This window comes from Campylobacter sp. MIT 21-1684 (assembly GCF_026241315.1).
Taxonomy (GTDB): domain Bacteria; phylum Campylobacterota; class Campylobacteria; order Campylobacterales; family Campylobacteraceae; genus Campylobacter_D.
Genome location: NZ_JAPHNA010000001.1, coordinates 115,344 through 173,014 on the forward strand (window position 1 = coordinate 115,344; position 57,671 = coordinate 173,014).

Sequence of the window (57,671 nt, forward strand, 5' to 3'; positions counted from 1 at the left end):
CTCAACAAGAAGATAAAAAAAAACAAAATAAAGGCCACAACCAAACGCATTCTCATTGCATTTTGCCTCTAAATATAATATAAGCAAGCAAAGATTCAACTAAAAGAGAAAAAACAAAAGACAAAGCAAACATTTTCATCTCTTCGTTATTCATATAAGTAAAAGTTCTATCGACTATAAAAATCAAGGCATAAGTACAAAGTACAAAAATAACAGAAATAAACTTGCCTATTTTTAAATTTGTTTTAATCCAATCGGCAAAGGCATAATAAAAAATAAAAAAAGCTATCCAAGAAGAAAAAACAAAAAAACCATAAGTAATATCAGTAAAAAACAAAAAAAATAAAGAAAAATACCATCTAAAATCAAACTTATTATATGTTTTTTCCTTTTCCTTAAAAAGAAAAAACATATAGCAAAAAAATATACCATAAAGCGGAGGAGTTGAGAGAAAAACTGAACTAAGAACTTGATAGAGAATAAAAATAAAACCTAAAAATATATAAGTCCCATTCAATTTTAATTTATAATCAGCTTTCATTTATACCGCCAATACTTGATTAAAAATTTCAAGCTCTAATCTCTCAAAGCCACTTTTATGTAAATTTGAAACCAAAATAGCATCTGGAAATTCATTTTTAAGTTTTGTCTTTTGGCTTTGAGAAAGTTTATCACTTTTTGTAAAAACTTTCAAAATTTTTTGGTCATTTCGCAAAAAACCTTGTAAATACGAATCAACACTTCTATCTAATTCTAAATTCTGATGTCTTGAATCAATAAGATGTATAAAAAGTTTTATCGAAGTACGTAGCTTAAGGAATTCATCTAAATTTTTATTCCAAAGTGCTTTCACATTTTTACTCACCTTTGCATAACCAAAACCTGGTAAATCAATAAAATGCAAAAAAAAATTCTCTCCATCTTTCTCGCATACAAGTTTAAAAAAATTAATAAGCTGTGTTTTTCCCGGAGTAGAGGAACTTTTGGCAAGTTTCTTTTGTTTGCAAAGAGAGTTAATAAGCGAACTTTTACCAACATTAGAACGTCCTAAAAATGCCACTTCGCTAAATTGAGAAGGAAAATTTGGATCAAATTTTGGCAATGAAACGACAAAATGGGCTTGTAATATCATTTTTGCCCTAAATCAAAAACGAAACGAGCAGGTTTTTCATTTGTACTTTCAACCTTATAAACACCATTTTTTCTGTCTATAATAATCTTTTCTCCATACAATTTTTTATTGCTTTGCATTTCATTAATATAACCATTTCCATTAATCTCATAACTGTCATCAGCGACTTTATACACAAATTTATCTCCGCTTCCTTTATAGGTTTTTCCTTTCAACACAATTTCAAATCTGGCTCCTTGTATTGCTTCATACCGAATAGGCTTACGTTGTGAATCTGTAAAAATGATAAGCTTTTCAGAATGTAATACATCATCACCTCTCTTCACTTTTACATTTCCGCTTAAGATACTTTCGCCTTTGTTTTCATCAGAATAAAAATTTAAAGCTTTTACTTCTATTTGTGTAGCTAAAGAGAGATTAACGCACATTAAAAATACAACTATTCTACTTGCAACCACGCATCTACTCCTTGAATTTTTAAAATTTTATTTTCCAAATCATACTTTAGAGTACTTCCGTTAATAGCGCTTCCATTAACAAGGGCTTTAAATCCAACATCAGTGTTTAGAATTTTTTTCTTTGGAAAATACTCTACTTTTTGACTAAAAAATTGCAGCTCATCAATTCCCCTATAAACAACATCTCCTTGAAACAGAACTTTGTTGAAGTTTTCATTACTTACTTCGAGACTTTTTGCACTAAGATTAAAATCTAAATTAAAGGTTTTAAAATCTTCAAAAACATCTTTATCGCTATAACGAATCCACGAATTAGCTTCATAATATGATTTGATAAATGTAGTGTTTAACTCATAAGCTTTTAATGAATTTGCTTCAATATTTTTAAAATCTAAAGAATAAGATTTAATATCTAAAAAATAAGGGTTTTGTAAACCCAAAATAGTAAAACTTATTGTAAATAAAGCAACCAAAATCGCAAAAATCTTTAAAGCCAAAGCCTATCCCATTCTTTTTTCATACCATTTTTTTTAATGATATATTCTATCATTTCTGCTACGGCTGAATGCCCACCCTTTTTGCTTAGAACAACATCTACTTTTAAATCTTTATGCCCATCTTTTGGTTTAAAACTCAAGCCCACCTCCTCAAGCAAGGCTTTATCATTATAATAATCACCAATAGCAGCACACTGTTCAAAACTAAGACCAAGTTTCTTCACAATTTCCTTAGCACACGTCAATTTATCTTTAATTCCTTGATATAAGAATTCTATTTTCAAATCCTTAGCTCTTTGCTCTACACAAGGACAGATACGACCTGTTATAATAGCTACCTTTTTTCCAAGTTTAATCCAAGCTTCAAGAGCTGCGCCATCTTTTACATCAAATTCTTTTATACTTTTCTTATCGCTTGTATAAACAATCTTTCCATCAGTCAAACAACCGTCAACATCTAAAAATAAAAGCTCTATCATTCTTATTCACGCACTATAAAAGCACCCGCAAAAGCACCACTTGCAGCAAAATCTCTTGCTTCATCTTCACTTCGAAAACCTGTAAGAAAGACTCTATTGAGACCATCGATTGAACTTGTTCTTATGGTTGAAGTATAAATCCTATAAGTTTTATATTGTGCTGCAAAACTTCTTGCACCGACTGGATTTTTAAATGCCCCAATTTGCACCATAAAATTCCCGCCCTCATAAATTTGTCCATTTGCTATAAGCCCACCACTATTGGCATTAGATTGCATAGTTTTTGAATTTGCAAAACCTATAACCTCAAGTCTTACAGGAGCTGTTCCAACGTGTATCATATCAATTTGACTTGCTGCGCCTTTAGAGAGATCAATAATACGATTATTTACAAAAGGTCCTCGATCATTCACTCGTACTGTAACCTGACGGTTATTGTTTAAATTTGTAACTTTTAGCAAGGTATTCATAGGCAAAGTTTTATGGGCTGCTGTTAAAGCATTTTGATCATAAGTCTCTCCATTGGAGGTTTTTTTACCGTGAAAACCCGGTCCATACCAACTTGCAATTCCATCAGCACTTTCTCCCACAGAAACAACCGTTGGATAATATGTTTTACCATTAATAGTGTAAGGTTTCATAGTGCCTTTTGTATTAGAAGTAGAAGGAAAACTTTTAAAATCATTACTTGGATAATATACTTGAGTACTGTTGCCAAAACTTGGTAAAAAATCCCACGCACAGCCATTGAAAAAAAAAGTAAGTACGCTAAGGCTTAATAACTTGAGTATAATGATTCGCATTTTTTTCCTTTATAGGTATAATAAGTTTTTGTTTAATACTAAGATGATTTTTTTTGATTGCATTCAACTCTCGAATTTGTTTGATACTGCTATTATACATTTTAGCTATCTTATATAAAGAATCCCCGGCTTTAACTATATGAATTTTTATCGTTGGTACAGTAGTATCAACTTTAGCAAAAGTTTCAGGTTTAAAATTGGTATTAAAAAACGCTACTTTTTCAAGTGGAATATACATATAATAACCTTTTCCCGGAGGTGTAAAATTCTGTCTAAATTGAGGATTGTATGTTTTTAAAGTTGCAAGTTTCATATTTAAACTCTTAGCAAGATCATTCAAAGCCACTGAAGAAGGTACATCAACTTTAACAAAATCATTATTCAAAGCATAATTCATCAAAGAAGGGTTTTGTTGAAGTAAAAATTCTTTATCATTAGCCAAAAAAGCAAGGGTAAGAATTTTATGAATAAAAGTCCGTGTTTCTAAGGAAAGATATTTTTTCTCCGGATCAATTAAAACGCCTAGATTGTCTGTCCCTGCTTGCTTTATCGCTTGTCTAAGTTTTCCATTCCCACAATTATAGGCAAGAATAGCAAGATACCATTTGCCAAATTCATTTTTTAACTCTTTAAGATAATTTGCCGCTGCATAGGTAGATTTTACAGGATCAAACCTCTCATCAACATAAGCATCTATACGCAATCCTAAATTTATTCCTGTCGCGTGCATAAATTGCCAAACACCAACAGCCTTAGCATTTGAAACACTGTGTGTTTTTAAACCCGATTCAACCATAGCTAAATACAAAATTTCATCCGGAACAGCCTCTTTTGCAAGAATTTTTCGTATCATAGGAGTAAGTTTTGAAAAATTTTGCACCGAGTCAAGTAAAACTTTCGAATGTTTTGTCTCAAGATCGCCTTTCATTTTAACGAAAATCAAATCGCTTATAAAATAAGGTTGAATATCTAAATTTCTTAAAATACTAAGCTGCTTTTCATAATGTTCTGAAGTATAAACTTGAGCAAAACTTAAAGAATAACTCAATATCAAAAGAACACATATTTTTTTCATCTAATTCCTTTTAAAAAACAAGTTATTTGAATTTTCAAAACACAACTCTAAAAGCTCATTATGAGGTATCTGTAAAACTTCACTCATTTTTCTTGCAACATAATGCGTCAATAAAGGCTCATTTCTTTTTCCTCGAAAAGGCTCTGGAGTAAGATAGGGCGCATCTGTTTCTAAGAGTAATTTTTCTCGTGGAATTTGCGGTAAAATTTCAACTAAATTTCTAGCATTCTTAAAAGTAAGCACACCACCTATTCCAAAATAAAATCCTTTTTCAGCAAGCTCAAGTAGATGTTTGCTAGCATTAAAACAATGTAAAACTCCACCTTGTAAGTCCTTCGAAAAATTTAAAAGCTCAAAAGTGTCAGCATTTGCTTCTCTACTATGAATAATAACGGGTTTTTGAAACTCTCTAGCAAGTTCAAGCTGCCGAATGAAACACGTTTTTTGTTTTTTCACTTGCAATTCTTTTTTACTCTGCGTACCTTCAAGACGAAAATAATCAAGCCCGCATTCGCCTATAGCTACACATTTTTCATCTTGCACAAATTCTCTAAAAAGCTCTTCATCAAAACTTTCAAGTTCATAAGGATGTACCCCCACAGCAAAAAAAATCTGTTCGTATCTTTGCGAAAGCTCTCTTGCACGTGGCAAATCTTTCATATTAGCACCGGGTATGATAATCTTTGCAATTCCATTCTTAAAAGAATGTATCAAAAGCTCATTTAAATCATCAAAAAAGCTTTCATTGTCTAAATGACAGTGTGTATCGATGATTTTAATTTTATCTTGAAATTCAAGATTTAAGAACATACTTCAACTCTATCCTTGCCATTATCTTTCGCTTGAGAAAGTGCAGCAGAGGCTTTATCTGTTAAAGTTTCTATTGTATCTCCGGATTTCCCAAAAACTACTCCGATAGAAACAGTAAAGAAAAGCTCATCAAGATTCACTAAAATTCCAGTCTTTTTAATATTCACTCGGATAGAAGAAAGAATTTTTAAAGCTTTTTCTTGAGTAATATTTTTCAAAACAATACAAATTTTTTCAGCATTGTAACGACCGACTATATCACGACCTTTTGTTTCGTTTAAAACTTCTTTAGCACAAGCCCTAATCACTCTATCGCCAATTTCATTACCATACTCATAATTCATAGTTCTTAAATTATCAATATCCAAAAAAGCAAAAGCAAATTCTTGACTTTGTGTTGCAATTTCATTTAAGTAATCTTCAAGCTCAAGCATCAAAGCATTTGAATTTTTGACTCCTGCAACAGAATCAAGAGTATTATGAGTTCGTAGGAAATTCATATTTTCCATAGAAAGCAAACATTTATCTAAACGTACATTAAAATTCTCTTTATGCAGTGGCTTAATGAGGTATTCATTTAAACCATTCTTAAATAATTCAGCTTCTAAGGAATCATTTTTTTCTCCCAAAAGTATAACGCCAAGTTCATCATCGCTAAATCTTGTTCTCACTTCATTTAAAAGTTCTGCACCATTTAATACCGGCATAGTAGAATCTGCTATAATAAGCTTTACATCAGCATTATCATTAAGATAATTAAGTGCCTCTTCGCCGTGTGCAGCTGCTAATACATTAAAAAGACGTTTTGTAAGAATATTTTTAATTTCATTGCGTTCAGCCAACTTACTCATAGCTAAAATAACTTTCATTTTAGCATAACGCTTGAGTTTAACAATAGAATCGATAATCTGTTCTATGCAAGAATCACTTTCTTTAAAAATATAATCTAAGATATCCTTGCTCATAAAATTTTCTTTTGTCTGCTTGTCATTACTTGCTGTCAAAACAATGGTTGGAACTTGTTTTTCTATTACATAATCAACAACTTCACCATTTGGCGCATCAGGAACACAAAGGTCTATAAAAGCTAAAAAATACTGTTGCATTGAGAGAGTTTTTGCTTCAGCAAAATCAAAAACAACATCAACTTCATATCCTAAAGCTGTTTCAATTTTTTTAGCCAAAAGCTTACTTAACATCTTATTATCATCAACAATTAAAATTTTTTTCTCCATAACCATACCTTAAAACAAAATTCATATAAAAATTATTATAATCTAAAAAACTGAAAAATCTGCTTAATCTTTAAATAGAGTCTTAACAAATTCCAAAGCTTGTTCTGTAATATCTTTTCCACTAACCATTCTTGCAAGCTCTTGAATTCTTTCTTCTTTTTTAAGTCTTTTCACTAAACTTTTTTGGGCTTTTTTTTCAATCAAAAAATGATTGCGAGCTTGAGAGGAAAGCTGTGGTAAATGCGAAATAGCAAAAATTTGATAAAAATGTGAAAGCTCATTCAAAACACTTGCCACACTCATTGCTTCCTTGCCACTTAAATTTGCATCAATCTCATCAAGAAAAAGGATGCCTTTTCCAGAATGCAACACAGTGCATTCTGTTGCTAAAAACGCTAATTTTAAACGATTTGTTTCACCTGAGCTTAAATTTTTCATTTTTGCAGTATCAATATGTAAGAAAAATTCATCTTTACCTAAATATGTTATTTTGTCATTTTCTTTCAGCTCTAAACAAGCCTCTTTCATACAAAGTTTTTGGAGATAAGTATTAAGAATTTGCTGCAAAATAGGAATATTTCTCTTTCGCGAAAGACTTATTTTTTCAGCACTTTTTTTTACTTTCTTGTCTAATTCTTCAACCTTTGTTTCAAGTTCTTTCTTCTCAAAACTCAAATTTTCATAATGCTGCAATTCTTTTTTCTTGAGTTCTAAAACCTCCAAAGCCTTCTCTATGCTTTCATAACGTCTCACTAAAAAAGAAAGCTGTTCAATCCTATCTAAAAGTTCTTCTATATCACATTCAAATTCCTCAAATTGCTGCTCTTGTGCTATAATACGAAGTTCATTAAAACATTCACTAAAAAAATCGCTTGACAATTCACTTATATGTAAAGCATCTATGACTGCTTTTTCAAATTCAAAAATACCCTCTGCTTTCTTCCAAGCCTCTTCAATCTTTTCTTTTTTAGAGAGTTTCTTTTTCAAATGCAAAAGCTCTTCATACTCACCTTTTTTTGGATTTATACTTGAAATTTTTTCAATATGATTTTGTGCTAACTCTTTTAGCTCCTCAACCTTTTTCTCCTCTTCAATTAAAGCATTAAGCCGTACAGAAACTTGAAGAAGTTGGGAAAAATTCTCTTGAAAATCACTCTTTAAATTTTGAAATTGTGAATTCTGCTCACTTTCAAGTGTATCAACAAGGGCTAAAAATCTCTCATTGCAGAATTCATTATTCTCTTTTGCACCAAGATATTTAATAAAAGTTTTACTAAGATTTTGAAGGACTTTTTTCGTAACACTTTGATTGTTTATAAAATACTTCGCATTCTTTTCTTTAAGTACTTTAACAACATTTTCCTCCTCACTAAGAATACCAACATCTTCTAATTCAAGTCTGTCATCAAATTCTACTTCTACAAATCTTGCTTCACTTTCGCTAAGAGCAAAAGCGGCTAAAATACCATTAAAAAGCACAGACTTTCCAGCCCCGCTTGATCCTGTAAAAACAGTTAATCCTTTCTCAATCTCAAGTTCAACTTGTTCAAAGCCTATATTGTCTTTCATTACAATCTTTTTAATCATCTAATTTCCCCAATGCAACTTCTCTTTTAAAATTTGAAAATAATCTCTCTTTCTTGAACGGATTAAAGCGACATTTTTTTGACTCAGTCCCACTTTAATGCTCTTAAAATTTTCCATAGCATAATCCTCCTGTCCATCAATGCAAACGATACAGTCTTGTGCTTCAAATTCAAGCTCAAAACCACGAGGTAAAACTATAGGCCTTTGTGTTAGAGAATGCGGGCACACAGGCGTAAGAATAAAAACTTCGGCTAAAGCATAAACAATAGGACCATTTGCACTTAAATTATACGCGGTTGAACCAGCAGGACTAGCAACTATGAGTCCATCACCAAAATATTGATTGAAATTTTTCCCTTTATTATACACTTCAATATGCACCATAGAACTTGACTTATCTCTATAAAAAACAATATCATTAAAAGCATTTTTAAAACTGTATTTTCCATTTTTATGCTCAAAAGTAATATCAAGCATAAATGGTCTTTCTACGATAAAATCTCCAGAAAAAAATTCATCAAAAAAAGTCTCGGACTCTTCAATTGAAAAATTTGTTAAAAAACCTAAGTGTCCAGCGTGAATTCCTAATATAGCCCTCTCATATTCACAAGCTTTTCTGCAAAGCGAAATCAAAGTTCCATCCCCACCCAAAGAAATCACAAAATCACTTTGCTTAAAAAATTCATTAAGTTCTAAATTTGGCAAATTAACATTTTCCGAACTGCCTTGTAAAAGCAAAAGTTTGATTTTTCTTTTTTCTAACATTTTCTTTAAAAATACAATTTCTTTATCCAAATTCGAATTTGGACGTACTACAAGCCCTATTTTCTTAATATTTTTATAATCAACCGTCTTTTGCATAAAAAAATTATAACAAATCTTAGCTAAGCAAAAGAATAAAAATATTATAATGCTTCATTTTATTTTCAAGGTTAAGGAAAAAATTTGCGTACTCATTATAATACAGACTTAAATTCTAGTAATATAGGTGAAAAAGTAAAACTTTGCGGCTGGGCAAATAATTACAGAGACCACGGCGGAGTTATTTTTATCGACCTTAGAGATAGAAGTGGAATTATTCAACTTGTATGCGATCCTCACAAAAATAAAGAAACGCATTTACTTGCAAGCAGAGTACGAAATGAATTTGTTCTGCTTGTAGAAGGTGAAGTACGCTCTCGTGGAGAAAATTTAATCAATACAAAACTCAAAACAGGTGAGATTGAGATTATTGTTTCTAAACTCATTATAGAAAATGAAAGTATGCCAACGCCTTTTGCAGTAGGCGATGAAAGTGTCAATGAAGAACTTCGTTTAAAATACCGCTTTTTAGATTTAAGAAATATAAAACTCTATGAGAATTTTGCTCTTCGTTCAAAAGTGTGTATCGCAGCAAGAAATTCTTTAGCTCACATGGGTTTTTTAGAGGTTGAAACTCCTATTCTAACGAAAGCTACTCCAGAAGGTGCTAGAGATTATCTTGTGCCTTCTCGCATTCATCAAGGTGAATTTTATGCCTTACCGCAAAGTCCTCAACTCTTCAAACAGCTTCTAATGTGCGGTGGCTTTGACAGATATTTTCAAATCGCTAAATGTTTTAGAGATGAAGATTTACGAGCAGACAGACAGCCTGAATTCACACAAATTGATGTAGAAATGAGCTTTTGTACTCAAGAAGAAGTTATGAGTGTGGCTGAAAAAATGTTGCAAGATATTTTTAAAGTGTGTGGTAAAAACATTGCTACACCTTTTCAACAAATGTCCTATACACAAGCGATGGAAAATTATGGGAGTGATAAACCTGATTTACGATTTGATTTAAAACTCATTGATGTTCTTGAACTCTTTACAAAATCAAAAAATGAAATTTTCACAAACATAGCAAAAGACCCGAAGAAAAATAGAATTAAAGCTTTAAAAATACCACAAGGCGATAGGATTTTTTCAAAAAGACAAATGCAAAGATTTGAAGAATTTGTACGAAAATTCGGAGCACAAGGTTTGGCTTTTATTCAAGTCAAAGAAGAAGGATTGAAAGGACCTTTGTGTAAATTCTTTGATGAAGAAGATTTGAAAACATTAAGCAAAATATGCGAACTTGAAATCGGTGATGTAGTCTTTTTTGGTGCAGGGACAAAAAAAATAGTACTTGATTATATGGGACGTTTTAGAGTGTTTTTAGCCCAAGAGCTTGATTTGATAGATTCAAATGCTTTAGAATTTGTATGGATTGTTGATTTTCCTATGTTTGAATACAATGAAGATGGGACTTATTCAGCGATGCACCACCCTTTTACCCAACCAAAAAATATAGATGAAAAAGATAAAGACAAAATTGTATCTTTCGCTTATGATATTGTCCTAAATGGTGTAGAACTCGGCGGAGGGAGTATAAGAATTCACAAAAATGAAATACAACAAAAAGTTTTTTCACTCCTTAATATCAATCAAGAAGAACAAAGAGATAAATTCGGCTTTTTGTTAGATGCACTAAGTTTTGGCGCACCACCTCACGGAGGTATAGCCCTAGGACTTGATAGACTTGTTATGCTCATTAGTGGAGCAAAAAGCTTACGTGAGGTTATAGCCTTTCCAAAAACACAAAAAGCGCAGTGTCTAATGACACAGGCACCATCAAAACCTAGTAACGAAGCTATGAGAGAGCTTGGATTAAAATTAAAGGAGAAACAATGAAAGAACTATTTCTAATTATAGGTGCACCGGGTAGTGGTAAAACAACAGATGCTAGTCTTATTGCAAAAGCAGATACTGAAATGTCTCATTATTCTACTGGCGATTTATTACGTGCTGAAGTGGCAAGTGGAAGCGAACTTGGCAAAACTATAGATAGTTATATTGCACAAGGAAACCTCGTACCTTTAGAAGTTGTTGTCAATACAATAGTTTCAGCCATCAAACAAGCTCCAACAAAGACTGTTATCATAGATGGTTATCCTCGAAGTGTTGAACAGATGAATGAATTTGATAAAGTATTAAGTGAATGCCATAATGAAATAGTCCTAAAAGGTGTTATTGAAGTACGCGTAAGTGAAGAAGTGGCAAAAGAAAGAGTTTTGGGTAGAAATCGTGGCGCTGATGACAATGAAGAAGTTTTCTCTAATAGAATGAAAGTGTACTTAGAACCTTTAGATGACATTCTTGCTTTTTATCAAAAGAAAAAAATTCATTTTATTATAGATGGAGAAAGAACTATTGAACCTATTGTTGCGGATATGAAAAAACTCATTAAAAACATTCAAAATATCAAATAAAAGATAATTTAAAAAATTACAACTAAAGGAGAAAAAATGAATGTAAGTAAAATCACAGCAGGAGAACTTCCAAATAAAATCAATGCTGTTATTGAAATTCCTTACGGTTCAAATATTAAATACGAACTTGATAAAGAAAGCGGTGCTATTTTTGTAGATAGAATCCTAGCAAGTGCAATGTTTTATCCTGCAAATTACGGCTTTGTACCTAATACTCTAGCTGATGATGGAGATCCTATTGATATTCTTGTACTTAATGAATATCCTGTTCAAGCTGGAGCTGTAATTCCTTGTCGTTTGATTGGGGTTTTACTTATGGAAGATGAAAGCGGAAAAGATGAAAAACTCTTAGCCTTGCCCCATAGTAAAATTGACTCAAGATATGATGCAATTAAAACTTACACAGATTTACCTCAAGCAAGTTTGGCAAAAATCAAAAATTTCTTTGAAACCTATAAAATCCTAGAACCAAATAAATGGGTTAAAGTACAAGATTTTCAAGATGAAAAAGAAGCTTTAGCTTTGTTAAAAAAAGCCTTAGAAAATTATAAAAGTTAATAAATGAAAAAGCTTTTTTTGGGAGTATTATTAATGATAAATACTGCTAGCGCGGAATTGAAAAATATTCTTTTAGGTGGAGGTTGCTTTTGGTGTGTAGAGGCGGTTTTTGAACGTGTCAATGGAGTTGTCAAGACTGAAGTTGGATATAGCGGAGGTCCTGAAAATCCAACTTATGAAAGCGTTAGTAGAGGTGATGGAAATATAGAAGTAGCAAAAATCACTTACGATACACAACAAATTCCACTTGAAAATATTTTACATCTTTTCTTTCAAATACACAATCCAACAAGTCTTGATAAACAAGGTGCTGACATAGGTATCCAATACCGTTCTGCTATTTTTTATGAAAATAAAGAAGACAAACATATTATAGAGAATTTTCTCAAAAGTCAACAGCCAAACTATGCCCTACCAATAGTTACACAACTCTACAAACTTGATAAATATTACAAGGCAGAAGAATACCACCAGCATTATTTTACAAAGAATCCTCAACAAGCCTACTGTCAAGTAGTTATAGCCCCAAAGATCAAAAAAATACCACCTGCTAACTGACTTTAAGATTACAAAAATTTCAACTTTATTCACAGCCTTTTCACGCTGTGAATTTTAATTCAAAATATGAAAAAATAGAACTTTAAGTTTCAAAAATTTCAATTTTTTATTTAATTGTTTTTTAAGTTTTTTTATGACTCTGCCTTACTATGTGAAAAATGTATCTGTAAAGAATATTTTTCTCTAATAAGTTCTTATAAAAATAAAAAATTTCATCAACATTATAATATTTTATTTTATTTTTAAAGAAATTTTTATATTATGTAAAGGTTTTCACAAAATTTCATTCAAAGGAGACGAAATGTTATCAAAAGAAGTAATTAAGTTACTCAATGAACAAATTAACAAAGAAATGTATGCGGCAAATTTGTATCTTAGTATGAGTTCTTGGTGCTACGAAAATAGTCTTGATGGTGCAGGACTCTTTTTATTTGGACACGCTGGCGAAGAAAGCGAACACGCAAAACGTTTAATCACCTATCTCAATGAAACAGATTCTCACGTAGAACTCAAAGAAGTTAAACAACCAGAAACAAAATTCAAATCCTTACTTGATGTATTTGAGCAAACTTACAAACACGAGCAAAGTATTACAAAGTCTATTAATTCACTTGTAGAGCATATGCTTACACATAAAGATTATGCAACTTTTAATTTTTTGCAATGGTATATCAGCGAACAACACGAAGAAGAAGCACTTTTTCGAGGTATAGTTGATAAAATTAAACTTATAGGTGAAAATGGCAATGGTTTATACCTAGCTGATCAATATATCAAAAATCTTGCTAAATCAAAATAAAACCATTTTAATCAAGTAAGCAATGACTTATTTTTCTTTAGAATTTAGTATCTTAATTCTAGCATTTTTTGTTCTGTATTGGATTTTTATAGAAAATTATAAAATACAAAATGTTCTTATTTTACTTTTTTCTTATACGATTTATACTTTGATAAATCCTTATTTTGCCATTGTTTTACTTGTTTATACTTTTTTTATCCATTATTTTGCCTTGCTGATTTTTGTGCATAAAAAACGTTATATTTTTAGCACCTGTATTGTATTTGTAATTTTAAATTTGTGTTTCTTTAAATACTTTTCAAGCATTAAAGGAAGTGTTGATGAAATACTTTATTTTTTAGGTTTTGATTTTTTAGATATCGATATAGCTTTTCCTATAGGTATTAGTTTTTATACTTTTGCTTCTATAACCTATCTTGTCAATGTATATCAAAAAAAACAGCTAGAAAATTTTCTCTCTCTTGCTACCTATTTATCTTTTTTTCCTACCTTACTTTTGGGTCCTATAATGAGGAGTGAATTCTTTTTTGCACAAGCTTACCAAAAACGCGAATTTAAAAATGCAAACCTCATCATAGTTTTACTTCTCTTTGGTATAGTAAAAAAAGTTCTCATTGCCAATTACTTAGGAAGTTATAGTAAAGAAATTCTTAATAGCCCTAGTGAGCATAATTTTGTCGAACTCTTAAGTGCCTTGTATGCTTATGCTATACAATTATATTGTGATTTTAGTGGTTATGTTGATCTTGTAAGTGCTTTTGCTCTTATGTTTGGCTTTACTTTACCTGTAAATTTTGCTATGCCCTATTTGGCAAAAAATCTCAAAGATTTCTGGTCAAGATGGCATATCAGTCTTTCAACTTTCATAAGAGATTACATTTACATTCCTTTAGGAGGAAGTAAAAAAAACCTTCTCCGCACAGTAAGTAACTTACTTATAGCCTTTATTCTCTCTGGAATATGGCACGGAAATACTTGGAATTTTCTTATTTGGGGATTGCTTCACGGGTTTGGAGTTGTCTTTTTACACCTTCTTTCTTTAAGTTCTTTTCATTTGCGTAAAATCCCATTTTTAGGCAGATTGCTCACTTTTCATTTTGTTTGTTTTGCTTGGATTTTTTTCTATTATAGCAGTTTAGATGAGGCTTTTGAGTACTTACAATCCTGTTATACTAACTTTTTTATAACACCACAATATACAGATATCTATACTTTAACAAGCTTTATCATACTTTTTATGGTTTATCCTTTATTTATCAATTTTAAAGAGCATTGTGTAAAAATTTTAACGCTTACCCCGTTTTTACTCAAACCTTTTATCATCTCTATTATTTTGCTTTTTGTGTTTGCTTTTATGCCAAATGGAATTCCAGAATTTATTTACGCAGGTTTTTAAAATGAATGTAGCTAAATTTTTCTTCATAGTAACAAGCTCATTAATTCTTATTAGCTTGGTAATGAATCAAAGTATTAGTTCATATTTAGAACAAAAATACCACTTCATCTTTTATCCGCAAAACGACCTTTTTAAGGAAGCAAATATTTTAAAAATTAAGCTTGAGCAAATTCGTGCCATTATAAATAATGAATTCCCTATTACCATACAAAGTAATGCACAAGAAAATGAAGAAGAAAACATTTCAAATAAGCTTTCTCTCGAATATGAAAGTACTGATTTTGTTGAACAAAATCAAAGTGTAAGCTTAGTTGATTCTAAAAACAACACATTCCAAATACAACAAAGTGAAGAATTCTTACTTATAGGCGATTCTCTAATGCAAAGCGTTGCTATAGCCTTAAACAAAGATCTAAGAAACTTGGGCATAAAAACTCTCAATCTTAGCAAACAAAATACAGGACTTTCTTATAAATCATACTTTAACTGGGCACAAATCACAGAACAGACTTTCAAGCAAAATCCTCACATCAAATATCTTGTTGTCCTACTTGGCGCCAATGACCCTTGGGATATTAAAAAAGCAGGGGTACTTTACCGCTTTGGAAGTGAATCTTGGATAGATATTTATACTTCAAGAGTGAAAGAGCTTACAGAACTTGCGAAAAAATATCGGGTAAAAATTTTTTGGTATGAAATTCCGCCTGTAAAAAAAGATGACTTAAATAAAAAACTTCAACTCCTTAATAACATTTATAAAAAAGAAATGCTTGATAATGACGAATTTTTTATTACCACCTATTCATCTTTTAGCAAAAATGACAAATTCTCAAGTTATATACAAGATGAAAACAATAAAAGCGTAAAAATAAGAAGTGATGATGGAATTCATTTTACTCCAAGTGGTGCAAAAAAGATGTCAAAACTGCTTCTTATACATCTCCAAATCAAGGAAAACGATGAATAAAATTGTTTCTTCTTTTTTACTCTTTATTTTATACAGCACTCTGAATGCAAATACAAATGAGCTTATTGATTCTGTGCTCTCTCAAACTAAAAATCAAAGTGCAATCACAAATTATGTTTCAAAAAAAGACATTAAAAACTTTCAAAGAAAGTTGAAGAGTCATCAGAATATTGGAATTCGGGTTTATGGAGACTCTCATATGGCAGCAGACTTCTTCCCACGAGTTATAAGAAACTATCTGCTCAAACAAAATGCCATAGGCTTTGCTTATCCTTTACAACCAAAATACCAACAAAATTCAAATCTGAAATATTCTTCTAAAGGCTATGAAATTCTCAATTCAAAAAATCCTACTAATACTCAAATCAATTTTCCATTAGGTGGAGTTATTGCTAAAGCAAAACATAAAGGAGCAAGTATTACTTTAGACAGTACTTTAGGAAAAAAGAATTTTATCATTACTTTTGTTTTTAAAGCTCCACAAAACACAAATGCTTTTAGTATTAAAGATTCCCAAGGCAAAAACTACCAACTTCGTCCTCATAGTGCCAATAAATGGACATACAAAGAGCTTGATCTCACCTTTCCTCTACAAATTTCAGCCTTACAAAAAAATGCAGAACTTGGTGGATATTTCATCACAAATAAAGAAAACAAGAATATTTACTTAGATACAGTCGCGATCAACGGAGCAAAAAGTGATTTATGGCTCTCTTGGAATCAAAAAGTTCTCAAACAAGAGCTAAATATACTTAAAAATGATTTAATTATTCTAGCATATGGCTCAAATGATGCTTTATTTACAACTTTTAATCAAAAAGAATTTAAAAATTATTTAACAAAATGGATTAAACTCTTAAAAGAACACAACAAAAACACTATTATTATGCTCATTTCACCACCAACTGTTGTACAAAAACAAGGAAAGTATTATCAAGAAGCACCCTATTTTCAAAGCGTACGTACAACTCTTTATGAGATAGCTAAAGAAGAAAAAACTCTTCTTTTTGATATGCATAAATTTATGCAAGAAAGTGGTAAAAAAAAGTACTGGATAGAAAAAAAACTTTCCTTAGAAGATGTGCATCTTAGCATTAAAGGATACGAATTAATGGCAAAAAAAATGCTTGAAGATTTTGAGAAAATTCTTCACTAATGAAGATCACTAAAAGCGGTAATTTGAAAATAAGAATTAATGGTTTTTAATAAGCTAAACTGCGCTCTTAAAAGCTCTTGTGATGATGCGATTACTGTATTGTTTGCATTGAGATAGTCTTTAAGTTCGCTTTTCCCAAGTTCATATTTTTTCTTATATGCCAAAGCTATCAACTGGTCTTTTGTATTTAAAATAGTTAAATTTTCCATCAAACTCATATTGCTTTCATATTCTTTTAAAACAAGAGTAAATTCATTTAAAGCACTTTGGAGTTGGTATTGGTATTCAAGTAAAAGTTTTTCATAATTAAATTGCGAAATTTTAATATTTTGACGCACTCTCGCATAGTCTAAGAAAGGCAAAGAAATTTTAAGATTTCCATTCAAAAACTGAAACTGAAAACTCTCATTGAATGTTTTATCCTGTCCGCTTAAAACTCCAGCTAAAGAAATGCTTGGCAAAAGGGATTTACGTACAGCAGAATAATCTTTAAATGCTGCTTTTAAATTATATAATTTCGAACGTATATCCGGACGAAAAAAGAAACTATCTAAAGGAAGGTTAAAATTTGGTTTCAAAAAGATAAAATTTGACAAACTTGCTGTTTTAAAATATTCAATCAAGTCAAAACCCTGCTTCTTTCCAAGCAAATCTTGTAAATTTTTAAGGAGTAAATTACGATTTTGCTCATTGCTTAAAAGATTCGCTTTTACACGAAGTAAGCTTTGTTGAGTATTAAGAAAATCAAGCTCTTCAATTTTTCCAAGCTCATATTTAAATTTATAAAGCTCTTGCATTTGCTCTAAGTTAAAAATATGTTCTTTAAGTAATTTTTCCACATCATTACAATAAGCAAGCTCAAAAACATTATTTAAAGTCATATTAACAATACTTAATTTTAAATTTTCCAAATCAAAAGCACTTGCTTTGGCAAGAAATTCTTGTGAATTTGCGCTGTCAGAAATTTTTCCATAAATATCGAGTTCATAATTTAAAGCAAAACGAGTCCCAAAAGTTGTACTATGTACTTGTGTATCAAGATTTTTCGTCTTAGTAAGCTCAAATCCTCCATCTAAGGTTGGATACAAATCATATTGAAGCAACTTCGTTCTAGCAAGTGTGCTTAAAAGTGTTACCGTTGCGACATTAATGTCGGTATTATTTTCTAAAACAAAATTTACAAGAGTATTTAGATTCTCATCATTATAAGCTCTCCACCAAGTAACATTTGATTCGCCAAAAAAATCTGCAGGTTCCTGTGGTAAAAGAAGTTTTTTTCCACAAGAACTCAATAATAGTGCAAAAAGAAAAAACAAAAAATATTTTTTTGCCATTTTATTCCTTTGACAAAGCGTTAATAGGACTTAAATTTGCAGCATTTCGTGCCGGAAAAAATCCAAAAAATAATCCTATTAAAACAGAACTTAAAAGTCCTAGCAGTACAGACCACGGGCTTAAAATCATCAAAAAATCACTTGCAAAAGCATTAAAAGCAAAAATTACTGCCACGGATATTAACACTCCTAAAACAGCACCTAAAGCACATATCATTACAGCTTCAATCAAAAATTGCATTAAAATATCCTCTTTTCTTGCTCCAATAGCCATACGAATACCAATCTCTCTTGTCCTTTCACTAACAGAAACAAGCATAATATTCATCACTCCAATTCCACCTACGATTAAAGCTATCACAGCAACGCAAGCTGTTAGTAATGTTGTGGTACGTTTATTTGCTGTTATAGCCTGTTTGAAAGTATCTGAATTAAAAGTAAAAAAATCCTTTTTTCCTCTTTTTATCTCTAAGATTCTAATAATAGCACTTTCAGCTAAACTTGAATCGACATCATCCTTAACTTTAACGACAATCTCACGCAAATTTCTATCACCTGTAAGCTTGCTCATTAAAGTAGTATAAGGAATATAGAGTCGCACGACATTATCTTCAATAGGTTTGCTTGTATCTTTTTCAAGTACTCCAACGATTTTAAAAGGTTGAGAGTTAAAAAGAATAATTCTGTTCAAAATTTCTCGACTAGTTTCATTAGGAAAGAGATTTCTTTTTGCATTAAAATCAAGCACAACTACATTGGTGTTGTTTTTTATATCCTCATCATTTAAAAGTCTGCCAGAATCAAGTTTTAAACCGATAATACTAAAATTATTTACTCCAAAACCTTCAGCTTTTGCACTTAAAGAAATATTAGTATAAGTAACTACCCCAGAAGCATTTGAATGTGCTTCTACTGCTTCTAAATACTCCAAACTTTTTAAAGTTTCCAAGTCGCTAAAATTCAGTCTTGTTTTTCCAGAATGTAAATCTCCAAAACCTCTACCGGGTCGAATCTCTATCATACTACTTCCAAGACTTGCAATAGACTGCAATACCTTAGCTTGAGAGCCAAGTCCCAAAGCTACAACACAAACAACAGAGGCAATTCCTATAATAATACCCAACATAGTTAAAACAGAACGAAGCTTATGAGAGATAATAGAAGAATATGCGATTTTAAGACATTCTAAAATTTGATTTTTCAATAAAAGTGTTGTTTTTTTCTCTTTTGGCATAGAAAAAATAATTTTTGGCTGCAAAAGTTCAACTGGATTACTATCGTTTAAAATTTCCCCATCCTTTATCTCTATAATCCTCTTTGCCTGTGCCGCAATGTTTTTATCGTGTGTTACAAGAACAATGGTATGTCCAAGCTTGTTAAGTTTTCTCAAAATTTCAAGCACAACTATACCACTTTTGCTGTCTAATGCTCCTGTTGGTTCATCAGCTAAAATAAGCTCTCCTCCATTCATTAAAGCTCTTGCTATACTTACACGTTGTTGTTGCCCACCAGATAGTTCATTGGGTCTAGAATCGTTTTTTTGCAAAAGCTCTAACTCATTTAAAAGCTCTCTCGCTTTAGCATCCCTTTCTTGAAAACTTTTACCTGCATACACAGCAGGCAAAGCAACATTATAATTAGCACTTAAAAGAGAAAGGAGATTGTAACGTTGAAAAATAAAACCTATTTTTTCTCGTCTTAATCTTGCTTTTTCATCACTATTGAGTTTCGTAACTTCATAGTTTTCAAATACAAAACTCCCACTACTTGGCTCATCAAGAGTACCTATAATATTTAAAAGTGAAGTTTTTCCACTTCCGCTCTGCCCGATAATGGCAACAAATTCACCTTTATCTATACTTAAAGTAATATTTTTTAAAATAGTATTTTCGCCTATATTTTTACAAATATTCTTTAAGAAAATCATCAAAATCTCAATCTCATTTTTGGAGCGACTTCATCGTTACTTGAACTAACAATCAAAAGCTCATCTCCGTTTAAACCTTCTACAATTTGCGTGTTAAGAGAATCTTTGAGTCCAAGTTTGACATATTTTTTTTCAATCTTTTTTCCAACTTGAATTTCGACAAAATAACCTTTTCCATCATTTTTAATCGCATAAGTAGGTACAGCAAGGACATCTTTAACACTTTCAACAACGATTTCATTTTGTATGCTCATTCCTATACGTAAAAAATTGTCTCTATTTGGCACGAAAAACTTTGCGTAGTAATATATGGCATTTGAATTTGAAGAAGATGAAGAATTATTTGACATTGAAGTTGCACTTGAATCGCTTATACTTGTATCAGCTGGATCAATACTTGCAATGCTTGCACGGTATGTCTTTTGGGGATTGCTTAAAAGGGCAAAATCAAGCTCTGTACCAATAGTAATTTTACCAACATCAGCCTCTGCGATCTCCATTCGCACTTCCATTTCATCTAGATTTGCAATACGTACTATGGTAGGAGTGTTTTGATTAGCATTAAGAGTTTGCCCCTCATCAACCGCCACATTAATAATAACACCATCAATCGGTGCTCGTATTGTCGTATAACCTAAATCTTTTTGAGAATTTTTCAAAGTGATTTCAAGCTGCACAAGTTCAGCATTGAGTTCGGCAACTGTGGCTTTGAGTGCGTAATAATTATTTTTCAAAGTTTCTAAACTTTCTAAAGAAGTAGCTTTGCTCGTATAAAGCTTTTGTTCCCTTTGATACTGTCTTGCTGCTATTTCAAAGGCTACTTTTGTACTCTCCAATTTTGCTTTTGTACTCTCCAATTTTGCTTTTGTTATATCAAAATCATTTTGCTGTTTGTCTTTATCAATTTGAGCAATTAAATCACCCTGTTTTACCTTATCACCTACTTTTACATACAGCTTTATAATCTGACCTCCAACCTGTGCCCCTACATCAACTTGCTCTTTAGCATAAACCTTACCGACAGCTTCTATAGTTTGCGTTATTGTAACATGTCTAACCTTTTGCGTTAAAAATTGCGTTGTATCACCTGAAAAAAAGAAAACCCACATAAAAAAAATTACTACAAAAAGAGCTAAAATTAAAAAGATAATTTTATTTCTCATTCTTAAAACACTTTCAATTAAAAAATTTTAAAAATCTTAACCAAATAAGTTAAACTAAGAAATCCCTTTCGAATTCAAAGGTGGAAAATTTCATCACATTTTTCATAATGGGAAACTTTTTCAATATCATTTTTGTCATTTACAAAAATAATTTTCGGCTTAAAACGAAGAGCTTTTTTCTTTTTCATTGTCGTATAAGACATAATGATGATTTTATCATTCACATTCACTAATCTCGCAGCTGCTCCATTCAAACATATCACTCCACTTCCTTTAACTCCTGCTATTGTATATGTTTCAAAACGAGCGCCTGTATTAATATTTACTACTTGTACCTTTTCATATTCCAAAATTCCAGATTCTTTCAAAAGCAAACTATCGATAGTAATACTTCCAACATAATCAAGCCTTGCCTCACTTACAGTTGCTCTATGAATTTTAGCTTTTAGCATAGTTATTTTCATCATTTACTCCAAAATTTAAACTAAAAAATTATCAATCAATCGTGTTTTTCCTATAAAAACAGCTAAAGCACAAAGGGTGTTTGTATGTATCATTTCAGTCTGTTTCATAGTATCATAATCAACTATTTTTAAATAATCAATCCTTGCCATTGGCTCACTTTCAAGTTCTTTGCGCATCGCTTCTAAAACAACACTTGATTTCTTTTCACCCTTTTTTACCAAATCTTGTCCTAAAAAAATGGCTCTTGAAAGTACTGCTGCGGCTTTTCGTTCTTCTTTGCTAAGATAGCTATTGCGAGAACTTTTAGCCAGACCATCATCTTCTCGTATAATAGGACAACTCTCAATTTCTAAAGGCATATTCAAATCTCTCACCAAAGCTTTAATAATTGCACATTGTTGCGCATCTTTTTGACCAAAATATGCAGTATCAGGTTGTATAATATTAAAAAATTTTGTCAAAACCGTACACACACCTCTAAAATGCTCGGGCCTAGAAATCCCACATAATTCATCCCCTAAATCTTTTATATCTACATAGGAGCAAAATCCTTGAGGATACATTTGCAAAGCATTAGGATGAAAAACAACATCAACAAAAGCTTCTTCGCATAGCTTCCTGTCTCTTTGCAAATCTTTAGGATACTTTGCAAAATCTTCATTTTTACCAAATTGCAAAGGATTGATAAAAATACTCACAACAACTTTATCTTTACTTCTTGCTTTTTGTATCAAACTCTTATGCCCTTGATGCAAATATCCCATAGTCGGTACATAAGCTATACTGAAATTTTGTTTTTTCCATTCAGACACCACTTGTTTCATTGTTTGTATCTCTGTAATTATTTGCATCATTTTCCTTCATATAATTTTTCAAAAAACCTATTATCCATAGAAAAACTATGTTCTTGTGCAGGGAATTCACCGCTGCGAACTTCTTTTATATAAGTTTTAATCCCTTCTGAAACATCTAAAAAATGTTTTACAAATTTTGGCTTAAACTCAGTATTTAAACCTATAATATCGTGCCACACTAAAACCTGCCCATCACAGTATTTCCCGGCTCCTATCCCTATGGTTGGAATAGAAACCTCTTCTGTAATTTTCTTCGCAAGCTCTTGAGGAATACATTCTAAAAGTAAAGCAAAAGCTCCTGATTTTTCTGCTATCTTAGCATCTTGAATAATTTTTAGTGCTCTGTCTTCATCTTTACCTTGTACCTTATAGCCTCCAAGCGTATGTATAGCTTGAGGTGCTAAGCCGATATGTGCCATAACAGGAATAAAAGCCTTAGAAATCGCCTCTATATGAGGTGCGAATTCACTTCCACCTTCTAATTTGACAGCATTTGCCCTTCCTTGTTTAAGAAGTCTTCCAGCATTCTCAACTGCAGAATGAACACTTGTCTGATACGACATAAAAGGCAAATCAGCTACCAAAAAAGCTTTTTTTACAGCTCTTGAAACTGCTAAAGAATGATAAATCATATCTTCCATACTCACTGATAGAGTATCTTCATATCCTAAAACAACCATACCTAAAGAATCACCGATTAAAATCATATCTATATCTAAATCATCTAACATTTTCGCACTTGAATATTCATACGAAGTTGCCATAGTAATTTTTTCTTTTTTTTCTTTCTGTTTTTGAAGACTTATAATTGTTTTTTTCATTATTCTTCCTTGCTCTTTCTTGATAAAATTATAAGTTGTTTTCACTAAAAAATCAAACAAAAAAATCAATTAAGTTTTTTCAGTATATAATTCAAAAATAATAAAATTATAGAGGACAAAAATGGATTTTGAAAAACTTTTACATCAAAGACACGCTTGCAAATTGTTTCTTGAAACAAAAATTAGCAAAGAAGATATACATTTTATTTTAGAAAGTGGGCTTTTAACTCCAAGCTCTCACGGTTTTGAACCGTGGAAATTTCTCGTTTTAAACGATAAAAAGAAAAACGAAGAACTCTCAAAATTGTGCTGGAATCAACAAAATGTTGCTACTGCAAGTCATAATATCATCATAGTAGCAAGAACGGATTTACAAAGTAAAGATGAATTTGCACAAAAACAGGTACGCCGTTTTAGTGGAAAGAGTGAGGAGAATTTTCAACGAGTTTTAGTACTATATACACATAGTACAGACGGTATGAATTTAGATGAAAGATACCATTATGCGCAACTTCAATGTTATTTAGCTCTTATGCAAATGTCTTTAGCTGCAATGAGCAAAGGTATAGACAGCTGTATGATAGGTGGCTTTGAAAAAGAAAAAGTCGATACATTTCTTGGTTTAAAAAATCCATTTCAAACAGCAGTTATTTTAGCATTAGGCTATAAAGCAAATCCACCAAAATATAAAAAACAAAGACTTAGTTTTGATGAGGTTGTTGAATTTCTATAAAGGAAAAATTAATGGATACAAAATTACAGCTTTTTCATACTCGTTATTCTTGTAGAAATTTCAAAGATGAAGCGATTGCAAAAGAAGATTTGAATGAAATCTTAGAAGTAGCAAGATTGAGTCCTAGCTCCTTAGGACTTGAACCTTGGGAATTTCTTGTGGTGCAACAAAAGAATATGAAAGAAGAAATAAGTCTTATTGCAAACAATCAAATTCAAGTAAAAAATGCTGCAGCTTTAATTATTATCATTTCAAAACTTGATTTTGCGGAAACTTTCGAAGAAAAAATCCGCTCTCGAATAATGAGTGAGGAAGAAAAAGAAAAACGAATTACAATGTACAAGCCTTTTTTAGAAAAAATGAATGCAGAGCAAAAACTTGCTTATTCAAGAGAACAAGCACATTTAGCGCTTGGAGGTATATTGTATGCTGCAAATTTTTTACAAATAGCAAGTTGTACGATAGGAGGTTTTAACAAGGAAGAACTCGATTCATATTTAAAACTTGATACAAGAAAAAAACGTTCAAGCCTTCTTGTTGCTTTAGGTAAAAGTGCAGATACGCACATTCCTCCAAAAAATAGACAGAGTTTTGATGAAGTTGTCCGGTTTATTTGATTCGAAAAAAAGTTTTTGCAATTTTTTCAAAAGGCATTCTAAGTTTTAAATTGTAAATAACAAAACCGCCCAAAAGGCCAAGGATGCTACCTAATACCACATCTTCAAGTCGTGCCTTAATAAGCATATTTGCATCTAAATGTCCATAATTTGCAGCTTCAGCTAAATAAGTAACATAAGGAGTCAGAAAAAACACTGCCAAAGCGTAATTTCTCATCACAACAATTTCAGCCATAAAAGCTAAAAACATCATTAAAAATATAAAAGCAAAAGTATTAAAATCAATTTGTAAAAGCCACCAAGCAAAAACAACCCCTAAAACAGTGCCTACAATACGTGAAATCTGTTTAAGCCAAATTGAATGCAAATTCACTCCTTGCATAACAACAGTACAACTCACAAGCCACCCAATAACTTCGTTCTAATTCCAAAAAAGCGCCAAAAAACACAGCAAAACCAACAAAAATTCCTATAATCATAGAATCAACAACAATGACATCAAAACCTAAATTCCCTCGTTCTGGAATATTCTGTGGTAAAGAATTCTTAAAATAATAAATCACGGATAAAGAATAGAAAAAAGCGGTACAATTTGCTACAATAGTCCCAAGAGTGATAAGACCTGTTAAAAAGATATAATCTTGCAATTGAAAAGGAAAAAAAGAACCTAATAAACAAGCAAAAACAAAGAAAAAATACCCCGGTGCACCTATATTATAGTAACGTACTACAATAGAACTTATCATAGCTACAAGAGCAATAACAAAAGGCGAAAACAAAGGAAAAAAATGGCTTAGAAGTCCGAGTAAAAACTCAAGCTTATACCAAAAGAACAACACATTATAACCGCCATTCTATGATACATAGGTGTATTTGGAATATAAAGAAAGCTCATAACTCCTATCACAGCGATAAGTCCAAGATCTATTCTCTCATAATATGCCCCAACACTTAAAACAAATCCTATGCCTAAAGCTAAGAAAAAAGGAAGTTGCCATACTCTTTCTGTTGGATTAAAAAGAAAAATGCTTTTTATATTATACCAAGATGTTTTCATTCTCTTATTTGTCCCTGCCCTGTAATGAGGTACTTATAAGTGCAAATTTCTTCAACGCCCATAGGACCTCTGGCGTGAAGTTTAGTAGTTGAAATTCCAACCTCGCCTCCAAAGCCAAATTCTCCTCCATCGCTAAAACGTGTCGAAGCATTAACATAAATGCAAGCAGAATCAACAAGTTTTTGAAAAAGCAAAATATTTTGCATATCATTTGAAAGTATCGCTTCAGAATGTGCTGAACTGTGTTTGTTAATATGCTCTATTGCTTCATTACAATCTTCAACTAATTTCACACTCATACTCAAATTATGCCATTCAGTATCAAAACTCCGTTCATCCGCTAAAAAAGTTTTTAAATTTGTGCTTTTAAAACAATCAAAGGCATTTGCGTGAGCATAAATTTGCACTCCAAAAGTTTCAAGTTTTGGTATCAAAAGAGAAAAAAGATGAGAGGCTATATTCTTATGTACAAGCAAAGTTTCTAAAGCATTACACACACTTGGTCTTTGACATTTTGCATTAAGAACTATATCCACAGCCTGTTGTAAAGGCGCACTCTCATCAATAAATATATGACACAGCCCTTTATCCTGTTTGATAAGAGGAATTTTAGTATTTTTAGCAATTTCTTGTATCATCTGCGAACTTCCTCTTGGAATAAGCAAATCAATTACATCATCACAAACTAAGAGCTTAGCAATTTCATCTTTTTCATAGAGCATTGCAAAACATTCTTCTAAGCCATATTTTTGCAAAACTTCACTTGCAAGAGAAAAAAGAATTGTATTAGTATGTTTTGCTTCTTTGCCACCTTTTAAGATACAAGCATTAGCACTTTTTATCATCAAAGCTATAATTTCAGCACTCAAAGCTGGACGAGCTTCATAAATAACACAAATTAAACCTATTGGAACAGTTATTTTTTCGATTCGAAGTCCTGCGTAATTAGTCCAACCTTTGACAATTCTACCAATAGGATCTTCAAGCAAAGCGATACTTTCAAGCTGTAAACAAAGTCCTTCGATTCTTTTTTCATCAAGCAACAATCTGTCCTTTGTCGGAGAATCTTTTGTAAAATTTGCCAAATCTCTTTCATTTGCTTTAAGAATTTCTTGACAGTTTTTTCTTAAAACTCTGGCTAAATCTAAAAGAATACATTCTTTCATCTTAGGACTTAAATTGAGAAGTCTATAAGAATTTATCTTAATGTTTTCAAGCAAGTTTCGCATTTTAATCCTTTTTTTACAAAAAACTTGCTACATTATACAATGAAAGATTTAAAAGGAGAAAAATGAAAAATGTTGATATAGTTATTATTGGCGCTGGGCCTGCTGGTATAGGTTGTGCGGTGGAAGCAAAACTAAAAAATAAAAAAGTGGTACTCTTAGAAAAATCAAACACTATATGTCAAACATTAATACAATTTTACAAAGATGGTAAAAGAGTAGATAAAGCGTATAAAGGGTGTGAAGGGACAAATTATAGCCACATTCCTTTTGAAGATGGTACAAAAGAGAGTACTATACAAACTCTCGATACAGCTTTAAAAGAACATAATATTACAGCAGAATTAAGCAGTGAAGTTGAAAGTGTAAAAAAAGAAAACGGAGTTTTCAAAGTTAGCACTACAAAAGGAGAATACAATTGTAAAAATATCATCATAGCGATTGGCAGAATGGGAAAACCAAACAAACCCGATTACAAACTCCCTTCAAGTCTCAATAAAAACATTAATTTTAATGCCAACTCAGTACAAGGAAACGAAAAAATTCTTGTTATAGGTGGTGGAAATTCAGCTGCTGAGTATGCAGTAGATTTAGCTTCATCAAATCAGGTAAGTCTTTGTTACCGAAAAAAAGAATTTACAAGACTTAATGATATTAATCTCAAAGATATTAACGATGCTGCACATTCTGGTACAATTCTTTTAAAACTTGGCGTGGATATTGATGGAGTAGAAGATGAAAATGGCAAGGCAAGAGTACAATTTAACGATGGAACATATGAGCTTTATGATCGTTTGATTTATGCTATTGGCGGCTCAACTCCTCTTGATTTCTTGCAAAAATGTGGTATAGAGGTTGATGATAAAGGTGTACCTGTAATGGATACAAACAAACAAAGCAATGTTGAAGGAATTTTTATAGCTGGAGATATTGGAACAAAAAATGGAGCAAGTATAGTTACAGGGCTTAATGACGCAGTAACAATTCTTAAGGTTTTGTAATTCAAACCCGATTTTTTAAGAAAAGGTATTTATTGAAATTTGCTTAAGTATATTTTGCGCCATCATCACACACTCAAGCAAATTCTGTTGCTCACATAGCAAAACTTCCCCATAAGCTCTCAATTGTGATGCTGTGCTTTCCCCTATAGCAATAAGCGTATCTTTAGGATGAATTTGAAATTGTTTTAAGAAATTCTCTACACTTGAAGGGGAGGGGAAAATTAAAATGCAAGGCTGGACAAGTTTATAATCTTTTAAAGCTTTGTATCTGTTTTCATAAACTCTTAGCTGTGTCAAATCTACACCAAGCTTTATCAAATCTTTATCAAGATGAGAGCTAATCACATCCGCTCTTAAATAGAGGCATTTTTTTTCTTTCAGTCTGTATGAAAATTCTCTCACAAGCTCACTTGCACAAGCTTTTTTTGGAAAATAGACCTTTTGAAAACCAAGTCTTTTTGCTTGTTCTGCTGTTTTCTCACCTACAGCATAAATCTCTAAACAGAAATTTAAAGCATTGTTGCTTTGTTGCAAAGCTTTTAAAGCATTTTTCGAAGTAATAATCAAAGCATCAAAAGTGCTCAAATCTATTGTAAAATCACGATACACTATTTCATTAAAAACAAGATTAATCACACCTTTAAAAGGAATGTTATTAAGAAGATAAATGCACATTTGTTTCAAAAATTTTTCTTAAATTTAATGCTGCCTTATAAGGACTTTTTGCATTCATTATCGCACGAATAACAGCAATTCCAGCTAAATTCAAACCATTCATTTGCTTTACTACACTCTCATCAATACCACCTATTGCAACCACAGGAAGAGGTGATAAAGTGATAATCTCTCTTAAATCTTCCAAAGGTATAATTTCACTCTCTTTTTTCGTAGCACTTGCTTTAATAGCCCCACAACCAAGATAATCAGCTCCTCCACAGTCTTTTAGTTGAGAAATCTTTTTCAAGCTTAAACCTATAATCTTCTCCCTCCCTAAAATCTTCCTTGCCTCTTTTACAGGAAGATCTTCCTGCCCCAAATGCACACCACTAGCCTCACAAGCTAAAGCAATATCAACTCTATCATTAATAATAAAAGGCACGGTATAAGTATCGCACAATTTTTTAACTTTAAGAGCAAGTAAGTAAAAATCTCTAGAATTGAGTGTTTTTTCACGTAATTGTATAATGCTTACACCTCCGCGTAAAGCTTCTTCTAAAGTATTTAAAAAATTTTCATCACTTTGTTTGTTAAGTTTTGTTGCAACAAGATACAAAGTCAAATCAAGCATTTATTTTTCCATCAATTCAAAAAAATGATTGGTAGGACCACAACCTTTTCCCAAATTTAAAGAATGCAAAATTGCACCAAAAACATAATCCTTAGCCTTTTGAACACTCTCTCTCATTCCATAAGCAAGAGCTAAATTCGAAGCGATAGCAGAACTTAAAGTACAGCCTGTACCGTGAGTATTTTTCGTATCAATCTTTAAACCTTCGAAAACAACAATCTCTTTGCCGTCAAAAAACACATCATTAGCAGAATTTTTGCTATGCCCACCTTTAACAAGTACATTTTTTGCACCTTGTTCGAAGAGTACCTTTGCTGAACGAATCATATCTTCTTCATTTTGTATCTTAAAACCGCACAAAAATTCGGCTTCTGCTATATTTGGTGTAAGAATATCAGCAAATTGCACTATGGTATTTTTAAAAAATTCGCAGTCTTCAACAGGCATTAAAGCAAAACCATTTTTTGCAAACATAACAGGGTCAATAACCACATTTTTTGGTTGGAATTTTTGTAAATTCGCAGCCACACAACTCATCAATTCCTTAGAACCTATCATACCGATCTTTGTTGCTTTTGGAACAATATCCTCAAAAACGGCTTGCATTTGTTCATCAACATTTTCCACAGGTATATTATGCACACTTATCACTCTTGCAGTATTTTCAGCTACAACACTTAAAACGACACTCATTCCAAAGAGTTTATGGGCACTAAATGTTTTTAAATCCGCTTGAATTCCAGCCCCACCGCTACAATCACTACCCGCTATGGTTAAAACAGGGATCATTTGACTTGTCTTTGCTTGTATCATTGCCATTCCTTTTTCAATATATTTTCAATATTTTAATATAAATTACAAATTTTTATCTTGTATTATTAAGCAATTCACAAGAATTAAGCTTGAATTGAAGTATTTTAGTACTTTCCTCTGCCATCACCACCCTTTGTTTGTAAGTGATTTTACCTATTTTTAAACTCCTTTGAGCAGAAATTTTCACTTCGCTATTATAAAAATATATCATTTCATTAAGTGCAAAACTAATTCTAAAATTCTTTTGTTAAATAATGATAATGTATTTTTAGAAATTGTATTTTACTCTTGCAAATGTTGCGACAAAAAACTCTAACTCCCTAAAAACTTTTAAAAAACCTATAAAATTGAACACTTAAAAAGTTTCATTGTATTTTTTATATTTATTTTTTTTAACTCTAGCACTTAATGTATCAAAACTTTATATCTAAAATAAATCTTTATTTAACTCAAGCCCAATTAAATGCTGGTCTGTGCTTATGCTTTTAATTTCTGCAAAATTTCTTTCCCTTTTTCACTAATACACTTACCTTTAAAATATTCTTTACAAAAAGTAAGAATTAAAGCGTGAAAGATTTGATACAATTCATAAAGCTCCATTTTGCAGTCTAATCTTTCACAAAGCTTTTCTTGTTCGTTTTCAACACCACTTTGAAAAAATTCTCTCAAGTCCTCATAGTTTTCAAATTCATATCCCAAAGCTAAGGCGAGTCGTTGTGTGTAAGTATCTACCACAAGAATTTCTCTTTCACAAAGATAATTTAAAATACTATCGACACTTTCATACCCTAAACCTTTCACATTTAAAAGCCACTGCCTACTGACATTTTTTTTAAAATTTTCTAAATTTTGAAAATCTTTCAAAATAGCACTCGACAAAGCTTTAATTCTTTTTGCTTTTGTATTGTAAAAACCACTAGGCTTAATCAATAAAGCCAAATCAGCATTGGGTAATCTTTCAATATGCTCTAAAGTCGTAATATTTGCAGCCTTTACATTGACTAAAGCTTTTAAGACATTCTTCCAATTTGTATTTTGTGTTAAAACGACAGAAACAAGAATTTCAAATTCATTTAAAGTTCCATTTTTCAGCCAATCAAAACTTTTAAAATCAAGATTTTCCTGTAAAAGAAAATGAAAAATTGTCGCACCATTCATACTTACTCTTTGAAACTCAAATAAAATTGTTTGGCTGTTCTCGCACTTCTACTAGCCCTTAAAGCCGCGAATTCTTTAGCCTTTAAATGAAGCTCTCCTCTATCTCCTTGATAGTCTTTAAAATAAAAATCAATCATTGATAAATACTCTTGCAAATTTCCAGCATAAAAACCGATCCAAAGTCCAAATCTATCACTCAAACTTAACTTCTCCTCCGCTGCATCGCTTAAATGAAGTTCTCCTCTATACACTTGAGTGTTTTGATTGTCAGAAATATTCTCACTCAAAATATGCCTACGATTTGAACTTGCATAAATGAGTATATTACTAGGGACTTTTTCTATACTTCCATCAAGCAAAGGTTTTAAAAATTTATAGCTTGTTTCATTCTCTTCAAAAGAAAAATCATCACAAAAAATGATAAATTTATAAGGTTGCAATCTCAATTCATCAATAATATCAGGCAAAACAAGTAAATCTTCTTTCGCAATTTCAACAAGCCTTAAACCTTTATGTTTAAATTCATTAAAAACAGCCTTAATCAAACTTGATTTGCCTGTGCCTTTTGCACCCCAAAGCAAAGCGTGATTTGCCCCTTTGCTTGTTACAAAATTCAAAGTATTTTGAATTAAAAGTTTTTTTTGTTCTTCTATGCCTTGCAGATGATTTAAAGTTATTTCATCAAGCTCTAATACAGGTTTTAAAACATCTTTTCTTGCTCTATAAATTGCCGCATAAGTTTTATCCCAATCCATTTAAACCTTCCTTAGATAAGTTAAAATAGTCTGCAAAATATCATCATCGTCTTTACTCGGAGCTTGAATCATATTTTTACTTCCATCAAAACTAACAAATTGGATATTTTGTTCATAATTACTAATACTTTTAAAGCGCTTACAAGCTAAAATTTTAATCACCATCATAACTAAAAATTGTTGGGTATAAACATCAAGCTTACCAAAGCGATCCTCAATCTCTCCTTCTATTTCATAGACTTCATTCACATCTTTACATTTGCTTAATCTTCTATAAAGCTCGAGTCTTAATCTGTCCTCATTTATAAGATCGCTATTTAAAAAAGCATTGACATTGAGTTTCAACTCACTTTTATTCTCTTCTCTATAATGATTTTTACTCAGTGCATTTAACTCCTCTTCAAGCATTTTTAAATACAAACTATAACCAATTTGTTCTATATGTCCGCTTTGATCAATCCCAAGTAAATTCCCTCCACCCCGAATTTCAAGATCGTGATAAGCCAAAACACTACCGGCGCCTAAATAAGAATTATTCTCTAAAGATACTAATCTTTTTAAAGCATCTTTACTAAGACTTTGTTTGTCTTCAATGAGAAAATAACAATAGGCTTGTTTTGAGCTTCTACCAACCCTGCCACGAAGTTGGTGCAAATCAGCCATACCAAAGCGATCGCTTTTTTCAACTATAATAGTATTTACATTTGGCAAATCAATCCCGCTCTCCACAATACTTGTAGATAAAAGGAGGTCATATTCTTTTTTTTCAAAGTTTAGCATTTCTTCTTCTTGAATTTTCGAATCAATTTTAGAATGCAAAACAAGAATGCGTAACTGCGGAAAAAGTTCAAGTAAATCTTTCTTGCACTCTTGTATGCTTGCAATATGATTGTGAATATAAAAAATTTGTCCTCCTCGTCTTAACTCCCTTGTAAAGGCTTCTTGTAATAATGCACGGTCATATTCCTTAACAAAAGTTCTTACATCTTGCCTGTTTTCTGGTGGAATTTGTAAAACACTGTATGATTTTATAGTACTTAAAGCTTGATTTAAACTTCTTGGAATTGGTGTTGCACTCATAGTCAAAAGATGGCAGTTGTGAGAAAGTTCTTTGAGTTTTTCTTTTTGCTTTACTCCAAATTTATGCTCCTCATCAATAATAACAAGTCCTAAATTTTCACAATAAATACTCAAAAGTGCCTGTGTACCTACAAGTACACAGGCTTTTCCTTGAGCTACACTTGCACTAAGAACTTTCTTTTCTTTTGCGCTTGTAAAACGATCGAATTTAAATACCTCTATATTAAAAGCTTCAAAACGTTTCTTTAATGTTTTGTAATGCTGATGAGACAAAAGCGTTGTCGGAACAAAGAAAAATACACAAAAACCACTTTTAACTACAGGAAAAATAGCATTCATAGCAACTTCAGTTTTGCCAAAACCAACGTCCCCGCTTAAAAGTCTGTCCATTACCTTAGCGCTTGTAAAATCATCTAAAATCTCTTCACAAGCCTTTTGCTGATCTGTCGTATAAAGAAAACCTGCACTTAAACAAAATTCTGCTTGCTGTTCAAAATCAACCTGAATATCTTTTGGTTTTATTAAAGCTCTTTTAGCAGCCAAAGCAACAATTTGCGAAGCAAGAACTAAAAGTTTTGTTTTTACTTTTTCTTTTAACTTAATAAAAGTACTTTTGCCGAGTCTATCAAGCACAGGAATTTGAGCACCAAAACCTAAATACCTATCAATCAAATACAAATTTTCAACAGGCAATAAAAGCTTATCACTATTTTGATACTCAAGAGCGACAAATTCTTTTTTTGCACCAGCTACGCTGATTATCTCAAGTCCTAAAAATTTACCAACTCCATAGTCTTGATGAACTACAAAATCACCGATTCTAAGCTCATCAATAATCAAATGTGCTTTACTTTGCTTTCTTGTTTTTTCTTTACGATTCAAAGATACAATCAGTTCATCACTAGAAAGCAAATTTACTCTCAAATCACTCTTTATAAAATGAATATTAGAGAAATTTTGAAGTTCAAAAGCCTTAAAAAGTGCCTCATTGCGAGCAAATACAGTAATCTTTCTTTTTTGATGAAAAATAAAAAAATCTTTCGTGTAAGTATTATGCAGCATTTTATAATGTTGTGCTGGTGGGAGAATTTTTTCGTTAAGAAAAGTAAAACGTTCTGGCAAGGTATCAAAATACTTTACACTAATAAAATCAAATTCTAAATAATCATAAAAATCATCAATACACCAAAAACCTGATGAGAGAATATCATTTAACACAGTTTTATTTTCAAAATCTTGAAGTTTTTCTTTAAAAAGTTCAAGATTTTGCTTATCAAAGGCATTTAAAAAAGGGCAAATTTCAAATTTTTCAAGCTCATTAAGAAAAGATTTTTGAGTGAGAATGTCAAAATACCTTATACTCTCTAACTCCTCATTAAAAATCAAAAGACGAAAAGGGTTTTCTTCATTAATACAAAAAATATCAACAATCTCACCGCGTATAGAAACTTCACCTTTATCTTGCACTATATCAACAAAATTGTATCCAAGTCTTGATACCACATCTTTAAAATTTTCCAAAGAAAATTTCTGTGTTTTTTCAATTTTATAACTTTGTAGATGTTTTTTCGCAGGCAGTTTTTTAAGCACTGTTGAAAAAGGTGAAATAAGAATTTTTTCTTCATTTTCTTTATGATAAGCATCCAAAACTTTACACAGTTCAAAAAGTTCTTTAGAAAAAGCTCTTAAATCATCTCCGAATTCGGCTCTAAAATCAGGTAAAACAAAAGCTTTTAAACCTTTAAAAAAAGCAACTTGCGCTAATAAATCAGCTTCTTTATTGTCTTCACAAAGCACAAGTTGAGCACGAGTGAAAGTTGTGCTTTCACAATTTTGCAGATATTCAAAAAATGCGGCTTGCATTTTTACTCAACGTGAGTTTCAATAAGTTTTACTGTATCTTCTTTAATTTTAGAACTTCCATTAAATTTTCCACCATTTTCGATAGAAAGTTCTTTTATAGTAATATTACCGCTTACATAGCCACCGGCTAAAATTTCTAAACTGTTTGCTTCAAGTTCTCCTTCAAAATATCCATTAACAACTATTTTATCAGCTTGTAACTCGCCTTTTACATTTCCATTTCTTCCTATAACAACGATATTTTCAGAATGCACTATACCATTAAGTTCGCCATCAACATGTAACATAGAATTGAAGTAAAATGTACCTTCCATTCTTGCCCCAGATGAAATCACTGTTGTTTCTGAGCTTGAACCTGACGTTGGGTTGATATTGCCTTTATTAAAGATTGCCATGGAATTCTCCTTTCTTGATTAAAAAATTTATTAATGTTTTTTCTTTGCAAATCTAAAAAATACAAAGGCTCTAAAGCCTTATTAATAAACCTTACTTCATAATGCAAATGAGGACCTGTGGAAAGTCCTGTATTACCACTGTATCCTATTAACTCACCTTTAGTAATAAACTGTCCAGCTTTTACTACTTCCTTACGCATAAGATGCGCATAGACACTCTTAAAACCGAAATTATGGAGTAAAATGACATTATATCCATACCCATTATCGCTATAACCAGAAAATTCTATAACTCCATCAGCAGGAGCATAGACAGGAGTACCAATTTCAGCTCTCAAATCAATACCCGGATGAAATTCTCTCCTATTAAGCAAAGGATGGTCCCTCCAACCAAATTTTCCTGTAACGCCTTTGTTTGCAATAGGCCAACCATTAGGAATTTGGCTTAAAATTTGCACCTGTTGTTCATTCGTTAATTCAAGATTCTCAAGTCTTGTATGAATGCTCAAGTTATTCTCACTTTCAAGTCCCAAAGCCATCTCAAAAGAAGCAATTTTATCCTCAATAGCCGCATACTGTTGTGTTTTTTCTTCAATACTTTTTTGCATTTGTGTATTAACAAGCTCTAATTCTTTGCTTTTTTGCAACAGCCCTTCTCTTTTTTCACTGATTTGGGCTAATTTTACATCAAGATAACGTATATAAAAACCACTGGAAACTAAAATTAAAAGAACGAAAACCACAATATAAAGGGCAATTTTTTTAATGATTTGGCTTAAATAAAAATGCCTTGAACCATTAATATCTGTGATAGTAATAGTAAATTTATTCTTTATCACTCCACTCCTTTAAAAAATTTTCTACCAAAACAAAAGATCCAAATACCAAAGTTGTTTTATCGCAGTCTAAATTTTCAAACCATTGACATTGTATATTCAACACTTTAGCAAAAGAAAAAATAAACTTATTGGCTAATTCTCTTTCTTGACTTGGATACTTGTAAATTTTTATTATATCAATAATAGGCTTTAATGTTTTTAAAATTGTAAAAACATCTTTATCTAAAAAAGAATTATACACAAGCACCACCTTAGAAGGATAAAATCTTTCACGAAGTGCTCTAGCAGCCATTATATTGTGTCCAACATCAATAAAAACATTTGGTGCTATTTGCTCACATCTTCCTCTCAAATTCAAAGCTTTTAAGGATTGTAAAGCCTCAAAGACTCTTTGAAATGGAAAGAAAATTGTTAGCGCATTTAAGGCTAAAAGAAGATTGTGTCTTAAAAAATCAGCTAAAGCATATTTTTCACAATACAATTGAAATATCTCTTGCATTCTTGTATCTATTTGCACAGACATTTGCAAATTCGATTCTTTTAATAAAGCGATTTTTTGAGCCAAATCAAGCACTTCTTGCTTTTGCTCACCGGAAATAATGGCTTTTTTTGCCATAACTTTTAATTTAGTTCTTGCTATATTTTCTAATTTTGTGCCTAAAATTTCAGTATGATCAAAATCTATTTTTGTAAAAATACTTAATTCTTTTTCAAATACTGAAGTAGCATCATATTCTCCTCCAAGTCCTGCCTCAAAAATAACAAAATCACAATCCTTAAACAAAAAAGCCGCTAAAAAAGTTGCATATTCAAAATAAGAAAGCCTCTCTAAATCTTCTTTAAAAATACTTTCAAGCTCTAAATGTGCCGCATTTAAAAGCTCATCGCTAACGTTGTGTCCTTGCAAATAAAATCTTTCATTAAAAGCCAAAAGATGGGGGCTGGTGTAATGCCCTACTCTATACTGCAAAGCCTCTAAAAGCTGGGCTAAAAATCTTCCTGTGCTTCCTTTTCCATTTGTTCCAACAATATGGATTATTGGTTTAAGACAAAAATATTGCTTATATTTTTCATACATTCTAAACATCATAAATTTATCTATTTTACTATAAGCTTGTGTTTTATGAACAAGAAATTCATTCATCTTCATTGTTTGGGATTTTTTCTAAAAGTTCTTCAAATATATTTGCATCAGGTCTGCTTTGTTTGTCTAAATACACAGCTGAAATTTTTGGACTAATCACATCTTGTTTATACAAAAAGCGGAAACTCTCTATGGAATTTAAGTTTTTTTGTACCAATCTTGCCACTTCATCTTTATCTTTGTTTGGCGAAACAACAAGATAGGTTTTTTCATCTATCATCCAAAGCTCATCAAGTTCCATACAATTTTCTTTGAGAATTTTTTTAAATCGGACAAAAATCTCATTTAAACTACCAATACCATATTTTTCCATAATAAAACGATAATTTGTAAGAGAGAAAAGAGCTAAAGAATAATTTATTTTGTGTTTATGATAGTTTTCATCAAGTCTTTCAAGCTCATTTGCTACACCCCAAGCCTCTCTTTGTTGTAAATTTTGAGTGAAACAAATCTGTGTGCTTAAAGCGTCGATTTTTTCATTCATTTGAAGAAATTTTTTCTTTAATTCTTCAAAACTAAGCTGTACCTCGCCTTTTTCATTAGGTACTAATGTATTAACAAAATCTAGGTTTTGTCCGTGAGATTTGCTTAATACAACACAAAGTTGATAAATTTTTTTTACATTATCATCAAAAAAACGTAAAGTCTTTTGCAAATATTTATTATCTAACATTACACGTCTATTAACACATTCTAAAAGCTCATTTTTAAAATGCTTCTCATTTATTAGAAAAGGTTTATTCTTTAATTGATGAATAAAAGCATCTATTTTCAAATCTTCAAGTAAAGAAGGGCGTAGGCATGACAACACAAGCTCTGCAAAATACTCAAAACTTCTTTCATTCAGCTTTATAATAAGCTTTTTAATAATTGACTCAAAGTCCTCATATTTGCTTATACCATATTTGAGTATTTCATTTTCAATTTCATCATTTTCATAGTTTTTTTCAAATTTTTTCCATTTTTTTTCAAGCAAATAAATACTTTCGCTCTCCATAGTCTTTGAAACCCTTGCTAAACTCATCTGAACAAGCTCTTTTATTTTCCTGTCTTTGCTTTTCTGTAAAGCTGTTAAAATAGTCATTATAAGTTCAAAAAATTCATTCAGTTGTCTTCCATTTTGCCTATTAAGTGTAGAGATAATAAAACTTATAAATTGTTCAATATTGTGTATATTCTTGGAATTGCATTCTTTTTGAAAATTAGGCAAGAGTAAATTTTTGTATTTTTCAAGCTTTAAAGCAATAGTACTTGAAAAACCATATTTTTGAGAAAGCTCTTCAAAAACTTCGCTGTAATTTTCCGGAGTAGGCTTAAGTTTTCTCTCTTTAAGAGTTAAAAGCGTTTTTTTAGCTATCTCATTAATGTTTAATGGCATTTTTATGACCTTTGATTGCAATAACAGAAATAAATTCATCAAAAGCTTCACTTGAAGCTCTGCGGATAGCATTATAACGCGCTGTATCGCTTATAACACTATTTGGAGTAATATCAAATTTATAACTTCCACTCGTTGTAAAATTTTCATTGCTTCCATCTTTAAATACAACATTAAATTCTAAATTCAATCTCGCCTTATAAGCTACAACATAACCATTTTTATCATAAGCAAGAGGCAGAAATTCAAGATTATTCATTCTTACATTGATAATGTCATCAGCTTCGTGTTTTAAAGCAAGCTTACGTCCAAGCTTTGAAATAACGATTTCTTTTAACGTGTCTGCAACAAAAATACTATTTCTAGGATCTTGCAAACTTAGTTCAACATTGACATAAATTTTTTCATTAAAAATTGTATTTGCTATTTTCGAAGTAGGTACATAACCACAGGATACAAAAAAACAACTAAAAAAAATAAGAAAAAAAGCTCTCATTCCACAACCAAATTCACAAGTTTTTTCTCTACATAAATTTCTTTTATTATTTTTTTTCCTTCAACCCATTTTTTTACAGTGTCTTTAGCATGTTGTATAATTTCATCTTTTGATAAAGTGTTTGGTATTTCAATTTGTGCTCTTTTTTTTCCATTCACACTCACAGCTAGAACAAAACTTTCTTGCAAAAAGACTTCAGGTTTAAGCTCAATTTTTCTCAAATTCTCACATCTAAAAAGAATGGAACTCAATTCAAAACAAATATGAGGAATAATGGGTTCTAACACATTTAAAATAATATAAAAAGCCTCCTGTTTTAAAGCCTCATTGTTACAAACATATAAAGCATTCAAAGCTTCCATACAAGCAGCAATAAGCGTATTAAATGTAAAGCTTTGAGTATAAACTTCTTCTGACTTTTTCAAAGCTTCATACACTTTAAGTCTTGCATACTTTTCTTCTTTATTTAAACATTCTTGTTGTAACTGCAACAATGGTAATTTTTGTACAGACAAAGCCCTATCATAGAGTTTGCAAAGAAATCTGTATGAACCTTCCAATGCCTCATTATTCCATTCAAGTTCTTTAAGAGGAGGGGCAGCAAAAAGTATAAAAAGTCTTGCTGTATCAGCACCGTATTTACCTACAATATCATCAGGGTCAATAGCATTACCTTTTGATTTACTCATCTTTGCGCCTTTATTTAAAACCATACCTTGAGACAAAAGCCTTTCAAAAGGCTCATCTTGTTGCAAGTAGCCTAGATCTCGTAAAGCTTTTTGAAAAAATCTTGCATACAGTAAATGTAAAATAGCGTGTTCTATGCCACCTATATATTGATCAACATTCAACCAATACCTCACACTCTTTTCATCAAAAGCTCGGTCTTTCCACGTTTTCTCATCACTTGCAAAACGTGCAAAATACCACGAACTCTCAAAAAAAGTATCTAAAGTATCAGTCTCCTTTGTAGCTTCTTGTCCACATTTTGGACAAGAACATTTTTTCCAAGTTAGATGTTTTTCAAGAGGATTACCCTCTCCTGTAATCTCTACATCATCAGGCAAATTAATAGGCAAATTTTCCAAATTCTGAGGAACAATACCACAATTCGCACAATGAATCATAGGAATAGGAGCACCCCAATATCTCTGTCTTGAAACACCCCAATCTTTGATTTTAAAATTAACAACTCTAGTGCCAAGTCCAAGCTTTTCAAAATACTCTATAATCTTTTCTCTTGCTTCATTGCATTCTAAACCATCAAATGAAGCACTATTAATCAATTTTCCTTCTTTTCGCGTCCAAGCTGCATTTTTTTGCGCATCTGGATGTTGTATAACCTGTTTCAAAGCAAGATTGTATTTACAAGCAAATTCAAAGTCTCTTTCGTCATTTGCAGGAACTGCCATTAAAGCACCATTTCCATATTCAGCTAAAACAAAATTAGCTACCCAAACAGGAATTTTTTCTTTGCTTAGAGGATGGATAGCATATATTCCAAGATCGTATCCTTCTTTTTCATTTTGATTTCTCTCTTTAATAGTTTGATTTTGAATTCTTCTAATGCGTGCAATGACTTTTTCATCAAGTATTTTTTTTTCAAGTAAATGATTGACTATACTGTGTTCAGGTGCTAAGGCTATATAACTCACTCCATACACAGTATCTGCTCTTGTAGTAAAAACTTTCACACTTTGCTCACCTGCTTTAGAAGCATTTTCTTCATCAAATTCAAAAGAAAATTCTAAACCATAGCTTTTTCCTATCCAATTTTCCTGCATAGTTAAAACCTGTTGTGGCCATTTATCTTTTAAATATGCAAGCTCGCTTAAAAGCTCATCAGCATAAGCGGTAATCCTCACATAGTAACCGGGCATCTTTTTTTGTATCACCTCACTCCCACAACGCCAACACCTTCCTTCTTCAACTTGTTCATTAGCCAATACAGTCTGATCTTTTTCACACCAATTTACTTTTGCTTCTTTTGTATAAATAAGTCCTTTCTCATACATTTTAATAAAAAATTCTTGTTCAAATTTTGTGTAAAGAGCATCAGAAGTCGCAAGCATTCTTTTTCTGGAAAAAGAAAAGCCTAAAGAAAAAAGCTCATCTTTCATATAAGCGATATTTTCATAGGTCCAAGTTTTTGGATGAATGTTATGTTGTATAGCAGCATTTTCAGCAGGCATTCCAAAACTATCAAAACCAATCGGATGTAAAACATTATATCCCATTTTTCTATAATATCTTGCTAAAGCATCGCCTATTGTATAGTTTCTTACATGCCCCATATGAATACGTCCGCTTGGATAAGGAAACATTGAGAGGATGTATTTTTTTTCAAGAGTAAAATCATCTTTTGGTTCAAAAACTTCATTTTTTTTCCAAAATTCTTGCCATTTTTCTTCTATTTGCTTTGCATTATAAGCCATTTCTCCTCCTTAAATTCTCCCTTTTTCATACATTGCACGTGTACGTTCTTTTTCCTGTTTTCTCTTCACTTTCTCTAATTCTTTAGCTCTAAAATCTAAAACACTAAATTTAAACCAAAGCAAAATAGGACTTGCAACGAAAATAGAACTCAAAGTTCCGATAAAAATACCTATAATTAATACTAAAGAAAAACCTTCTATCATAGAGCTGCCAAAAAAATACAAAATCACAACGGTAGCTAAAGTAAGTCCGGAGGTTAAAACAGTTCTTGAAAGTGTAGCCGAAACGCTTTCATTAATTATAAGCGTAAGTTCAGTTTTTTTACTTGTTTTAATACTTTCTCGAATTCTATCAAAAACAATAATAGTATCATTTAAAGAATAGCCAAGCACAGTTAAAACTGCAGCTAAAATATCTAAATTCACATCAATATCCAAAAGACAAATAGCACCTAAAGTAATCACAACATCATGTATTTCACTAATAATAGCAGCAAAAGCGAAACGCCATTCAAAACGCAAAGCTATATAAAGAAGTATAGCAATAAAAGAAAGTCCTATGGCCATTAAGCCTTTATTTCTTAATTCATCTCCAACTTTTGGACCGACAATATCTACACGTCTTAATTCAAAGGAACCCGTCTCTTGTAAAAGTGTTACAACATACTCACCTATGTCATTACTAATATTATCATTAGTTCCTAAAAAACGTATTGTAATTTCCTCTTGACTTCCAAATTCACTTACAGAAAGATTTTCAAAAACTCCTGCTTGACTTAATATTTGTCTGATTTGCGGTATGGGAGCTTGATTTTCATATTTAAGTTGTATGAGAGTTCCACCACTAAAATCAATACCATAATGCAAACCTTTGAAAAAAAGAAGAATAATTGAACCAAAAAACAGAAGAAAAGAGAGAGAGATTGCAACAAAACGCATTTTCATAAAATCATAAATTTTCTTTTCGCTAAAAAATTGCATTATTTTCTCCTATAAGCAAACCAAAATCTTGTATTATTACTTTTTTCAATAGAGGACATAAAATATTCAAACATTCCGTGCGTTCCAAGTATAGCTGTAACCATAGAAACAATGATCCCTATTCCCAAAGTTACAGCAAAACCTTTCACTGCTCCTGTACCATAAACATAAAGAGCAAGCGAAGTAACTAATGAAGTAACATTCGAATCTACAATAGCACTCATAGCATTTTTATAACCATTCTCTATACTTGTTCGAATGGATTTACCTTCTCGTAAAAGCTCACGAATTCTCTCATTGATAATAACATTTGCATCAACTGCCATTCCAACAGTTAAAACAAGTCCTGCCATACCCGGCAAAGTTAAAGTAGCACCAAAAATCGCCATTAAAGCAACTATAATGAGGATATTTGCAATCAAAGCAATGTTGGCAAAGATTCCTGCAACACCATAATAAAAAACCATAAAAAGAATAATAAATGCAGAAGCTCCAAGTAGTGCTATCATACTCATTATAATACTATCATATCCCAAAGATGGTCCTATACTTCTTTGTTCGAGCAATTTTACAGGAGCTAAAAGCGCACCGCTTCGTAAAGCTACGGCAACATCTCGTGCTTCATCCTGCGTAAAATTCCCACTAATCTGCCCGCTTCCACCGCCTATTCTTTCATTGATTGAAGGAGCTGAATATACTTTATCATCAAGTACTATAGCAAGTCTTTTTCCAACATTTGCACCAGTATAATCACCAAAAATTTTTGCCCCTTGAGAATTTAATGTAAAATTAATCACAGGATAAGAACTCTTATCACTAAAAGCTACCCTTGCATCAGTAAGCATAGAACCATCTAAAATAGGAATATTTTTTACAGCGTATTTTAAAGTCTCATTTTTTGCGTCTGCAAGAACAACAAGTCCATAAGCTCTAGCTTCATCTTCAGTCATTGTAGAAGCTAAAGGCATTTTTGAATCATCAAGCTCCATCAACTGCAAATGAGCCGCCTTTGTAATTCTTTCTTTAGCCCTTTGTTCATCTTCTTGCGTCTTAATACCTGGAAGTTCGACTAAAATTTTATCTTCACCTTGTCTTGCTACCGTTGGTTCAGCAAGTCCAAATTCATCAAGACGATTGCGTATAGTTTCAACAGCCTGTAAAAGGGCGAAATTCTCTATATTTTTTTTCTCTGCTGTTGTAAAAGCTATCGTATAATGCATAGCATTCTCTTTAACATCAAGACCTTGTATTTGGGCTAAAATGTTTTGAAATTTCGACACATCTGCTTCATCAAGCAAATTCAATTCTAAGCTCTCATCATAAACAAGAAGTTTGTCTATAAGAATATTTTCTTTTTTAATAGAATAATTCAATGAGGAAGCAAGTATTTTAAGCTTAGCTTTTAGCACTTCTTTATTATCCACTCCTAAGAGCATATAAAGCCCGCCTTGCAAATCAAGTCCTAAAACAATCTTAGCACCCCTTTGAGTCTGCAAAAAAGAAGGAAAAGAGAAAATCACCCCAAAAAGAAACACAACTAAAAAAATCCCTAGCTTATAGCTAAGTTTGAAACTATGCATCAATCTTCTTTGCTACAAATTCTCGTGAAATTTTTGCAGTAACATTTTCTTCATTAAGTTTAACTTTGATAAAATCTTGTTCTGGTTTTATAACCTCGCAAATCAGTCCTCCATTTGTAATAATTTTATCACCTTTTTGTAGGGACTCAAGCATTTGTTTATGATTTTTAGCTTGTTTTTGCTGAGGTCTTATAACTAAAAAATAAAAAATCGCAAACAGCACAATAAGAGGTAATAATGAAGTTAAAACTGAATTTTCTCCCATATTTTTCCTTTATTCCAAAAAAATTAAATTCTAATTCTAGCACTTTTAAAATAATAAAACTCTTTTTTATTGCATTTTTACTTTCAAATCCTATTTATCTTTCTTTTTTTGAAAATATCGTTGTTGAAACAATCAGCCCTTTTTTAGCTATATGGGGACTCGTTTTATTATTACGATGTAAAAATGGCAAGGCATATTTTTGGATAGGATTTTTAGTTGGTATTTTTTGGTTTTGGTGGATAGGGCTTGGTATGATTTATTTTAATCTTGCTTATTTAACACCTTTTGTTGCCCTTGCAATAGGTTTAGTATATGGGATACTTTTTAGAATATGCTATGCCTTACGATTTGATTTTCTAAGACTGCTTGGAATTTTTGCTTTAAGTTTTATACACCCTTTAGGTTTTGATTGGCTTCAGTGGGGAATTTTCACAGTATATGGTTTTTTCGAAACAGGTACTCGTGGGCTTATTTGTCTTTTTTTAATCGCCTATTTTATCTATGAACACTATATTTCAAGATACTACAAAATAGGCATTGTTCTCATCTTATTTTTCACAGGATTGCATTATAAACAAAAATATGCTGATAAACTTGAACTCACCTATAAACTCATCAATACAAACATCTCACAAGAGCAAAAATTTCTACAAGAAAATCTTCTTTATAATTCTAATGTTCTTATTGAAGAAATTCTACAAGCCATAGCAGAAAAAAATAATCTCATCGTTTTACCCGAAACAGCCTTTGCTTTTTCCTTGCACAATACGCAGTATGAAACACTCTTGCGAGAGCTTTCACATAAAATAATTATTATCACTGGAGCCTTTAACGAAGAGACGGAGCGATTCTACAATAGTACTTATATTTTTAAGAATGGCAATATGTACATCTTTAACAAACATTTTCTTGTACCTTTTGGAGAAGAATTCCCTCTCTTTAAAAATGTAGTACAAAAATACTTCTTACCTCAAATAAAAGAGTTTGACAGAGGTCCTCTTCAAAATCAATACAAGTTAGAAAATAAGATTATAACAAATGCTATCTGTTATGAAGCTACAAAAGAACAAAACTATAAAAATTCTAGCATTATCATAGCCTTAAGCAACAATGCGTGGTTTGCTCATTCAAGCGAGTATAAACTCCAACAACTTTTAATACGTTTTTATGCTAATAAATACAATGTAAGTGTCTATCATTCTGTCAATGGAAAAGAAAATGCCATCATACAACCAAAAGAACCTCTAAGTCAAAAATGGATAAGGAGCATAAAAGAATTTGAATTTGTAAAAACGATGTTGTTGTAAAAACCTCAAATAGAGGCTTTATACATCAAAGGAGTTTTGTAAATTGCTCTAAATCATCAAGCTTTTCCCAAGGATAGTCCTTCTGTCCAACCTGCCCTCTTGCAGCAACATCAGCGTATAAGAAAGTATCTTTACCCGGTTTATCAAGAGAAAATTTATCGCGTATCCAATTTGGAGTCAATGGAAAATTTTCCATTACAAATTGACTTAATTTTTCGTCGCTAACACCAGTATTTGTTCCCATACAATCGACGCTTACAGAGGTTGGCTGTGCTACTCCTATAGCATAACTAAGTTGGACTATACATTTTTTTGCAAGTTTTGCAGCAACTATGTTTTTAGCTAACCATCTTGCTGCATACAATCCGCTTCTATCAACTTTTGTATAGTCTTTACTTGACTGTGCCCCGCCTCCTATTGGCGAATAACCGCCGAAACTATCCACTATCAATTTTCTTCCTGTTAAACCACTATCGTGTAAAGAAGAATGATTAACATACTTTCCTGTAGGATTGATTAAAATCCTTGTTTTTTTAGGATTAAAAAGCTCCTGAGGCAATGGTGTTTGTTCGATAAGCTTCATCACCAAAGCCCTTAAATTTTCTATTTTCATATTTTCAACACAAGGAACAGAAACAACTATGGTATGAATACTTTGAACCTGACAATTTTCAAAATTTGCCTTTGTCCCATAATCAACAGTTACTTGAGTTTTAATATCTACACCAAGCTCATTTGGATGAGCTTTTGCATAAGCATAGACTGTATCACAAAGCATTCTTGCATAAGTAATAGCCGCTGGCATATACTCATTCGTTTCACAACTTGCAAAACCAAACATAATACCTTGGTCTCCAGCCCCAACTTCTCCATCTTCTTTATCTACACCTTGAGAAATATCAGGGCTTTGCTCATTCAAAAAAACTAAAACCTCAACATCATCAGGATGCAAGCACTGCTCTTTAGTAAAATATCCAGCACCATCATAGCCTATATTTTTTAAAACATTCTTTACTAAATTGTCATAATCAGTCTTGCTAAGTTTGTAAGAAGACTTTACTTCGCCTCCTATTACAACTTTATTTCCTGCAACAAAAACCTCACTCGCCACCCTTGAATTTCTATCTTTTTTCAAGAGTATATCCACTATTGTATCAGCGATTATATCAGCGCATTTATCAGGATGACCTGCGCTTACGACTTCTGAAGTGAATAGATACATAAAAAGTCCTTTCATAAAAAATGAGTTGTGATTGTAACTAAAATTTTGCTTATCCTAGCTTAAGCTTTTAAATTCACAAAAATTAAGTTAAAATGAGCTAAAATAATAGAAATAACAAAAAGGCCATTTTATGTTTTCTCGACTCATAAAAAGCTATATTAATGGAAATTTAATATTTCAAATAAGCATAGGCATATTTTTAGGTATATTTATTGGAGTGTTTTTTAAAGACTTTAGCGAAGTTGCAAATGTGCTTGGAATGCTTTTTATAAATGCTCTAAAGGCTATTACACCTCTACTTGTTTTTGTTCTCGTCTTAGGTTCGCTTTGTACAAAAAATATCTCACAAGAAAGCTCTCAATTAAAAAAAGTTATCGCTCTTTACATCATAGCAACTTTTTTGGCTTGCATTTGTGCTCTCATTGCAAGTTTTCTCTTCCCTATAGAACTTGTTTTGGAAGGAGTGCAAAAAACTGAAAATTCCTCTCCCGGTAATATCCAAGAAGTCTTTGAAAGTTTGCTTTTAAAAATGGTTGATAATCCGATCAATGCTTTAGCAAATGGAAATTATTTAGGAATTCTCACTTGGGCTATTGGAGGTGGCTTTGCTTTAAGATGGTGTTCAAAAGAGACAAAACAAGTTTTTAGTGATATAAATGAAGCAATGCTTAAAAGTGTTCAATTTATAGTTAAACTTGCTCCTTTCGGAATTTTTGGGCTTGTGGCAAATTCAGTTGCACAAACTGGAAGTGCAGGAATGTTAAGTTATATGAAACTTTTGGCAGTACTTGTTTCTACTATGTTTTTTGTATACTTTGTAATCAACGCTCTTATTGTTTTTTTCTGCACAAGAAAAAATCCTTTTCCTTTAATCTTTATTTGTCTTAGACACAGTGCGTTATTTGCTTTTTTTACAAGAAGTTCAGCAGCAAATATCCCGGTAAATATGACACTGTGCAAAAAACTTGGAATCAATAAAGACCTTTATAGCATTTCTATCCCTTTAGGTGCTACTATCAATATGGGAGGTGCAGCGGTAACTATAAGTATTTTAAGTCTCGCAGCAGCTCATACCATAGGTATAGAAGTAAGTTTTTTTCAGGCATTTTTATTAAGTATTATCGGCACCTTTGCAGCGTGCGGAGTCAGTGGAGTGGCTGGTGGTTCTTTGCTTCTCATTCCTCTAGCGTGTTCCTTGTTTAATGTTAGTTATGATGTAGCAATGCAAGTAGTAGCTGTTGGTTTTATAATTGGTGTGATACAAGATAGTGTTGAAACTGCACTTAACAGCTCTACTGATGTCTTATTTACTGCTATTTGCTCAAAAAATAAGTTAAATTATAAAATTGGATCATAATGAGGCATCTTCTTACAACCCGAGATTTAAGCAAAGATGAAATTCTTAAACTTTTTGATGATGCACGAATCTTTTTAGATGAAAAACCAAGAGATATACTTAAAGACAAAAGTATTACAACAATTTTCTTTGAAAATTCTACACGCACACTTTCTTCTTTTGAAAGCGCAGCAAAACGACTCGGTGCTAAAGTTTTAAGACTTGATATTTCTCAATCAAGTTCAAAGAAAGGAGAAACTCTCTTTGACACTGCAAGTGTTTTAGACGCAATGAGTCCAAATGCCATCATTGTAAGGCATCGCAGTTCAGGTGTACCTCATATCCTAGCTCAACATATGCACTGTCCTGTTCTTAATGGAGGAGATGGAAAACACGCTCACCCAACACAAGCTTTACTTGATCTTTTTACTTTGTATGAGTATTTTCAAGGCAAGGTTGAAGGCAAAAAAATTCTTATAGTAGGCGATATTAAAAATTCACGTGTAGCAGCTTCAAACATAGAACTTTTAAGTCGTTTTGGGTTTTCTATTACTTTAGTTGCTCCGCCTCATTTTATGCCCAATATTACTCTACCAAAATCGTATTCTTTAAGCGAAAAACTGCTTTCAGAAAGTGATGTTATAATGAGTCTAAGAACACAAAGTGAGAGGCACAATACAATACTTTATGCTTCTTTGAAAGACTATGCAAACGATTTTTGCATTAGCACTAAACTTTTAAAAGACAATAAGCCAATTTTACTTCACCCAGGACCCGTTAATCGCAATATTGACATAAGTGATGAAGTCTTAAATAGCGAAAAAAGTTTTGTTTTGAAACAGGTAAAAAATGGCGTTGCTATACGAATGGCTGTTTTAAAAAAATTGATTACAGAAAATTAAGGAGAAGAAATGTTAGAATGGGATTTGAAAATCTTATTTGACAATAAAGAAGAACTTGAAAATTTCACCCAACATAATATAGAGCAAGCAAAAGAATTTCAAATTCAATTTGAAAACAAACTTATGCATTTAAATCCTGAAGAATTTTTAACCGCCTTACAAAAGTATGAAATTTTAAATCAAAACTTACAGAAAATAGCTACTTATATCTGCTTAATTTTTTCCAAAGATACGAGTCTTGGTTCTTTTTATGCTGCTTATGAAGAAAAAATGAAAAAGATTGAAGAAAAACTTCTTTTTTTTGAGCTTGAATTTTGCGAGCTTCCAGAAAAAAAAGCTTTAGAATTAAAAAATTATTGCACAACATATAGTTTTTATCTCGATTCTCTATTGAAAAACAAAATTCACAATCTCACTCAAAAAGAAGAAAGAATATTGCTTTATCTTTCAAATACAGGTGCAAATGCTTTTAGTCGCCTGTTTGATGAAAAAATGAGTATGCTTCAAATACCTTTTGAAGGAAAAAAACTTAGCGAAGAAGAAATACTAAGTAAAATGTACAATGAGGATCGCAAAATCCGCAAAAAAGCAGCAAAAAGATTCACTAAAAGTCTTAAAAAAAATTCACACTTATTAACTTTTATTTTCAATATGATTAAAACAGAAAGGCAAAATATTTGCTTCTTAAGAGGATATAAAAACGCTGAAATTTCAAGACATATTAGCAATCAAATTTCACAAAAAAGCGTTGATGCTCTCATCAACACAAGTCAAACAAATTTCCATCTTGTTTCACAATTTTATAAAAAGAAAAAACAAATTCTAGGCTTTCATAAGTTGAAAGATTATGACCGCTATGCACCAATAGGCAAAGAAACACAATTCAGTTTTGAAGAAAGCAAAGAAATTATTCTCAAAGCCTTTGAAAGTTTTTCAGCTGATTTTGCTGCTATTGCTCAAGAAGCTTTTCAAAAAGGTTGGATAGACGTCTATCCACAAGAAAAAAAACAAGGTGGAGCCTTTTCTCACCCGGCAACTTCAGACGCCCACCCTTTTATCCTGCTTAATTATACAAATCAAAGAAGAGATCTTTTCACTCTCGCACACGAACTTGGGCATACTATCCATCAAAAACTTTCATATCAAGTAAGCTTTTTAAATCAAAACACTCCATTAACCACAGCAGAAAGTGCTTCAGTTTTTGCTGAAATGCTTGTGTTTGATTTCATTAAGAAAGAACTCAAAAAAGACGAATTGCTCACTCTATATGCCGGAAAAATTGAAGACATTTTTGCCACGTTTTATAGACAAATTACTTTCACTTGTTTTGAAAGACGTATTCATAATTCTAAAGGAGAATTAAGTACAAATGAGATTAATAAAATCTGGATGGAAGAATCACAAAAAATGTTTGGAGAGAGTGTCAATTTAAGCAAAAATTACGCTTTATGGTGGTCTTATATTCCGCATTTTATTCACTCGCCTTTTTACTGCTACGCTTATGCCTATGCCCAACTTCTTGTTTTGGCGCTGTATGGACTCTATAAAAGTGGTAGATGTGAAAATTTTAAAGAACTTTACACAACAATGCTTAGTCGTGGTGGAAGTGTAAGCCCTAAAGAGCTTGTAGCAATGTTTGGCTTTAATATAGAAGATACAAATTTTTGGAATATAGGCATAAGTGAAATACAAAAACTCATTGATGAATTTACAAGGTTAAAAATATGATAAAAACAATTTTAAATGATGAATATTTCATCGCTTTAATGCAAAAACATTGCTATGAAGTACTCAACAGTCTAATAGAAAATAAACAAGAATTTTCCATAGTTACAAATACAAATTTCGTTGATTTTGATCCTCCTTTACCACCTGATTTAGATGTAAAAAAGAATCCTTATACCCTCTTTAGTCTAGCTGGCTATACTTTTGACTCCTTAGAATTACACAAGGATTTTTTACTTTTTCACGCTGGTTTTGGACCACAAGATTATGCTTCTTTCGTAAAAGTTGATTTAGGGGCAATTGCTCAAATTCAAATTGAAAATCACGTTTTATTTGTTAATTTTAGCTTATATAAACGTAAAGATGAAACAGAAATTCAAAAATCAAAAAACATCTTTTTAAACAACCCTAAAAATAAAGACCTTTTTAAAAAATGAAACTCTTTGAAGGATTAAACGAAAATCAAATTCAAGCCGTACAACACATTGATGGGGCTATGCTTATTTTAGCAGGCGCTGGAAGTGGCAAAACAAAAACAATTACCACAAGACTTGCATATTTAATTAAAGAGATAGGCATACCTTATAAAAATACGCTTACACTCACTTTCACCAATAAGGCTGCTGCAGAGATGAAAATGAGGGCTTTAAAACTTATGCAAAATGAAGTCAATCCTTTGCTTTGCACTTTTCATAAATTCGGACTTTTCTTTTTAAGAATGCATATAGAAAAGCTTGGACGTAAGAATAATTTTACTCTCATTGATACAGAAGACAGCAAAAAAATTCTTAAAGATCTTACAAATAGTCAAAAAATAAATCCTTCCATTGCTCTTGACTTTCTTTCTCATTGCAAAAACAACTGCAAAAGCGTAGAAGAAATTTTTAACGATACAGAACTTTTAAAAAACCAACACAAAGAATTCAATACAATGCAAGAACTAGCTCTTCTCTATCAAAAATACCATAATTATCTTTTACAATTTAATTTTGTTGATTTTGATGATTTACTTTTATTACCCTACATGATTCTTGATAAAGAAAATAATTTTGCTTTAGAACAAAGTAGATTGTATCAGTATATAATGGTCGATGAATATCAAGATACAAATGCTTTACAACACAAAATTCTAAAAAAACTTTGTAGCGAACACGAAAACATTTGTGTCGTTGGTGATGATGATCAAAGCATTTACAGCTGGCGTGGGGCAAAGATAGAAAATATCTTGCATTTTCAAAATGAATTTAGCAAAGTCAAGCTTATTAAATTAGAACAAAACTACCGCTCGGTTGGAGCGATTTTAGAAGTAGCAAATACTCTTATCTCACATAATAAAAAAAGACTTGGAAAAACCTTACTTTGCACAAAAGAATATGGTCAAAACATACAATTTTTACAAAATGATGATGAAAAAAATGAAAGCATAAAAATAGCACAGGCTATTAAAAACCATTTAGCACAAGGTACAAAAGCAAACGAAATAGCTGTTTTGTTTCGAGTGAATGCTCTCTCACGTGCCTTAGAAGAAACCTTAATGAAAGAAAAAATTCCTTACAAGCTTTTAAGTGGAGTACGTTTCTATGAGAGGCAAGAGATTAAAGATCTTATTTCATATCTGCGATTTTTGCTTAATTCAAATGACGATTTTTCCTTTAAACGTATCATTAATCGTCCAAAAAGAGGCTTTGGAGAGGTCAATTTTCAAAAGCTCCAATCATACGCACAAAAAGAAAATATCTCACTTTTCGAAGCACTTTGCAATCTTGATGGAAGTCATTTCTTCTCTAAAAAAATAGAAAATGAAATTCATCTTTTTATAGAAAATATAAAAATACTAAAAGAATGTGAAAATGTTAAAGAACTGGTGGATACAATCGAAAGCAAAATAAAACTCAAAGACTTTTATAAAGAACAAGCTGATGGTGAAGACAGATTGCGTAATATTGATGAATTTTACGCGAAAATGAAAGAAAGAAGCGATGAATATTTAAGCGATATCTTAAATGAACTTGCACTGTTAAGCGAACAGGATCATTTTGAAGGAGAGTGTATTTATATTATGAGTATACACACAAGTAAGGGGCTAGAGTTTGATGATGTTTTCATCATAGGACTTGATGAGGGTTTTTTCCCTCTTTATAGCGAAACAAGTACTCTGGAAGAAGAAAGAAGACTTGCTTATGTAGCTTTCACAAGAGCAAAAAAATTCCTCTGTCTTAGTTCTGCAAATTCAAGATTCCACAAAGGAACAAGGACAAGGCTTGATACAAGCAGATTTATAGCCGAAAGCGGTTTAAATAAAAAATCACAAGTAAAAAACCAAAATCAAATATATAAAAAAGGTGATTTAATCAAACATAAGATTTTCGGTATAGGCAGAGTGATAGAAATTTCGACACAAGAAAGTGAGCAACAGCTTGGCATTAGTTTTGGTGGTTTAAACAGGATTATTTCGGCATCTTGTGTAGAAAAAATATGAATAAACTTTTTGTTGCATATAAACCAACTCAAATAAGCTCTAATGCTTTTTTACAAAAACTTAAGAAAAAATACAAATGCGATAAAGCTGGGTATTCTGGAACACTTGATCCTTTTGCAAAAGGAGTTTTAATCATAGCATTTGGACAATTTACAAAGGTTCTACGCTTTTTACAAAAAAGTCCTAAAACTTACAGAGCCACTTTATGGCTTGGTGCGCATTCTTTAAGTCTTGATGATAAAAATATCATTGCAATTTCAAAACTTCCAACACTTGATTGCAAAAAACTTGAACAAATAAAAAATGAGCTTGTTGGGGAGCTTGTATATTTTCCTCCACAATTTAGTGCTAAAAAAATTCAAGGAAGAAGAGCATATGAACTAGCAAAACGTGGAGAATATGCGGAACTTAAGCCTTGCAAGATGCAAATTTTCAGTTGTGAAATCAGACAATACATTCATCCTTTTTTAAGCCTTGAACTGTGTGTAAGCGAAGGTTCTTATATACGCTCTTATTGTGAGCTTTTTGCTTCAAAACTTGGCATTAAAGCGAGTTTGAGCTCTTTAGAGAGATTGAGCGAAGGACAGTTTCGCTATGAGAATGAAAAAGAACTTAAAATACTTGATTTCCTTGCTATAAAACAAAATTTTATTTACGAAACAACAAAACTTGAAAATGGTCTAAAACTTGATAAAGCAGATTTTCAAATTCAAACAAATGGAATTTATTTTATTGTAAATACAGATTATTTTAGTATTATTGAAATTAAAAACGCTGAAGTTTTCTATCTTCTCAATAAAATTAAATTTTAAGAGAAAAAACAAGTATTATTAAATCAAATATAGTAAAATTACCAAAAAAAGAAAGCTAAATAGTAATGTTAATATTATCAAGAAAAGAAAGCGAAAGCATTATCATAGGTGATGGCATTGAAGTTAAAGTTGTTCAAACAGGAAAGGGTTATGCAAAAATAGGTATTGAAGCTCCAAAATCCTTAATGATTCTGCGAAAAGAGCTTATAGCACAAATCACAGACGAAAACCTCCACGCAATAGTGCAAAATGATGTAAAACTTGAAGACTTAAGCAAAAAAATAATGCAATGAAAGCATATGCCAAAGCAAATATCTTTTTAAAACTTGTAGGCTTAGATAGCCGAAAATACCACTTGATAGAATCCCGTTTTATCATTTTAGATACATTGTTTGATGAACTTTTGTTAGTTGATGAAAAACATACAGATGGTTTTGAAATTATTAGTGAATTTGATTGTGAAGATAATATTATCAAAAAAGCCTATTTTTTACTTTGTAAAAAAGGCTTTCAAAATGAATTAGAAGAACTTTTTCGTCAAAAAAGCCTTAAACTCATCAAACATATCCCTGTTTGCGCAGGACTTGGTGGTGGAAGTTCTGACTGTGCTTGTTTTTTACAGATGATGAATACAACTCTTAATCTAAAACTTTCTGCCTCAAATCTTAGAGAATTTGCAAAAGAATTAGGGAGCGATGTAGCATTCTTTCTGAGTGGTTTTAAGGCTGCAAATGTAAGTGGTTGTGGAGAAATTATAGAAGAGTATGAGTATGAAGATCTTGACTTGGATTGGGTCTTTCCAAACATAGTCTGCGAAACAGCCAAAGTGTACAAAGAATTTGATAAAATGCCATTTGATTTTACAAAAAGTCTTATAGAATCAAAAGAATTGAAAAAATGTTCTTCAAAAGAATTGTTGCATTTTAAAAACACTCAATTAAACGATTTATTTACTCCTTGTGCAAATTTTTATCCTAAAATGTCTGTGTATTTAAAACAAGGTTTTTTTCTTAGCGGAAGTGGAAGTGCGGTATTTAAACTAAAGGCTAAAGAATTGTGAAGATTATCGCAAAAAATAAAAAAGCTGCATTTGATTATAGTATAATAGAAAAATATGAAGCAGGGATAGTGTTAAAAGGAAGTGAAGTAGTAGCCTTAAGGGCTGGAAAAGCAAATTTAAAAGATTCTTTTGTACGTATTATTAAAGGAGAGCTCTTTTTGCTTAATGCCCATATTTCATATCTTAGCACAACACATTCTCATTATAAACACGATCAAAGAGCTGCAAGAAAGCTTTTAATGCACAGAAAACAAATCGATAAGCTTTTAGGGAAGGTAAGCACTCAAGGCTTTACTTTAATAAGTTTAAATTTATATTTTAACGCAAGAAACAAAGTAAAAACAACTCTTGCCTTAGCCAAAGGTAAGAATGTACACGACAAACGCGAAGTTTTAAAGAAAAAACAAGCTGATTTAGAAGCAAGATCAAGTTTAAAAAATTACAACTTTGAAAGGTGATAATGAAAACAAGGTATATAATACTTTTTCTCTTTTTAGGAATTCTCCTTAGCGGATGTTCAAATGAAAATATACAAAATGATTTTTTATTTAAAGAATACACTCAAGGTGAAAAAATCCTTTTACATAATATTAACGGAGGTTCAAAAACGCTTATTCGTACAAAAAATGGTTTTATTGTGGAGGGTGAAGAAAAAAAAATACTGATGTTTGATTTTTTTGGAACATTCTGCCAACCTTGTAAAGAAGAAGCTAGTACCTTAACAAAGCTTTGGAAAAACAATCTTTCTTCTTTAAATATCATAGGATTAACCCATTTTGAAACAGTCAGCGATGAAGAAGTAAAAAAATTTGCCGATGATTATGGCTCATATTATTTTTTGAGCAATAACGAACAAAATAATAGAATTATTGCTCAAATCTTAAAAGACATAGATTATCAAAATATGGAACAATTACCTTTTAAAGTAGTTTTAAAACAAGGTGAATATCAAGTGCTAAGTGATTTTTGGAAAACAAACACTGAAACGAAATACTACTTAGGAAAAGTTCCTATTAGTGTAATGCAAGAAGATTTAAACCGAATTACTAAGGAAAAATAATGCAAAAAATAAAAAGTTTAGACAAATATCAACTCAAAGAGCCTAAAATGTTTAAGATAATGCTTTTAAATGATGAAGTTACAACTATGGATTTTGTTGTTGAGATTTTAATGAATGTTTTTCACCATAGCTTTGATGATGCAAGTAAAATAATGCTTGAGGTGCATTGTAATGGAAGTGGAGTTTGTGGTGTTTATACGCAAGAAATCGCTCTCTCAAAACAAAAAAAAGTAGCTGATGCTGCAAAAATTGCTAATTTTCCTTTACAAACAAGAGTGGAAGAAGAATGAAATACCAAGAAGAACTCAAAAGATATTTAGATAATGCAAGACATTTAACTCTTATTAACAGGCACGAATTTATTACTTGCGAACATTTGCTTTTTGCATTGCTCAAACTTAGTACAGATTTTAAGTTAATTTTTGAAGAATTAGCTGATGGAGAATTTGAACTTTTGGAAAATGAACTCAAAAATCATATCGCACAAAAAAATCAGATTCTTAACAAAGAAATAGAACCTATAAATTCTGTTGTTTTAGACGAAATTTTACATTCTATCAAAAAAGAAAACCCTAAGGAAAATATTAAAATTATTGATTTTTTAGAAAAACTTTTAAAAGATGAAAGAAGCTATTCAAGCTATCTCTTACAAAAACACGAACTCAATTCTGAAAAAATAAATGAATATAAACATATCAACATAGCACATAATTTAAGCAATCTCACAAGTGATTTAACACTTCTAGCCACTCAAGGCAAAATCGATCCTTTAATCGGGAGGACCTTTGAGCTTGAAAGAATGATGCAAATTTTGTCACGACGCAAAAAGAACAATCCTATTTTAGTTGGTGAAGCTGGAGTTGGCAAAACTGCCATCGTTGAAGGTTTAGCCCTAGCAGTTTCTCAAAAAAAAGTCCCAAAGAATTTACAAAATGCCAAAATTTATAGTCTTGATATGGCTGCTATGCTTTCTGGGACAAAATACAGAGGTGAATTTGAAAAAAGAATTAAAGAACTTTTACAAGAACTTACGAAATTACCAAATGCAATCTTGTTTATCGATGAAATTCACACTATAGTAGGTGCTGGAGCTGCAGGCGAATCGCATACAGATTTTTCAAATCTCCTCAAACCTGCACTCAGCAATGGAACACTCAAATGCATAGGAGCAACAACTTACATAGAATATAAAAACACTTTCGATAAAAACAAAGCTCTAAGTCGTCGTTTCGCTAAAATTGCTGTTGATGAACCAAACAAAGAAGAAGCTTTACAGATTCTTAAAGGGTTAAAAAGCAAATATGAAAATTTCCACGGA

General features: G+C 31.6%; 60 protein-coding genes and 1 pseudogene (2 of these 61 cut by a window edge). 24 read left to right on the forward strand and 37 right to left on the reverse strand.

All coding sequences use genetic code 11. The features are described from left to right. The 12 genes from mrdA to OQH62_RS00605 form a co-directional block, all read right to left on the reverse strand. Positions 1 to 56, reverse strand: the 5' end (the start) of a protein-coding gene (gene mrdA / locus OQH62_RS00550; RefSeq protein WP_266012411.1) for a penicillin-binding protein 2. The gene continues 1,723 nt to the left of window position 1, outside the view; 56 of the gene's 1,779 nt are visible here — the first part of the coding sequence; the start codon lies at positions 54 to 56; its stop codon lies off the left edge, out of view. Beyond that, entirely contained in the window at positions 53 to 541 is a 489-nt protein-coding gene (locus tag OQH62_RS00555) for a hypothetical protein (protein ID WP_266012413.1), read from the reverse strand. Before OQH62_RS00555 ends, mrdA begins: the two co-directional genes overlap by 4 nt. Further along, positions 542 to 1,132: a ribosome biogenesis GTP-binding protein YihA/YsxC gene (gene yihA / locus OQH62_RS00560; protein ID WP_266012415.1), complete on the reverse strand. Its 591-nt coding sequence runs from the start codon at positions 1,130 to 1,132 to the stop codon at positions 542 to 544. It abuts the gene before it with no gap. Then, a complete protein-coding gene (locus OQH62_RS00565; RefSeq protein WP_266012417.1) occupies positions 1,129 to 1,590 on the reverse strand; it encodes an LptA/OstA family protein in 462 nt (153 codons plus the stop codon). The genes yihA and OQH62_RS00565 overlap by 4 nt, the downstream gene beginning before the upstream one ends. Beyond that, positions 1,572 to 2,087, reverse strand: a complete 516-nt coding sequence (locus tag OQH62_RS00570) for a hypothetical protein (RefSeq protein ID WP_266012419.1) — start codon at positions 2,085 to 2,087, stop codon at positions 1,572 to 1,574. Before OQH62_RS00570 ends, OQH62_RS00565 begins: the two co-directional genes overlap by 19 nt. Further along, positions 2,078 to 2,566, reverse strand: coding sequence for an HAD hydrolase family protein (locus tag OQH62_RS00575; protein WP_266012421.1), 489 nt, complete (start codon positions 2,564 to 2,566; stop codon positions 2,078 to 2,080). Before OQH62_RS00575 ends, OQH62_RS00570 begins: the two co-directional genes overlap by 10 nt. Before the next feature lie 2 nt (positions 2,567 to 2,568). Then, entirely contained in the window at positions 2,569 to 3,369 is an 801-nt protein-coding gene (locus OQH62_RS00580; RefSeq protein WP_266012423.1) for a septal ring lytic transglycosylase RlpA family protein, read from the reverse strand. Further along, positions 3,335 to 4,444, reverse strand: a complete 1,110-nt coding sequence (locus OQH62_RS00585; protein ID WP_266012426.1) for a lytic transglycosylase domain-containing protein — start codon at positions 4,442 to 4,444, stop codon at positions 3,335 to 3,337. The genes OQH62_RS00580 and OQH62_RS00585 overlap by 35 nt, the downstream gene beginning before the upstream one ends. Beyond that, positions 4,445 to 5,254 carry a TatD family hydrolase gene (locus tag OQH62_RS00590; RefSeq protein ID WP_266012429.1) on the reverse strand — a complete coding sequence of 270 codons (810 nt, stop codon included), beginning with the start codon at positions 5,252 to 5,254 and terminating at the stop codon, positions 4,445 to 4,447. Then, positions 5,245 to 6,489: a diguanylate cyclase domain-containing protein gene (locus OQH62_RS00595; protein ID WP_266012432.1), complete on the reverse strand. Its 1,245-nt coding sequence runs from the start codon at positions 6,487 to 6,489 to the stop codon at positions 5,245 to 5,247. The genes OQH62_RS00590 and OQH62_RS00595 overlap by 10 nt, the downstream gene beginning before the upstream one ends. Before the next feature lie 63 nt (positions 6,490 to 6,552). Then, positions 6,553 to 8,076 carry an AAA family ATPase gene (locus OQH62_RS00600; RefSeq protein ID WP_266012435.1) on the reverse strand — a complete coding sequence of 508 codons (1,524 nt, stop codon included), beginning with the start codon at positions 8,074 to 8,076 and terminating at the stop codon, positions 6,553 to 6,555. Then, positions 8,077 to 8,937, reverse strand: coding sequence for an NAD(+) kinase (locus OQH62_RS00605; protein ID WP_266012438.1), 861 nt, complete (start codon positions 8,935 to 8,937; stop codon positions 8,077 to 8,079). 84 nt (positions 8,938 to 9,021) lie between these two features. On the opposite strand from OQH62_RS00605, the gene aspS reads away from it, so the two are divergent. From aspS to OQH62_RS00645, 8 genes are all read left to right on the forward strand, one after another. Continuing rightward, positions 9,022 to 10,770, forward strand: coding sequence for an aspartate--tRNA ligase (gene aspS, locus OQH62_RS00610; protein WP_266012441.1), 1,749 nt, complete (start codon positions 9,022 to 9,024; stop codon positions 10,768 to 10,770). Beyond that, on the forward strand, positions 10,767 to 11,348 hold the full coding sequence (locus OQH62_RS00615; protein WP_266012445.1) for an adenylate kinase: 582 nt from the start codon (positions 10,767 to 10,769) through the stop codon (positions 11,346 to 11,348). Before aspS ends, OQH62_RS00615 begins: the two co-directional genes overlap by 4 nt. Positions 11,349 to 11,384: 36 nt before the next feature. Further along, a complete protein-coding gene (gene ppa / locus OQH62_RS00620) occupies positions 11,385 to 11,906 on the forward strand; it encodes an inorganic diphosphatase (protein ID WP_266012447.1) in 522 nt (173 codons plus the stop codon). A gap of 57 nt (positions 11,907 to 11,963) precedes the next feature. Next, positions 11,964 to 12,464 carry a peptide-methionine (S)-S-oxide reductase MsrA gene (gene msrA / locus OQH62_RS00625; protein ID WP_266012578.1) on the forward strand — a complete coding sequence of 167 codons (501 nt, stop codon included), beginning with the start codon at positions 11,964 to 11,966 and terminating at the stop codon, positions 12,462 to 12,464. A 301-nt stretch (positions 12,465 to 12,765) separates the two neighbouring features. Further along, complete coding sequence (locus OQH62_RS00630) at positions 12,766 to 13,263, forward strand: ferritin (protein WP_266012451.1); 498 nt, start codon at positions 12,766 to 12,768, stop codon at positions 13,261 to 13,263. Between the two features lie 22 nt (positions 13,264 to 13,285). Next, a complete protein-coding gene (locus tag OQH62_RS00635; RefSeq protein ID WP_266012453.1) occupies positions 13,286 to 14,659 on the forward strand; it encodes an MBOAT family O-acyltransferase in 1,374 nt (457 codons plus the stop codon). Position 14,660: 1 nt separating this feature from the next. Further along, complete coding sequence (locus OQH62_RS00640) at positions 14,661 to 15,626, forward strand: DUF459 domain-containing protein (RefSeq protein WP_266012455.1); 966 nt, start codon at positions 14,661 to 14,663, stop codon at positions 15,624 to 15,626. Continuing rightward, positions 15,619 to 16,782: a GDSL-type esterase/lipase family protein gene (locus OQH62_RS00645; RefSeq protein ID WP_266012457.1), complete on the forward strand. Its 1,164-nt coding sequence runs from the start codon at positions 15,619 to 15,621 to the stop codon at positions 16,780 to 16,782. Before OQH62_RS00640 ends, OQH62_RS00645 begins: the two co-directional genes overlap by 8 nt. Here OQH62_RS00645 and OQH62_RS00650 read toward each other — a convergent pair. From OQH62_RS00650 to panB, 6 genes are all read right to left on the reverse strand, one after another. Beyond that, positions 16,779 to 18,116 carry a TolC family protein gene (locus tag OQH62_RS00650; RefSeq protein ID WP_266012459.1) on the reverse strand — a complete coding sequence of 446 codons (1,338 nt, stop codon included), beginning with the start codon at positions 18,114 to 18,116 and terminating at the stop codon, positions 16,779 to 16,781. The genes OQH62_RS00645 and OQH62_RS00650 overlap by 4 nt on opposite strands. 1 nt (position 18,117) lies before the next feature. Beyond that, a complete protein-coding gene (locus tag OQH62_RS00655; RefSeq protein ID WP_266012461.1) occupies positions 18,118 to 20,043 on the reverse strand; it encodes an ABC transporter permease in 1,926 nt (641 codons plus the stop codon). Next, a complete protein-coding gene (locus OQH62_RS00660) occupies positions 20,043 to 21,206 on the reverse strand; it encodes an efflux RND transporter periplasmic adaptor subunit (RefSeq protein ID WP_266012463.1) in 1,164 nt (387 codons plus the stop codon). Before OQH62_RS00660 ends, OQH62_RS00655 begins: the two co-directional genes overlap by 1 nt. A gap of 74 nt (positions 21,207 to 21,280) precedes the next feature. Continuing rightward, positions 21,281 to 21,670 (reverse strand): aspartate 1-decarboxylase, encoded by a 390-nt coding sequence (gene panD / locus OQH62_RS00665; protein WP_266012579.1) that lies wholly within the window; start codon positions 21,668 to 21,670, stop codon positions 21,281 to 21,283. Positions 21,671 to 21,685: 15 nt separating this feature from the next. Beyond that, on the reverse strand, positions 21,686 to 22,522 hold the full coding sequence (gene panC / locus OQH62_RS00670) for a pantoate--beta-alanine ligase (RefSeq protein WP_266012466.1): 837 nt from the start codon (positions 22,520 to 22,522) through the stop codon (positions 21,686 to 21,688). Further along, entirely contained in the window at positions 22,522 to 23,346 is an 825-nt protein-coding gene (panB, locus tag OQH62_RS00675; protein WP_266012469.1) for a 3-methyl-2-oxobutanoate hydroxymethyltransferase, read from the reverse strand. Before panB ends, panC begins: the two co-directional genes overlap by 1 nt. Before the next feature lie 121 nt (positions 23,347 to 23,467). On the opposite strand from panB, the gene OQH62_RS00680 reads away from it, so the two are divergent. Both OQH62_RS00680 and OQH62_RS00685 read left to right on the forward strand, forming a co-directional pair. Further along, a complete protein-coding gene (locus tag OQH62_RS00680) occupies positions 23,468 to 24,079 on the forward strand; it encodes an NAD(P)H-dependent oxidoreductase (protein WP_266012472.1) in 612 nt (203 codons plus the stop codon). 11 nt (positions 24,080 to 24,090) lie between these two features. Continuing rightward, positions 24,091 to 24,696: a nitroreductase family protein gene (locus OQH62_RS00685; protein ID WP_266012475.1), complete on the forward strand. Its 606-nt coding sequence runs from the start codon at positions 24,091 to 24,093 to the stop codon at positions 24,694 to 24,696. Here OQH62_RS00685 and OQH62_RS08735 read toward each other — a convergent pair. Both OQH62_RS08735 and OQH62_RS00695 read right to left on the reverse strand, forming a co-directional pair. Continuing rightward, positions 24,689 to 25,753 (reverse strand): annotated as a pseudogene (locus OQH62_RS08735) (FUSC family protein). The gene OQH62_RS00685 and the pseudogene OQH62_RS08735 overlap by 8 nt on opposite strands. Then, the gene (locus tag OQH62_RS00695; RefSeq protein ID WP_266012480.1) at positions 25,750 to 26,982 is read right to left on the reverse strand and encodes a glutamate-5-semialdehyde dehydrogenase; all 1,233 of its coding nucleotides are present in this window, start codon (positions 26,980 to 26,982) and stop codon (positions 25,750 to 25,752) included. The pseudogene OQH62_RS08735 and the gene OQH62_RS00695 overlap by 4 nt, the downstream one beginning before the upstream one ends. 62 nt (positions 26,983 to 27,044) lie before the next feature. On the opposite strand from OQH62_RS00695, the gene OQH62_RS00700 reads away from it, so the two are divergent. After that, positions 27,045 to 27,980 (forward strand): NAD(P)-binding domain-containing protein, encoded by a 936-nt coding sequence (locus OQH62_RS00700; protein ID WP_266012483.1) that lies wholly within the window; start codon positions 27,045 to 27,047, stop codon positions 27,978 to 27,980. A 15-nt stretch (positions 27,981 to 27,995) separates the two neighbouring features. Here the strand turns inward: OQH62_RS00700 and OQH62_RS00705 are convergent, their stop codons facing one another. The 16 genes from OQH62_RS00705 to yajC form a co-directional block, all read right to left on the reverse strand. Then, positions 27,996 to 28,655, reverse strand: coding sequence for a uroporphyrinogen-III synthase (locus OQH62_RS00705; protein ID WP_266012581.1), 660 nt, complete (start codon positions 28,653 to 28,655; stop codon positions 27,996 to 27,998). Next, positions 28,636 to 29,268: a thiamine phosphate synthase gene (gene thiE / locus OQH62_RS00710; protein WP_266012485.1), complete on the reverse strand. Its 633-nt coding sequence runs from the start codon at positions 29,266 to 29,268 to the stop codon at positions 28,636 to 28,638. Before thiE ends, OQH62_RS00705 begins: the two co-directional genes overlap by 20 nt. After that, positions 29,269 to 30,078 carry a bifunctional hydroxymethylpyrimidine kinase/phosphomethylpyrimidine kinase gene (thiD, locus tag OQH62_RS00715; protein WP_266012584.1) on the reverse strand — a complete coding sequence of 270 codons (810 nt, stop codon included), beginning with the start codon at positions 30,076 to 30,078 and terminating at the stop codon, positions 29,269 to 29,271. It lies immediately after the preceding gene. Positions 30,079 to 30,133: 55 nt separating this feature from the next. Next, complete coding sequence (locus OQH62_RS08780; RefSeq protein WP_416333340.1) at positions 30,134 to 30,292, reverse strand: hypothetical protein; 159 nt, start codon at positions 30,290 to 30,292, stop codon at positions 30,134 to 30,136. Positions 30,293 to 30,558: 266 nt separating this feature from the next. After that, positions 30,559 to 31,239, reverse strand: coding sequence for a 3-methyladenine DNA glycosylase (locus OQH62_RS00720; protein WP_266012487.1), 681 nt, complete (start codon positions 31,237 to 31,239; stop codon positions 30,559 to 30,561). 2 nt (positions 31,240 to 31,241) lie between these two features. Continuing rightward, positions 31,242 to 31,994 (reverse strand): ATP-binding protein, encoded by a 753-nt coding sequence (locus OQH62_RS00725; RefSeq protein ID WP_266012489.1) that lies wholly within the window; start codon positions 31,992 to 31,994, stop codon positions 31,242 to 31,244. Continuing rightward, positions 31,995 to 34,937 carry a DEAD/DEAH box helicase gene (locus tag OQH62_RS00730; protein WP_266012491.1) on the reverse strand — a complete coding sequence of 981 codons (2,943 nt, stop codon included), beginning with the start codon at positions 34,935 to 34,937 and terminating at the stop codon, positions 31,995 to 31,997. A 2-nt stretch (positions 34,938 to 34,939) separates the two neighbouring features. Further along, positions 34,940 to 35,332 carry a bactofilin family protein gene (locus OQH62_RS00735; protein WP_266012493.1) on the reverse strand — a complete coding sequence of 131 codons (393 nt, stop codon included), beginning with the start codon at positions 35,330 to 35,332 and terminating at the stop codon, positions 34,940 to 34,942. Then, a complete protein-coding gene (locus OQH62_RS00740; RefSeq protein WP_266012495.1) occupies positions 35,269 to 36,171 on the reverse strand; it encodes a M23 family metallopeptidase in 903 nt (300 codons plus the stop codon). Before OQH62_RS00740 ends, OQH62_RS00735 begins: the two co-directional genes overlap by 64 nt. After that, positions 36,158 to 37,321 (reverse strand): Mur ligase family protein, encoded by a 1,164-nt coding sequence (locus OQH62_RS00745; protein WP_266012497.1) that lies wholly within the window; start codon positions 37,319 to 37,321, stop codon positions 36,158 to 36,160. The genes OQH62_RS00740 and OQH62_RS00745 overlap by 14 nt, the downstream gene beginning before the upstream one ends. Further along, positions 37,308 to 38,693 (reverse strand): hypothetical protein, encoded by a 1,386-nt coding sequence (locus OQH62_RS00750; RefSeq protein ID WP_266012499.1) that lies wholly within the window; start codon positions 38,691 to 38,693, stop codon positions 37,308 to 37,310. Before OQH62_RS00750 ends, OQH62_RS00745 begins: the two co-directional genes overlap by 14 nt. Then, positions 38,677 to 39,189: an LPS assembly lipoprotein LptE gene (gene lptE, locus OQH62_RS00755; RefSeq protein ID WP_266012501.1), complete on the reverse strand. Its 513-nt coding sequence runs from the start codon at positions 39,187 to 39,189 to the stop codon at positions 38,677 to 38,679. The genes OQH62_RS00750 and lptE overlap by 17 nt, the downstream gene beginning before the upstream one ends. Further along, entirely contained in the window at positions 39,186 to 41,624 is a 2,439-nt protein-coding gene (leuS, locus tag OQH62_RS00760; RefSeq protein WP_266012503.1) for a leucine--tRNA ligase, read from the reverse strand. The genes lptE and leuS overlap by 4 nt, the downstream gene beginning before the upstream one ends. A 9-nt stretch (positions 41,625 to 41,633) precedes the next feature. Continuing rightward, positions 41,634 to 42,605: a protein translocase subunit SecF gene (gene secF, locus OQH62_RS00765; RefSeq protein ID WP_266012506.1), complete on the reverse strand. Its 972-nt coding sequence runs from the start codon at positions 42,603 to 42,605 to the stop codon at positions 41,634 to 41,636. Continuing rightward, on the reverse strand, positions 42,605 to 44,185 hold the full coding sequence (gene secD, locus OQH62_RS00770; RefSeq protein ID WP_266012508.1) for a protein translocase subunit SecD: 1,581 nt from the start codon (positions 44,183 to 44,185) through the stop codon (positions 42,605 to 42,607). Before secD ends, secF begins: the two co-directional genes overlap by 1 nt. Further along, entirely contained in the window at positions 44,178 to 44,450 is a 273-nt protein-coding gene (gene yajC, locus OQH62_RS00775) for a preprotein translocase subunit YajC (RefSeq protein WP_266012510.1), read from the reverse strand. The genes secD and yajC overlap by 8 nt, the downstream gene beginning before the upstream one ends. Here yajC and OQH62_RS00780 point away from each other — a divergent pair. After that, positions 44,423 to 45,757 carry an apolipoprotein N-acyltransferase gene (locus OQH62_RS00780; RefSeq protein ID WP_266012512.1) on the forward strand — a complete coding sequence of 445 codons (1,335 nt, stop codon included), beginning with the start codon at positions 44,423 to 44,425 and terminating at the stop codon, positions 45,755 to 45,757. The genes yajC and OQH62_RS00780 overlap by 28 nt on opposite strands. A 25-nt stretch (positions 45,758 to 45,782) precedes the next feature. Here OQH62_RS00780 and metK read toward each other — a convergent pair whose 3' ends face one another. Next, positions 45,783 to 46,979 (reverse strand): methionine adenosyltransferase, encoded by a 1,197-nt coding sequence (gene metK / locus OQH62_RS00785; RefSeq protein ID WP_266012514.1) that lies wholly within the window; start codon positions 46,977 to 46,979, stop codon positions 45,783 to 45,785. A 130-nt stretch (positions 46,980 to 47,109) separates the two neighbouring features. Between metK and sstT the strand changes: the two genes are divergently transcribed. The 12 genes from sstT to OQH62_RS00845 all read left to right on the forward strand — a co-directional run. After that, positions 47,110 to 48,336, forward strand: coding sequence for a serine/threonine transporter SstT (gene sstT / locus OQH62_RS00790; protein ID WP_266012516.1), 1,227 nt, complete (start codon positions 47,110 to 47,112; stop codon positions 48,334 to 48,336). Then, positions 48,336 to 49,217: an aspartate carbamoyltransferase catalytic subunit gene (locus OQH62_RS00795; RefSeq protein ID WP_266012518.1), complete on the forward strand. Its 882-nt coding sequence runs from the start codon at positions 48,336 to 48,338 to the stop codon at positions 49,215 to 49,217. Before sstT ends, OQH62_RS00795 begins: the two co-directional genes overlap by 1 nt. 9 nt (positions 49,218 to 49,226) lie before the next feature. After that, the gene (locus tag OQH62_RS00800) at positions 49,227 to 50,945 is read left to right on the forward strand and encodes a M3 family oligoendopeptidase (protein ID WP_266012520.1); all 1,719 of its coding nucleotides are present in this window, start codon (positions 49,227 to 49,229) and stop codon (positions 50,943 to 50,945) included. Next, positions 50,942 to 51,379 (forward strand): hypothetical protein, encoded by a 438-nt coding sequence (locus tag OQH62_RS00805; protein ID WP_266012522.1) that lies wholly within the window; start codon positions 50,942 to 50,944, stop codon positions 51,377 to 51,379. The genes OQH62_RS00800 and OQH62_RS00805 overlap by 4 nt, the downstream gene beginning before the upstream one ends. Further along, the gene (locus OQH62_RS00810; protein WP_266012524.1) at positions 51,376 to 53,421 is read left to right on the forward strand and encodes an ATP-dependent helicase; all 2,046 of its coding nucleotides are present in this window, start codon (positions 51,376 to 51,378) and stop codon (positions 53,419 to 53,421) included. The genes OQH62_RS00805 and OQH62_RS00810 overlap by 4 nt, the downstream gene beginning before the upstream one ends. Next, the gene (truB, locus tag OQH62_RS00815; protein WP_266012527.1) at positions 53,418 to 54,233 is read left to right on the forward strand and encodes a tRNA pseudouridine(55) synthase TruB; all 816 of its coding nucleotides are present in this window, start codon (positions 53,418 to 53,420) and stop codon (positions 54,231 to 54,233) included. Before OQH62_RS00810 ends, truB begins: the two co-directional genes overlap by 4 nt. Positions 54,234 to 54,298: 65 nt before the next feature. Then, entirely contained in the window at positions 54,299 to 54,526 is a 228-nt protein-coding gene (locus OQH62_RS00820; protein WP_266012530.1) for a carbon storage regulator, read from the forward strand. After that, positions 54,523 to 55,293: a 4-(cytidine 5'-diphospho)-2-C-methyl-D-erythritol kinase gene (locus tag OQH62_RS00825; RefSeq protein WP_266012531.1), complete on the forward strand. Its 771-nt coding sequence runs from the start codon at positions 54,523 to 54,525 to the stop codon at positions 55,291 to 55,293. Before OQH62_RS00820 ends, OQH62_RS00825 begins: the two co-directional genes overlap by 4 nt. Further along, positions 55,290 to 55,751 carry an SsrA-binding protein SmpB gene (gene smpB, locus OQH62_RS00830; RefSeq protein ID WP_266012534.1) on the forward strand — a complete coding sequence of 154 codons (462 nt, stop codon included), beginning with the start codon at positions 55,290 to 55,292 and terminating at the stop codon, positions 55,749 to 55,751. Before OQH62_RS00825 ends, smpB begins: the two co-directional genes overlap by 4 nt. A 2-nt stretch (positions 55,752 to 55,753) precedes the next feature. Next, entirely contained in the window at positions 55,754 to 56,353 is a 600-nt protein-coding gene (locus tag OQH62_RS00835) for a TlpA family protein disulfide reductase (RefSeq protein WP_266012536.1), read from the forward strand. Beyond that, on the forward strand, positions 56,353 to 56,643 hold the full coding sequence (locus OQH62_RS00840; RefSeq protein WP_266012538.1) for an ATP-dependent Clp protease adaptor ClpS: 291 nt from the start codon (positions 56,353 to 56,355) through the stop codon (positions 56,641 to 56,643). Before OQH62_RS00835 ends, OQH62_RS00840 begins: the two co-directional genes overlap by 1 nt. Then, positions 56,640 to 57,671, forward strand: the start of a protein-coding gene (locus tag OQH62_RS00845) for an AAA family ATPase (RefSeq protein ID WP_266012540.1). The gene runs 1,104 nt beyond the window's last position; the window shows 1,032 of its 2,136 coding nt (coding positions 1–1,032); it begins with the start codon at positions 56,640 to 56,642; its stop codon lies beyond the right edge, outside the window. The genes OQH62_RS00840 and OQH62_RS00845 overlap by 4 nt, the downstream gene beginning before the upstream one ends.

Excerpts from the sequence above, each read along its gene's own strand:
- OQH62_RS00555 (WP_266012413.1), bottom strand. The coding sequence starts at position 541 with ATGAAAGCTGATTATAAATTAAAATTGAATGGGACTTATATATTTTTA.
- yihA (WP_266012415.1), bottom strand. The coding sequence starts at position 1,132 with ATGATATTACAAGCCCATTTTGTCGTTTCATTGCCAAAATTTGATCCA.
- OQH62_RS00575 (WP_266012421.1), bottom strand. The coding sequence starts at position 2,566 with ATGATAGAGCTTTTATTTTTAGATGTTGACGGTTGTTTGACTGATGGA.
- OQH62_RS00580 (WP_266012423.1), bottom strand. The coding sequence starts at position 3,369 with ATGCGAATCATTATACTCAAGTTATTAAGCCTTAGCGTACTTACTTTT.
- OQH62_RS00585 (WP_266012426.1), bottom strand. The coding sequence starts at position 4,444 with ATGAAAAAAATATGTGTTCTTTTGATATTGAGTTATTCTTTAAGTTTT.
- OQH62_RS00590 (WP_266012429.1), bottom strand. The coding sequence starts at position 5,254 with ATGTTCTTAAATCTTGAATTTCAAGATAAAATTAAAATCATCGATACA.
- OQH62_RS00595 (WP_266012432.1), bottom strand. The coding sequence starts at position 6,489 with ATGGAGAAAAAAATTTTAATTGTTGATGATAATAAGATGTTAAGTAAG.
- OQH62_RS00600 (WP_266012435.1), bottom strand. The coding sequence starts at position 8,076 with ATGATTAAAAAGATTGTAATGAAAGACAATATAGGCTTTGAACAAGTT.
- OQH62_RS00605 (WP_266012438.1), bottom strand. The coding sequence starts at position 8,937 with ATGCAAAAGACGGTTGATTATAAAAATATTAAGAAAATAGGGCTTGTA.
- OQH62_RS00615 (WP_266012445.1), top strand. The coding sequence starts at position 10,767 with ATGAAAGAACTATTTCTAATTATAGGTGCACCGGGTAGTGGTAAAACA.
- ppa (WP_266012447.1), top strand. The coding sequence starts at position 11,385 with ATGAATGTAAGTAAAATCACAGCAGGAGAACTTCCAAATAAAATCAAT.
- OQH62_RS00630 (WP_266012451.1), top strand. The coding sequence starts at position 12,766 with ATGTTATCAAAAGAAGTAATTAAGTTACTCAATGAACAAATTAACAAA.
- OQH62_RS00635 (WP_266012453.1), top strand. The coding sequence starts at position 13,286 with ATGACTTATTTTTCTTTAGAATTTAGTATCTTAATTCTAGCATTTTTT.
- OQH62_RS00640 (WP_266012455.1), top strand. The coding sequence starts at position 14,661 with ATGAATGTAGCTAAATTTTTCTTCATAGTAACAAGCTCATTAATTCTT.
- OQH62_RS00645 (WP_266012457.1), top strand. The coding sequence starts at position 15,619 with ATGAATAAAATTGTTTCTTCTTTTTTACTCTTTATTTTATACAGCACT.
- OQH62_RS00650 (WP_266012459.1), bottom strand. The coding sequence starts at position 18,116 with ATGGCAAAAAAATATTTTTTGTTTTTTCTTTTTGCACTATTATTGAGT.
- OQH62_RS00655 (WP_266012461.1), bottom strand. The coding sequence starts at position 20,043 with ATGATTTTCTTAAAGAATATTTGTAAAAATATAGGCGAAAATACTATT.
- OQH62_RS00660 (WP_266012463.1), bottom strand. The coding sequence starts at position 21,206 with ATGAGAAATAAAATTATCTTTTTAATTTTAGCTCTTTTTGTAGTAATT.
- panD (WP_266012579.1), bottom strand. The coding sequence starts at position 21,670 with ATGAAAATAACTATGCTAAAAGCTAAAATTCATAGAGCAACTGTAAGT.
- panC (WP_266012466.1), bottom strand. The coding sequence starts at position 22,522 with ATGCAAATAATTACAGAGATACAAACAATGAAACAAGTGGTGTCTGAA.
- panB (WP_266012469.1), bottom strand. The coding sequence starts at position 23,346 with ATGAAAAAAACAATTATAAGTCTTCAAAAACAGAAAGAAAAAAAAGAA.
- OQH62_RS00680 (WP_266012472.1), top strand. The coding sequence starts at position 23,468 with ATGGATTTTGAAAAACTTTTACATCAAAGACACGCTTGCAAATTGTTT.
- OQH62_RS00685 (WP_266012475.1), top strand. The coding sequence starts at position 24,091 with ATGGATACAAAATTACAGCTTTTTCATACTCGTTATTCTTGTAGAAAT.
- OQH62_RS00695 (WP_266012480.1), bottom strand. The coding sequence starts at position 26,982 with ATGCGAAACTTGCTTGAAAACATTAAGATAAATTCTTATAGACTTCTC.
- OQH62_RS00700 (WP_266012483.1), top strand. The coding sequence starts at position 27,045 with ATGAAAAATGTTGATATAGTTATTATTGGCGCTGGGCCTGCTGGTATA.
- OQH62_RS00705 (WP_266012581.1), bottom strand. The coding sequence starts at position 28,655 with ATGTGCATTTATCTTCTTAATAACATTCCTTTTAAAGGTGTGATTAAT.
- thiE (WP_266012485.1), bottom strand. The coding sequence starts at position 29,268 with ATGCTTGATTTGACTTTGTATCTTGTTGCAACAAAACTTAACAAACAA.
- OQH62_RS08780 (WP_416333340.1), bottom strand. The coding sequence starts at position 30,292 with ATGATATATTTTTATAATAGCGAAGTGAAAATTTCTGCTCAAAGGAGT.
- OQH62_RS00720 (WP_266012487.1), bottom strand. The coding sequence starts at position 31,239 with ATGAATGGTGCGACAATTTTTCATTTTCTTTTACAGGAAAATCTTGAT.
- OQH62_RS00725 (WP_266012489.1), bottom strand. The coding sequence starts at position 31,994 with ATGGATTGGGATAAAACTTATGCGGCAATTTATAGAGCAAGAAAAGAT.
- OQH62_RS00730 (WP_266012491.1), bottom strand. The coding sequence starts at position 34,937 with ATGCAAGCCGCATTTTTTGAATATCTGCAAAATTGTGAAAGCACAACT.
- OQH62_RS00735 (WP_266012493.1), bottom strand. The coding sequence starts at position 35,332 with ATGGCAATCTTTAATAAAGGCAATATCAACCCAACGTCAGGTTCAAGC.
- OQH62_RS00745 (WP_266012497.1), bottom strand. The coding sequence starts at position 37,321 with ATGAAGATGAATGAATTTCTTGTTCATAAAACACAAGCTTATAGTAAA.
- OQH62_RS00750 (WP_266012499.1), bottom strand. The coding sequence starts at position 38,693 with ATGCCATTAAACATTAATGAGATAGCTAAAAAAACGCTTTTAACTCTT.
- lptE (WP_266012501.1), bottom strand. The coding sequence starts at position 39,189 with ATGAGAGCTTTTTTTCTTATTTTTTTTAGTTGTTTTTTTGTATCCTGT.
- leuS (WP_266012503.1), bottom strand. The coding sequence starts at position 41,624 with ATGGCTTATAATGCAAAGCAAATAGAAGAAAAATGGCAAGAATTTTGG.
- secF (WP_266012506.1), bottom strand. The coding sequence starts at position 42,605 with ATGCAATTTTTTAGCGAAAAGAAAATTTATGATTTTATGAAAATGCGT.
- secD (WP_266012508.1), bottom strand. The coding sequence starts at position 44,185 with ATGCATAGTTTCAAACTTAGCTATAAGCTAGGGATTTTTTTAGTTGTG.
- OQH62_RS00780 (WP_266012512.1), top strand. The coding sequence starts at position 44,423 with ATGAAGTTAAAACTGAATTTTCTCCCATATTTTTCCTTTATTCCAAAA.
- yajC (WP_266012510.1), bottom strand. The coding sequence starts at position 44,450 with ATGGGAGAAAATTCAGTTTTAACTTCATTATTACCTCTTATTGTGCTG.
- metK (WP_266012514.1), bottom strand. The coding sequence starts at position 46,979 with ATGTATCTATTCACTTCAGAAGTCGTAAGCGCAGGTCATCCTGATAAA.
- sstT (WP_266012516.1), top strand. The coding sequence starts at position 47,110 with ATGTTTTCTCGACTCATAAAAAGCTATATTAATGGAAATTTAATATTT.
- OQH62_RS00795 (WP_266012518.1), top strand. The coding sequence starts at position 48,336 with ATGAGGCATCTTCTTACAACCCGAGATTTAAGCAAAGATGAAATTCTT.
- OQH62_RS00800 (WP_266012520.1), top strand. The coding sequence starts at position 49,227 with ATGTTAGAATGGGATTTGAAAATCTTATTTGACAATAAAGAAGAACTT.
- OQH62_RS00805 (WP_266012522.1), top strand. The coding sequence starts at position 50,942 with ATGATAAAAACAATTTTAAATGATGAATATTTCATCGCTTTAATGCAA.
- OQH62_RS00810 (WP_266012524.1), top strand. The coding sequence starts at position 51,376 with ATGAAACTCTTTGAAGGATTAAACGAAAATCAAATTCAAGCCGTACAA.
- truB (WP_266012527.1), top strand. The coding sequence starts at position 53,418 with ATGAATAAACTTTTTGTTGCATATAAACCAACTCAAATAAGCTCTAAT.
- OQH62_RS00820 (WP_266012530.1), top strand. The coding sequence starts at position 54,299 with ATGTTAATATTATCAAGAAAAGAAAGCGAAAGCATTATCATAGGTGAT.
- OQH62_RS00825 (WP_266012531.1), top strand. The coding sequence starts at position 54,523 with ATGAAAGCATATGCCAAAGCAAATATCTTTTTAAAACTTGTAGGCTTA.
- OQH62_RS00835 (WP_266012536.1), top strand. The coding sequence starts at position 55,754 with ATGAAAACAAGGTATATAATACTTTTTCTCTTTTTAGGAATTCTCCTT.
- OQH62_RS00840 (WP_266012538.1), top strand. The coding sequence starts at position 56,353 with ATGCAAAAAATAAAAAGTTTAGACAAATATCAACTCAAAGAGCCTAAA.